This window comes from Kineosporia mesophila, assembly GCF_021129235.1.
Classification (GTDB): domain Bacteria; phylum Actinomycetota; class Actinomycetes; order Actinomycetales; family Kineosporiaceae; genus Kineosporia; species Kineosporia mesophila.
This window is the reverse complement of sequence record NZ_JAJOMA010000010.1, coordinates 1-56968: the sequence shown is the minus strand read 5'-3', so window position 1 is coordinate 56968 and position 56968 is coordinate 1. Positions and strand designations below refer to the sequence as shown.

The window sequence follows — 56968 nt, the reverse complement described above, 5'->3', positions numbered from 1 at the left end:
GAGCTGGGCCCCGAGAACGGCGACGAGGGCGGCCGTGACGAGGGCCCACCAGATCTGGCTGCCGGCGGTCAGTACTGCCGGTGCGTGCCGGGTCTGCAGACTGGGCACGACCACGGCCGCCGCCCAGATCACGCCCAGGGCGACGGCGGCCCGGTCCACCCCGCCCACCAGCGGTCCCCCCAGCAGGCTGCCGGCGGTCAGCGCCAGGGCGGGCAGCAGCCACACCGCCGGGGAATGACCGGTCAGCAGACCCGCCACCGTGAGAACCGGCAGCAGGGCGAGCATCATGGCCAGCGTCCGGCGTAACAGCAGCCACAGTCCGCCGCGGGGTGCGGAACTCGTCAGTTCCCAGGCCGGGTCCAGGGGCCGGCTCCACACCGCGGCCACCGGGATGAGCGGGACGACCGGGGCCAGAAGCATGACCAGCGAAGGCATCTGGGGATAGACCCGGTCCAGGCCCAGCGCCATCAGCACCAGCACCACGGCCGAGACGGGCCAGGGCCAGAGCCGGGCCGTCGTCGTCAGACGGCGCCCACGGCTCACCGGGACGGGGGCGGGCCCGCCCCCGATCGCGGCGTCGATGCCCACGGACGCCCGGTCGAGCAGCCCGTGAAGGTCCGGTGCCAGCGCCGCGGCCAGGCCGGACCGGCAGCCCGCACACGACTCGAGGTGAGCCTCCAGGGCCCACACCGTCGCGTCGTCCACCCCGCGGTCACCGGTCGCGTAGCGGGCGATCAAGGACGGAGCCGGGTGAGTCATGACAGTGCCTCCCTCAGGGCGGTACGTGCCCGCCGGGCCCGGGTCTTCACGGTTCCCTCCGGCAGGCCGAGCAGGATCGAGGTCTCGCGCACCGTCAGGCCGTCGAGCACCATGGCGGTGAGCACGCGACGCAGCTCCGGGGGCAGATCGAGCAGAGCCTGCTCCAGACCCCCGCCCAGTCCGCCGGCCAGGGCCTCGTCCTCGGCGGCCGGGGCCACCGGCTCCGCCGTGGTCACCGGTACGCGGGCCTGCCGGGTCTGGGCCCGGAACCCGTCGACGAGCCGCCGGGCGGCGATCGTCCACAGCCAGCCCAGGGCCTGCCCCTCGGCCGCCACCGGGGCCAGGCTGCCCGCCGAGCGCCAGACCGCCACGTAGGTGTCCTGGACCACTTCGGACAGCAGCTCCGGGTCGGCACAGCGACGCCGCAGCCGCACCGTCAGCCAGGGAGCCGTCCGGCGGTAGAACTCGTCGAAGGCCGCCCGGTCACCCCGGGCGACCCGGCGTAACAGCTCACCCTCGGATCTCTCGTCCACACCAGGAGAGTCGACGGCGGTCCGGTTCCCGGTTCTCTACCGAGCCGTGATCTGGATCACAGGAGCGGGATCAGCGCCGTGGCCCCAGGGCCTCGGGCAGCACCGCGGTGGGCAGCCACTCGGTGAAGGCCTCCGAGCCGGCGAGCGGCTTGGAGATCAGCCAGCCCTGCAGGGTGTCGCAGCCCATGTCGGCGAGCCGCTCGGCCTGCTCGTTCGTCTCCACACCCTCGGCGCAGACGCTCATGCCCAGCGAGTGCGCGGTCTCGATGACCAGCCGGGCGAGCACGCTGTCGGTGGAGGCCTCCACGGCGATCTTGTCGATGAACGACTTGTCGATCTTCACCACGTCGGCCGGCAGGTCGCGCAGCATGGTCAGCGACGAGTACCCGGTGCCGAAGTCGTCCAGCGCCACGGTCACCCCCAGGTCGCGGATCTCCTGGAGGTTCTTGGCGGTGGCGTGCATGTCACCGATCACCGCGGTCTCGGTGATCTCCAGGCACAGCGTGCGCGGCAGCAGGCCGGAGTCGACCAGGGCCTCGGCCACGTCCCGCACGAACGAGGGCTGGGACAACTGCACGGCGGACACGTTGACGGTGACCTTCATCCGGCGCCGGATGCCGTCCGCCGACTCGAACATCGGCCAGGTGGCGGCTTCCTGGCAGGCGGTGTTCAGGGCCCAGCGACCGAGGTCGATGATCAGGCCGGTCTCCTCGGCGAGCTTGATGAACACCACCGGCGACACCGGGCCGAGCTCGGCGTCCTCCCACCGGGCCAGCGCCTCGGCCCCCACGATGCGGTTGCTGGCCAGCTCGGCCAGCGGCTGGTAGTGCAGGCGCAGCTCCCCGGCCGCGATGGCCTGGCGCAGCCGGCGCTCCATGTGGTGCCGCGCGCGCAGCTCGGTCTGCGAACCCCGGGTGGCCAGCACCTCGGCGTCGAAGTGGGTGACCCGGCCCCGGCCGTGCGACTTGGACTGGAACATCGCCAGGTCGGCCTGCGAGACCAGGTCCTCCAGGCTGACCCCGGAGGAGATCATCGAGTCCGCGCCGGCCACGCCCACGCTGGCGCCGATGCTGGCCACCGCGTCGACCTGCTGGCCGTCGCCGTGGTCGACCGTGACGCTGAACGGGATCGAGGCCTCGTGCACGATCCGCTCGGCCACCGTGCGCGACTCGTCGGGGGTCAGGGCCCCGGCGAGCACCATCGCGAACTCGTCACCGCCGAGCCGGGCCACCCGGTCGTCGGACCGGGCGATGTTCTGCAGCCGCTCGGAGAAGATCCGCAGCACCTGGTCGCCGACGGCGTGCCCGAGGCTGTCGTTGACGTCCTTGAACCGGTCCAGGTCGATGTAGAGCACGGTCACGTCGCCGGACCGGGCGTCGTGGCCCCGCATCCACTCCATCAGGGAGGCCCGGTTCGGCAGACCGGTGAGGACGTCGTGGCGGGCCTGGTAGGCGTAGCTGTACGAGAGCGCGCGGAACAGGGTGGTCACCGAGACCGTCATCAGGGCGCCGTCGGCAGCGATGACACCGACCGTGGTCACCGAGGCCTCCTCGCCGGGGGCCTCGTCGGTGACCACGGCCGCGGCCGCGTCGATGCTCGTGTCGGCGGTCAGGAACATGCTCGGTACGTCGTCCAGGTCGGCCAGGGTCATCCGCTTGAACACCGACCGGCCGTAGCCCAGGGCACTCGAGACCCACCGGTCGAACCAGGCGCGGTCCACCACGATCGGGCCCGCCTCCAGCGGGACGACGACGGTGGTCGTGCGCGGGTTGCCCCGGAACCAGTCGTCCAGCTCCGAGACCCGCATGTCCGGCGACATGGTCACGGCCGGCACGGCGATGTCCGCCAGGATGGCCTTCGCCCAGCCGGCCAGGGGCGCCGGCTGGGAGACCGCCTGATCCGGCAGCCGATGTCGTCCCCGGCGGGGACGGCCGGTCGCCTGGGCCCACGGCATGGCCGGTGCCACCGCCACGTCGCTTCCCCTTCCGGACAGGACACAACTGCTCGCAATTCCCGTCGTCCGCCCACCCGTCCGCGATGATCCGCCGAAGGAATGACACCCGACCGTGTGACGGTAACGCTCAGGAGGGGGTTCTGTGCATCGTCCGGGGGCCAACTGAGGTGGAAACCACCATCGCAAAAGTAGTCAAGTGGGGCGCTTTCCGGTTTGCCTCCTCCGAATCCGGTTTCGTTTCGTGATACGGACCGGCGGCCGGCCCCCGAACGGCCGCCGGGTCTACGCCTTCCGCACGCTCCCCAGCTCCACCGGCGTCCGCAGCTCCCGGTCGTGGCCGACCACCCGGCGCTCGCCGGCCAGCCGCACGGTGCCGGCCAGGGGCAGGTCCCGCGACGACGTGCCCACCGCCACCCCGATCTCCCCGGGTTCCACCACCCGGATCAGGTCCCGCCCGACCAGGGCGGTACGGTCGGCGTGCACCGTGAACGTCACCGGCACCGCCTCCCCCGGCTCCAGCCGCACCCGGGCGAACCCCGCCAGCCACCGGACCGGCCGGACCACGGTGGCCACCGGGTCGCTCAGGTAGAGCTGCACCACTTCCGTCCCGGGTCGGTCACCACGATTGTGGACGACGACCCTCACCTCGAACGCTCCGTCGGTCGGGATCTCCGCCGCGTCGATGCCGAACTCCTCCAGCCCGAACGCGGTGTAGGAACGGCCGTACCCGAACGGGTAGAGCGGCGTCACGTCGACGCTGCTGATCGAGCTGGGCTCCCCCAGCGGTGGCTGGAGGTAGGTGTACGGCTGACCGCCCGGGCGGCGCGGGATCTGCACCGGCAGCCGGCCGCCGGGCTCGACCCGCCCGGACAGCACCCCGGCCAGCGCGGCGCCGCCCTCGGCGCCGGGCATGAACGCCTGCACCAGACCGGCGGCGAGCGGTTCGACGTCACCCAGCGCGTACGGCCTCCCCGACACCACGACCACCACCACCGGCGTGCCGGTGGCCAGTACCGACGTCACCAATTCCGGCTGTCGACCCGGTAGCCGCAGGTCGTCGACGTCGCACCCCTCCCCCGACGATCCGAGCCCGAACATCCCGGCCAGGTCACCGACGAAGGCGATCACCAGGTCGGCCCCGGCCGCCGCGCTCACGGCCGCCTCCAGACCCGAGGCGTCGTCACCCATCACCTGGCACCCGGCCTCGTGCACGATCTGCGCCTGCGGGAACTCGGCGCGCAGGGCATCCAGCGCGGTCGGAATCGGGATGCCGAAACCTCCCTCGTGCTCCGGAAACTTGGGCAGGACGTGGTTCGGGAAGGCGTAGCAGCCCATGAAGGTGCGCGCGTCGTCGGCGCACGGGCCGACCACCGCGATCCGGTTCGGCCCGGTGACGGGCAGGGCCGTTCCCGGATCGAGGAGCACGATCGAGGTCTCGGCGATCCGGCGGGCGATGTCGCGGTTGCCCGGCGGGTCGAGATCCACGCCGGACGCCGGGGCCGGCTCCCATCCCTCGTCGAGCAGTCCGAGCTCGGCCTTCTGCGTGAGCACGCGACGGACGGCGCGGTCGATCAGCTCCTGCGGCACCTCCTTCGCGCGCACCAGCTCGGGCAGGTGGGCGAAGCAGATCGTGTCGGGCAGTTCCACGTCGACGCCGGCCCGCAGGGTCACCGCCGCCGCCCCGGCGTAGTCCTCGACGATCCGGTGCATGCCGGCCAGGAACGGGGTGGCCCAGTAGTCCGAGACCAGGGTGCCGGCGAATCCCCAGTCGTCGCGCAGGATCTCGGTGAGGAGCCAGGTGTCCGCCCCGGCCGGCACCGCGTCCACGTCGGAGTAGGAGTGCATCACCGACCCCACGCCCGCGGCCACCGCGGCCTCGAAGGGCGGCAGGATCAGGTCGAGCAGCTCACGCCGGCCGATCGAGACCGGGCCGTGGTTACGCCCGGTGCGGGAGGCCGAGTACCCGGCGAAATGCTTGAGCGTGGCGATGATCCCGTGGCCCTGGAGCCCGCGCACGTAGGCGGTCCCGAGTTCGGCGACCAGGTAGGGGTCTTCCCCCAGCGTCTCCTCCACCCGGCCCCAGCGGTAGTCCCGCACGACATCCATCAGCGGCGACAGCCCCTGATGTACGCCCAGTTCCGCCAGATCCCGGCCGATCGCCGCAGCCATCTCCCCGACCAGCTCCGGGTCGAAGGTCGCGGCCCAGGCGATGGCGGCAGGGTAAACCGTTGCGCCGTAGGTGGTGACGCCGGTGAGGCACTCCTCGTGGGCGATCGCGGGAAGGCCGAACCGCGACGCCCCCATCACGACCCGCTGCTGCCGGGCCAGTTCCGCGGCACCCTGCGCCGGGCTGACGGGAGCACTTCCGTAGACCCGGGTGAGATGCCCCAGGCCGTGCCGGGCCGCCTCCTCGAGCGGAACGCTCGCCTCCGCCGCGAAGGTCTGCTCCATCGGGGCTGTCGAGGCGTCGTCCTCACTCACCGTGCCCGACGGCGTGTTCCCGACCCAGCGGCTGCCGAGCTGCCCGGTCTTCTCCTCGACGGTCAGGCGGGCGAGCAGGTCGTCGACCCGTTCACCGACAGCTCGTGCCGGGTCGCGCCAGAGTTCGGTAGGTTCCACCACTCACTCCCTCGTGAGGTGCTTCGAAAAGTTTTCGATGGCCGGTACCTGCGCCGGCCGTCAAAATAGCTCGAAGACAAGCATTTTTCCGTTCGCCGACGGATTCACTGTCCTCGACCGGAGGTTGGCTTTCAAGGGTTGACATCGCACAGCAGCGAAACTAGTTTTCGAGAACTTCCGACATTTCCGGCGCTCTTTCAGGCCCTTGGGGCGCCGACCCTGAGCCAGCTCGACGAAGACCTTTTCAGCGCACCGGGGCGCCCGGCGAGCGACAGCACGCCACCGTCCCGGTGCGACCCATGAGCCGCGTTCCCGCGGCCGGTACCCGATGGAGATCACCGTGGATCCCATGAAGACGTCCCGACGTAATTTCCTCAGCTTCGCGCTGGGCGTCCCGATCGTCGGCGCCACGCTCGCCGCCTGCGGCAGTTCCGGCCCCGGAGACAACTCCGGCAAGGGGGGTGGCGGCGGTGCGGGCGGCACTTACTGGTACCTGTCCGTCGACCCCAACGAGACCATCCGCCGGACCTCGCTCGAGCGGTTCAACAAGGCCAAGCCGGACGAGGCGATCAAGGGCACCGCGTTCCAGAACGACGCGTACAAGGAGAAGATCAAGGTCGCGATCGGCGCCGGCCAGGCCCCGACCGTGATCTGGGGCTGGGGCGGCGGCGGCCTGGCCAGCTGGGTCGACGCCGGTGCGGTGGAAGACCTGACCTCCTGGTTCGACGACAACCCGGACCAGAAGACCCGGCGCTTCCCGTCCTCGTTCGCCGCCGCGACCGTCGACGGCAAGATCTACGCGGTGCCGGCCGAGACCGTCACCCCGATCGTCCTGTACTGGAACAAGAAGGTTTTCAAGGACGTCGGGGTGCAGCCGCCCACCACCTGGGAGGAAATGCTGGCCCTGGTGCCGAAGTTCACCGAGAAGAAGATCGCGGCCTTCTCGCTGGCCGGCCAGTCCCGCTGGACCAACATGATGTGGCTGGAGTTCCTCTTCGACCGGATCGGCGGCCCCGAGGTGTTCCAGGCCGTGTTCGAGGGCGAGAAGGACGCCTGGTCCAACCCGGCCTCGATCAAGGCCCTCGGCGAGGTGCAGAAGCTGGTCAAGGCCGGCGGTTTCGTCAAGGGTTTCGCCTCGATCACGGCCGACACCAACGCCGACCAGGCCCTGCTCACCTCGGGCAAGGCGGCGATGATGCTGCACGGCGCCTGGACCTACGGTTCGATGAAGACCGAGGGCGGCGACTTCGTCAAGGACGGCGACCTGGGCTACATGAACTTCCCGCCGGTCGCGGGCGGTACCGGCGACCCGAGCAACACCTACGGCAACCCGGGCCAGTACTACTCGCTCTCGTCCAAGGCCAGCGAGGAGGAGAAGAAGGCCGCCAAGGACTTCTTCGCCACCCAGGTGCTCTCCGACGAGGAGCAGTCGGACTGGGTGAACGATGCCGGTCAGGTCCCGATCGTGGTCGGCGTGGACTCGAAGTTCAGCGGGCTCGAGGACGCCGACTGGCTGCAGTTCGTCTACGACACCGCGAGCAAGGCCCAGACCTTCTCGCAGTCCTGGGACCAGGCCCTCAGCCCGACCGCGGCCGAGGAACTGCTGAACAACATCGCCAAGCTGTTCTCGCTCGACGTCACCCCGCAGGAGTTCGCCGACAACATGAATGCGGTCATCGGGAAATGACTGTCCCGGTTCAGCTCCCGCCCGACCAGATCGCTCCCGGCCGGACCGCGTCGCACGCGGTCCGGCAGGGCTCCATCGCCTGGATGGTGCTGCCCGCCCTGGCGATGTTCGTAGCGTTCGCCGTCATCCCGCTGATCGGTGTGCTGCTGCTGAGCTTCACCCGGTGGGACGGCATCGGCGCCATCCACCCGGCCGGGTTCGACAGCTGGCGCGACGTGCTCACCGATCCCGGCCTGCCCCACGCCCTCTGGGTCACCTTCGAGGTGATGCTGCTGTCGTGGGCGTTCCAGACCCCGATCAGCCTGCTGATCGGCGTGTTCCTGGCGGCCCGCCAGCGCTACCGGGGCTTCCTGGCGGTGCTCTACTTCATCCCGCTGCTGCTCAGCCAGGCCGCCATCGCCATCACCTTCAAGGCACTGCTCGACCCCAACTTCGGCCTGGGCGCCGGGCTCGGCATCGACCTGCTGGTGCAGGACTGGCTGGGCGACCCCACCCTGGCCCTGTGCACGGTGGTCTTCGTGGTGTCGTGGCAGTTCATCCCGTTCCACTCGCTCATCTACCAGGGCGCCGTGCGGCAGATCCCGGTCTCGCTCTACGAGGCGGCCCAGCTCGACGGGGCCGGGCGGCTGCGGCAGTTCTTCAGCATCACGCTGCCCCAGCTGCGGAACACGATCATCACCTCGTCCACCCTGATGGTGATCGGCTCGCTGACCTTCTTCGACCTGATCTGGGTGCTGACCGCGGGCGGCCCGGGCGACGCCACCCGGGCCCTGGCCCTCGACATGTACATCCGCGGGTTCCGCGCCAACCTGATGGGCCCTGCCAGCGTGATCGCCGTCATCCTCGTCGTCGTCGGCCTGCTGCTGGCGCTCGCGCTGCGGCGCCTGGGCGGCGGCAAGGACACTTCCAGCCAGCTCGAGGGGATGTGACGACATGGCCGTGACCACGTCTGCGCGCACCGCCGTACGCCCCCACCGGAACTACCGAAAACTGCTGCAGCTCAACTGGATCGGCGGGCTGGCGGGCTGGTTCTGGCTGCTCGTGGTGATTCTGCCGGTCTACTGGATCGTGCTCACCAGCGTGAAGAGCCGGTCCAACTACTACACGACCAACCCGCTCGCCCCGCCCGGCGACATCAGCTTCGAGAACTATCAGTTCGTGATGGACGCCGGGTTCGCCCGGTACTTCAGCAACACCCTGATCGTCACCCTGGGCTCGGTCGTCCCCGCCGTGCTGATCTCGTACATGGCGGCCTTCGCGATCGTCCGGGCCGGGGACGGCCGGTTCCTGCGCTCGGTCAACCTGCTGTTCCTGGCCGGGCTGGCGATCCCGTTGCAGGCCGTGATCATCCCGGTGTACCTGATCATCATCAAGCTCCAGCTGTACGACACCCTGCTGGCGATCATCCTGCCCTCGATCGCCTTCGCGATCCCGCTCACCGTCCTGATCCTCTCCAACTTCATCCGGGACGTACCGCGGGAGCTGTTCGAGTCGATGCGGCTGGACGGCGCGAGCGAATGGCGCACCGCCTGGTCGCTCGCCTTCCCGCTGACCCGGCCCGCGCTGGTCACGGTCGGCATCTACAACGCCCTGACGATCTGGAACGGGTTCCTGCTGCCCCTGGTGCTCACCACCGAGCCCACTCAGCGCACCCTGCCCCTGGCCTTGTGGTCCTTCCAGGGGCAGTACGGCGTCAACGTGCCGGCGGTGGCCGCGGCGGTCGTGCTGACCACGCTGCCCATCCTCACCGTCTACGTGATCGGGCGCCGTCAGTTGCTGAGTGGCCTGACGGCGGGCTTCGGGCGCTGAGACCCGATGACCAACTCCAGGCCGGGGCGGGCCACCCTGTCCACGATCGCCGAAGCCGCCGGCGTCTCGATCGCGACCGTGTCGAAGGTGGTCAACGGCCGGGAGGACGTCTCCCCGGGCACCCGGGCGATGGTGGAGGAGCTGCTGCGGCTGCACTACTACACCGGCCGGGGAGGCGGCGGCGTGCGGCAGCCGACCGTCGAGGTGGTCTTCGCCGGGCCGCTCGCGGCGTACAGCAACGAGGTGCTCGAGGGCGTGCTCCAGGCCGCCGCCGAGCCCGGCGTGGCGGTGATGCTGAGCAAGGGCCGCATCGGCTCCACCCCCACCGCCTGGGCCCTGGCGGTGGCCAAGGCCGGGCGCAGCGCGGTGATCAGCGTGAGCAACGAGATGACCGACCAGGACGCGAACGCCCTGGCCCGGGCCAACGTGCCCCTGGTCGTCATCGACCCGCTCACCCCGGCCGGGGCCGACGTCGTGAGTGTCGGTTCCACCAACTACGCCGGGGGCATCAGCGCCGCCGAGCACCTGCTCTCGCTCGGCCACACCCGCGTGGCCTACCTCGGCGGCGCCCCCGACGCCGGCTGCAACCAGGCGCGGTGGCAGGGTTTTCGGGGCCGGCTGGAGGCCGCGGGGTATCCCGTCGAACCGGAACTGATGCGGCACGACACCTTCCGCTATGCCGCCGGGCTGGCCGGGGGCGAGTACCTGCTCGCCCTCGACCGCCCGCCCACCGCGGTGTTCGCCGGCAGTGACGAGATCGCCGTCGGGCTGATCGAGGCCTGCCGGCGCCAGGGCCTGCGGGTGCCGGAAGACCTCAGCGTGGTCGGGTTCGACGACACGCAACTGGCCGAGTTCTGCTCCCCGCCCCTCACCGTGGTGCGCCAGCCCCTGCGCGAGATGGGCCGCGTCGCCCTGCGCACCGCCCTTCAGCTGGCGTCGGGCGCCTCGGTCGACTCACACCACGTCGAGCTGGCCACGAGTCTCGTGGTGCGGGCGTCCACGGCCCCACCGCGAACCTGGCCAGGAACCTAGGAGTGACCGGTCTCGAGAGCGTCCCGCGCATCCCGGGCGACGAGATACGCCTCGTCCGTCGTGACCGCGGTGACTTCCAGATTGCTGAATACCTCCAGCGCCTCGTCCAGGGAGCGACGTGCTTCATCGGTGTCCGGTGCGACGTACACGACCCTGATGGGAACGTCAGAGCTCACCGCGTACTCACGGTTGTCACCCGGGGTGCGCACGACCCCACCGTGTTCCCGCAGATCTCTCATCGTCCAGGACCACGCCTTGATCTGCTGGACCGTTGACGCCGGATCCTGGGTCTGGAACGACCAGCCGTGGGCCAGCTGGGCCAGGCTTCCGTTGGCGACAGCGAAATCGATGGTCGACTGCTGCCTACCGACCAGGGCGCTGACCCTTTCGAACAGATGGTCCCGAGGTTCGCTCAACGTTGCCTCGAAGGCGCTCCGCAACGCGCTCACGGCCGCTCGCCGTGTCTTACGCGTGCGCTTTTCGGGATCCACCACGAAGACCTCGAACATGTGATTCACCGCGTCTTCGAGGGAATCGGCCAGCACGGCAGACGGTGTGGTCACCTGGACGAGGTTGCGCAGTCGCGTACTTTCCCGCCTCAACCATTCCCGATTCAGCTCGAGTGACTCCTCGGTCAGCTGATCCTCGCCCAGCTGATCGATCAAGTTCTCGACGCCGTCGAGGTAACTCCAGACCGGGGTGATCGGCACCGAACCACCGATTCGCCGGGCGTGCTGAACGTTGTCGACACGGCGCACGATCCATTCGCCGGTCGCCTCGCTCCCCGCGATGATCGCGACGTTGACGAACTCGCCCCTGAAAGCGTCAGGGACGAAGCGAACAATGGAATACACGTACTTCATGAACTCATTCCTCCCCCATCGATTCAGCCATCTTCTGGAGCCTCAGACTCACTGCAGGAGCTCTGCGCTCCAGGAACCAGCCTACGGCGGCCAGTTCGGCGTCACTCACCGGCCACTCGGACGGAATGCCCGCCAGAACCTCACCGAGGTCGCTCCCGGACAGCCCGTCCAGCCGTTGCGCGCAGGCGCGGAGTGCGGACGGGTCGACTCCTCGGGGGTCGCACGCCTGCACATGTGGCGTGTTGACCTCCTCCTCGAGACGCCGGACGGTCCAGTACGGGCCTCCCGGCAAATACTGGCCATGGTCATGGCTGAACAGCCGGTTGTCGTCACTCGTCTGATATAGCCACTGGTCATCACTGCCCCAGCACCAGTCGTACAGCGCATAGACCCCGGCGTGCCGTGTCCGGTTGTCGTCCTCACGACGATGAGTGAGAGCCCGCTCCTCCAGAACATCATCGACATGACGTGACCCGAAGGCGAGACCGGGTATCAGCCCCACCCCGGGAAGGAACTCCTCATCGGCAAGATCCTCCGGAATCTCGATGACCGAGGCCTCACAGACGGGAGCACCGATCAGACGGGCCGCTCTGCTGACTATCAATTCTGTGACGGTGACGCGTGGATCCTGAGTATTGTTAAGCGGTTTGATCCACCACCGCTGATTGTCATTTGTCAGCCCACGGAAGGCACCGGACCCGGTTCGCTGATTCTGTTCGGCAATGGAAACCAGCTGGGGACGGCTTTTTACGGCCCCAGGCCGCGGAGAGGGGATGTATTTCCAGGAATGCGGATCGGCTGACAGCACGTGAGAGATCATGACACGTCAGATCCAGTATGCGGGAAACAGCCTCCTCCGAGAGATTTCCGTCGGCGCAATTCCCAAGCACCCCAGAGGACCCTCTCGCCCCACTATTCGGTCTCTGCACTCCTACTGCAACGTCCCCTGGGGATATTCCTCCACACCACCGATGTTTGCCTCTCCTTCCCGTAATCTCCCCCAGGTGACGACGACCCGCCTGAAAGTGACCCTTCGCGACGTCGAGCCACGGGTGCTGCGGGTGTTCGACGTCCCGGCCGACTCCACCCTGGACGAGCTCCACGACCTGTTCCAGATCGGGTTCGGCTGGCCGGGGCGGCAGCCGTACCAGTTCGCCACCGGCCTGACGGTCTTCCTGGCCGACCCGGGCGAGGTCCGCGAGGAGACGCTGGACGAAGACCTGGATCCGCACTTCCGGTACCGCTACCACCCCGTCGAGGGCTGGGAGCACGACGTCGTGGTGCTCGGCCCGGGCGGTGCGGTGGGCTGCGTCTACGGCGAGGGGGTGTGCCCGCCGGAGGGCAGCGGCGGTCCCCGGCAGTACGCGGAACGTCTGCGGGTCCTGGGAGATTCAGGTGCCGGCGAGTTCCGCCAGGGCGTGGTCGACCTGCGGGTCCGGCAGATGGCGGGCGCCGTGCCCGAGTCGGTGCAGCTGCTGCTGGCCCTGATCGGGGAAGAGGTGGAGGCCACGATCTACGGCGAGTTCCCGCCGTCCGTGTCCGGGCCGATGCACGAGCGCCGCCCCCGCTGGAACGTGCCCGGTCAGACCGGTGAGAAGAACGCCCTGCCGCCACTCACCGCGCTGCACAGTGTGCTGCGCAGCGCCGGGGTGCTGGTGCCGGCCGAGCCGGGCCGGGTGTGCCCGGCGCCCCGGGCGCACGACCCGCGGTTCGTCGTGCGCCGCCTGCGTTCCTGGTTCACGCCGGGCGCTTTCGGGGCCTTCGTGGCCGGTACGGCGGTCGGGTACCTGGCCGCGCGCGGGGCGACCGACGAGAACACCCTGATCAACGCCGTGCTGGGGGCGGCCGAGCGGGGCGATGCCGTCACCGGGCACGACATCCGTACGGCGCTGCATCATCTGCGACCGGCGCTGACCGGTCTGGACCTGGCCGAGTCCACCCGATCGGGATGGCTGCCAGGGCCCTCGGCGCGTTCGCTGCTGCCGCTCGCCACGGCGATGTCGACCGGGTCGGGGGCTCCGCAACAGGAGCTCACGACCCGGTGAGGGTGGGCCCGGCCGGTCTCGAACCGACGACACCCGCGGTGTAAACGCGGTGCTCTACCAACTGAGCTACAGGCCCCTGCCCCCGGATCGGCTCGCGATCCGGAAACGGTTCTCAGAGTGCGGCGATGGCCTCGCGGTAGCCGGCCAGCGACCGGGCCTCGCCCATGCCGTTGACGATGCTCCAGCGCAGCACGCCGTCCTTGTCGATGAGGAAGGTACCGCGAACGGCACTTCCCGTGGTCTCGTTGAAGACGCCGTACTGCCGGGCCACCTCGCCGTGCGGCCAGAAGTCCGACAGCAGCGGGAACGGGTACTTCTCCGCCTCGGCCCAGGTACGCAGGGCGAACATCGGGTCGCAGGAGACCGCGAGCACCTGGACGCCACCCTCGTCGAAGGCCGCCAGGTTGTCGCGGATCTCGCACAGCTCACCGGTGCAGATGCCGGAGAAGGCGAACGGGTAGAACACCACGGCCACGTTCTGCTCGCCGCGGAAACTCTCCAGCTCGACCATCTCGCCGTGCTCGCTCTTCAGAGCGAACCCGGGAGCTGCCTGACCGATCTCGAGTGCCATGAGTGAATCCTCTCAGACCGACGGACCGCACGGGTCCATGACTGCCCCGCACGCCAGGATCTTTCGACCTGGCGTGCGGGACACAGTCTGGCAGGAACCTCCGGACCCTGTGCCACCCGCACCGGGGTGCGGGTGGCGAGGGCTCAGCGGCGCCCGGCCTTCGGGGTCGCCAGGCGGGTCCCGGTCCAGTCCTGGCACACGCTGATGGTGCTGGTGGCGTGTAGGCCAGCGGTCGGGGCGGCTTCCTCGATCTCGCTGTGCTCGACGTGACCGTCGCGGCCCGCCTTCGGCGTCAGCAGCCAGATCACCCCGCCCTCGGCAAGGTTCGTCAGGGCATCCACCAGCGAGTCGACGAGATCTCCGTCCTCGTCGCGCCACCAGTAGAGAGCCGCATCGACGACATCCTGGGAGTCCTCGTCGGCTAGTTCGTTGCCCGTCAGCGTCTCGATAGCGAGCCGCAGATCGTCGTCCACGTCGTCGTCGTACCCGAATTCCTGTACGAACTGACCGGGCTTCAGTCCAAGCCTGCCGGCCATGGTCTGCTCAGCCGCGGGCTCGGCGGTCGCGCCCACCTCACTGACCTCCTCCGCTGCCAACGCTCCCCGCGCGGCGGCACTGGCGGCCCGCAAGGGCCGCTCACTGTCCGGGCGAGTCGTCTGACCCACCCGCTTCACTGCTGGTGCTAGAAGGTGTTGCTCGTTCCTTCACCTGCCGATGATGCAACCATCACCAGGCTGGTCAGGCTAGTGGACTCCATGAGTCGAGTGCCGCGCAACTGCCCCGCCACCTCGTAGATCGTGTTTTTGCCTGGGTACCAGAAGTTGCGGCACCCGGTCGGCAGAACGGGCCAGGATCACCCGTCCGCCTACGTAACCCACCCGAGCATCGACCACATCGTGCAGTTACGCACCCCGATTCCGGTGACCGACATCGTCCACCATCCGGGCATCCGCTGTGAGAAAAATCGGCTCGCCCCGGCCGACACGCGACCCGACACGCCAGGAAATCCGCACGACACGCCGGAGACACCCCGGCGCAATGACGATCAGGCAGCGCCCCCGGCTCACCCGCACCGGGACCGACGGGGCACACTTGACCCCGAAGGCGCGGGAGCGCAGGCAAAGCCGCAGCGGGCTGTACGGCGGGGTACCTGTGACGTCCCGTCCGCCGTCAGCCAAGATAGATCCGAGCCCGGTCGCGATCCGGCGGGTTCGGCGTGGTTTTTACCCGTTGTCCTAAACCCAGGAGGACCGTCGTGGTCGGACGAGAATCATCAGGCCCGATCCTCAACGGGCTGCCGAGCCGGCTGCCCGACATCGATCCTGAGGAGACCTCTGAATGGCTGGCGTCCCTCGACGCCGCCATCGATGGCCAGGGCCGCCAGCGCGCCCGCTACCTGATGCAGTCGCTGCTTCAGCGCGCGCGTGAGCGCGGCGTCGGTGTGCCGAGTCTCACGGCCACCGACTACGTGAACACCATCCCGCCGGAGGCCGAGCCCTGGTTCCCCGGTGACGAGGAGGCCGAGCGCACCGCCCGCCGCTGGATCCGCTGGAACGCCGCGGTGATGGTTCACCGCGCCCAGCGTCCCGGTATCGGCGTGGGCGGTCACATCTCCTCGTACGCGTCGTCGGCGTCGCTCTACGAAGTCGGCTTCAACCACTTCTTCCGCGGCAAGGACCACCCGGGCGGTGGCGACCAGGTCTTCTTCCAGGGCCACGCCTCCCCCGGCGTCTACGCCCGCGCCTTCCTCGAGGGCCGGCTCAGCGCCGACCAGCTCGACGGTTTCCGCCAGGAGAAGTCGCACCCGGCGGGCGGGCTGTCCTCGTACCCGCACCCGCGGCTCATGCCCGACTTCTGGGAGTTCCCGACCGTCTCGATGGGCCTCGGCCCGATGAACGCGGTCTACCAGGCGTCGTTCAACAAGTACCTGGGCAACCGTGGCATCAAGGACACGTCCCAGCAGCACGTCTGGGCGTTCCTCGGCGACGGCGAGATGGACGAGCCCGAGAGCCGGGGCTTCCTGCAGGTCGCCGCGCAGGAAGAGCTCGACAACCTGACCTTCGTGGTGAACTGCAACCTGCAGCGACTCGACGGCCCGGTGCGCGGCAACGGCAAGATCATCCAGGAGCTGGAGGCGCAGTTCCGGGGCGCCGGCTGGAACGTCATCAAGGTGGTCTGGGGTCGCGACTGGGACCCGCTGCTGGCCGCCGACCGCGACAACGCGCTGGTCAACCTGATGAACACCACGCCCGACGGTGACTACCAGACCTACCGGGCCGAAGACGGCGCGTACATCCGCGAGCACTTCTTCGGTCGCGACCCGCGCACGGCCAAGCTGGTCTCCAAGCTGTCGGACGACGACATCTGGTGGAACCTCAAGCGCGGCGGCCACGACTACCGCAAGGTCTACGCGGCCTACCGGGCGTCGATGGAGCACAACGGCCAGCCCACCGTGATCCTCGCCAAGACCATCAAGGGTTACGGCCTGGGTACGCACTTCGCGGGCCGCAACGCCACGCACCAGATGAAGAAGATGACGCTGGAAGACCTCAAGGCCTTCCGCGACGGTCTGCGCATCCCGATCAGCGACGCCACGCTCGAGGCCGACAAGTACCTGCCGCCGTACTACCACCCGGGCGAGAACGACGAGGTCCTGACCTACATCAAGGACCGCCGCCGTCAGCTCGGTGGTGCGCTGCCGCAGCGCCGGCACACGGCCGGCACGCTGAAGCTGCCGGAGGACAAGGCCTACGCGGGCGCCATCAAGGGCTCGGGCAAGCAGCAGATCGCCACCACCATGGCGTTCGTCCGCATCCTGCGTGACCTGATGCGCGACAAGGACTTCGGTCCGCGCGTCGTGCCGGTCATCCCGGACGAGGCCCGCACCTTCGGGATGGACTCGTTCTTCCCGACGGCGAAGATCTACAACCCGCACGGCCAGCAGTACACCTCGGTGGACCGCGAGCTGATGCTGGCCTACACGGAGTCCACCTCCGGCCAGATCCTGCACGTCGGCATCAACGAGGCCGGCTCGGTGGCGGCGTTCCAGGCCGCGGGCACGTCGTACGCCACGCACGGCGAGCCGATGGTCCCGGTCTACGTCTTCTACTCGATGTTCGGTTTCCAGCGCACGGGCGACAGCCTGTGGGCCGCGGCCGACCAGATGGCGCGGGGCTTCCTGATCGGCGCCACCGCCGGCCGCACCACGCTGACCGGTGAGGGTCTCCAGCACGCCGACGGGCACTCGCCGCTGCTGGCGTCGACCAACCCGGCGGTCATGGTCTACGACCCGGCGTACGCCTACGAGATCGCGACCGTCATGAAGGAGGGCCTTCGCCGGATGTACGGCGAGAGCCCGGAAGACATCTTCTACTACCTGACGGTCTACAACGAGCCGATCGTGCAGCCGCCGGCCCCCGAGAACCTCGACACCGAGGGCATTCTCAAGGGCCTGTACCAGCTGCCGCAGTCGGCCCGGACCGACGGCCCGAAGGCGCAGATCCTGGCGTCGGGTGTCTCGGTGCCGTGGGCCCTGGAGGCCCAGAGCCTGCTGTCGAACGACTGGGGCGTGAACGCCTCGGTCTGGAGCGTCACCAGCTGGACCGAGCTGCGGCGTGACGCCCTGGCCATCGAGAACCACGCGTTCCTGCACCCGTCGGAGCCCGCGGGCACCCCGTACGTCACGCAGAAGCTGCAGGACGCCGAGGGTCCGGTCGTCGCGGTCACCGACTACATGCGGGCCGTTCCCGACCAGATCCGCCAGTGGGTGCCGCAGGAGTTCGTCTCCCTCGGCGCCGACGGCTTCGGCCTCTCGGACACCCGCGCGGCGGCCCGTCGTTACTTCGGTATCGACAGCCCGTCCGTCGTGGTCCGGGTGCTCGAGATGCTGGCCGCCCGCGGTGAGGTCGCCGCGGACGTCCCGCAGCAGGCGATCGACAAGTACGACCTGCTGAACGTGCGGGCCGGCACCACCGGCAACGCCGGCGGCGACGCGTAGAGGTTCCCTCGAGGAGGGGCCGCCGGGAGTCTTCCCGGCGGCCCCTCCTTTTTACTGATGGAGGACGACGACGAGCTCCCGGCCCCACGTCACCTTTCCGGGTTGGTGATCATGGATAGGTCTGGGGTGGGAAGCACCCACCCCTCCTCCGTGATCATGCAGAACCTCCCCGAAGTTCTAGAACTCTCCCTCTGACGGTTCCAGGACCCGGGGGAGGTTCTGCATGATCACGGAAGTTCTGGGAGGGCATGACGAAGGGGCCGGCGGAGGATCCGCCGGCCCCTTCGTCGACCTCTAGAACATCGTGGCGATGCCGTTCGCGCCGCCCACGGCGATGGAGCCGGTGGGCGGGGTGGAGCCCCGGCCCAGGCGGTCGCCGAGTTCGTCGCGCAGGGCCTCGGCCGCGGCCTGGTCGGGATGCTCGGCGAGGGCGGCCAGGTGGCGCCGGGCCTCGCTGAGCCGCTCGGTCTCGATCGCGGCCAGGATCAGCTCGCGGGCCGCGCCGATCACGTGCTCGCGAGGCCGCCAGTGGCCGACCCCGAGGTTCAGGGCGTCGGTGGAGTGCCCGGCCTCACGCAGCATGGCCAGACCCTGGGCCAGGGCCTCACCGGTGGTGTCGCGGTCGGCGGCCGTGCTGAGCCGGCGCAGGGCCGTCTCCCGGTCGTCGTCGATGGAGAGGCGGGCCAGCTGGATCAGGGGGTACCAGGCGTGGTTGTTCTGGGCGACCTCCTCGGCGAGGGCCCAGATGGAGTTCTCCACCCCTCGCTGGGGGTCGCCACCCTCGTGGTTCTCCGCGGCCATCGTGCCGACGATCTCGGCGAGCCGGTCGAACGCGGCGAAGTCGTTGGGGTCTTCCCCCAGGCGGGCGCGCAGTGCTTCTTCCTCGCTGCGGTCCTCGTCGGTGGCGTGCAGATCACCACCACCGAGCTCGACGGGGGTCTCGACGGAATGAGCTGCGGCGATCTCGGCCCGGTCGCCACCGCCGCCTGCGACGATGTCGTCCGTCGAGCGCCGCTTCAGCCGATCCAGCGCTGACATATCGCCCCTTTCGGCAACCTGCGGTGCAGTCGCGGTGCTGTGTTTGCTGGCTGTGTCCGTGCGGTTCTCGTTGCAGAATCGATCCTGGTGACGGGACAGCTGATACAACCTCGGGGCGTAACGGCAACGTGACGCCGGGGCTGCCTCTGAGTGCCTCCTGTGTGACGTAGGACCATCTCGACCCTAACGCGTAGGGCCCGCCGACGGCGACCGGTGATGTCCGCCCCCGCGACGTTCTCGCAGCGTACGTCGCTACGGGCAAGCTCTCACCGGGCCGGGTGGCATCTTGACAATCGGGCTCCGGCGCAGGCCACGGGCCCGCGTGCCCTAATCTCCTTAGCGTGGTGACCGCGGACGAGGCGACCGTCGCGAATCTGAGAGCGGCGCGAGGTGCCCTCGCCGGCGAGGCCGTGCGGCGCATGGAAGAGGCGCTGCCCTGGTACCGGGCGATGAGCGCGCAGGACAGGTCGTGGGTGGGGCTGATCGCGCACGCGGCGATCTCCGCCTTCATCGCCTGGTACCAGGAGCCTGGTGGGCAGGTGCAGATCACGGCCGACGTGTTCGGCACCGCCCCGCGCGAACTCACCCGGTCCATCTCCCTGCAGCACGCCCTGGAGATGGTGCGCACGGTGGTGGACGCCGTCGAGGAGCAGGTGCCCTCGATCGCGGCCCCCGGCGCCGAGCCGCCCCTGCGCGAGGCGGTGCTGCGCTACTCCCGCGACGTCGCCTTCGCCGCGGCCGGGATCTACGCCCGGGCGGCCGAGTCCCGCGGGTCGTGGGACGCCCGGCTGGAGGCCCTGGTGGTGGACGCCGTCCTGCGCGGCGCCCAGAGCGAGGACCTGCGCTCCCGGGCGGCGGCGCTGAACTGGGGGGCTGCGGTCAAGGTCGTGGTGGTGGCCGGGGCCACGCCGTCCGAGCCGGTCGAGGAGAGCCTGGAGGGCCTGCGCCGCAGCACCCGCGCCGCCGGTGGTGACCTGCTGGTCGGCACGCACGGCGAACGGCTGGTGGCGATCCTCGGTCACGGGGACGACCCGGCCGCCCTGGTGCCCGACCTGGCCCCCCACTTCGGGCCCGGGCCGCTGGTGATCGGGCCGGCGGTGAACGGGCTGATGGCGGCGGCCGAGTCGGCCCGCGCCGCGATCTCCGGGCTGTCCGCCGCCCGGGCCTGGCCCGGGGCGCCGCGGCCGGTCCAGAGCGACGACCTGTTACCCGAACGGCTGCTCACCGGCGACGAGGAGGCCCGCCGCACCCTGATCGAGCAGGCCTACCGGCCGCTGGCCGACGGTTCGGCCCATCTGCTGGAGACGGTCTGGACCTACGTCGAGCTGGGCGGTTCGCTGGAGGGGGCGGCCCGGGCGCTGTTCGTACACCCCAACACCGTGCGGTACAGACTGCGCCGAGTGAGTGACATCACTAGGTGGGACCCTACTGACGCGCGTGGAGCATTCGTTCTACGGATTGCCATCATCGCAGGTCGGGTGGGCGATACACCGCCCTGAGCAGATTTCACCCGGCCTCTCTTTGTAGGAACCCTCCAACATCGCGGTCAAACCTTGGTGCTTCCCACGGCGTCCGCCGCTGCCCCGTTCAGCGCATCGTTAAGCACGTGCTCGTCATCGTCGCGCCCGGACAGGGCTCCCAGACCCCTGGTTTCCTCAGCCCCTGGCTGGAGGAACCGGGCGCTGCCGACCGCCTGAACTGGCTCTCGGCCGTCGCGGATCTGGATCTGGTCGGGCACGGCACCACCTCCGACGCCGAGACCATCCAGGACACCGCCGTCGCCCAGCCCCTGCTGGTCGCGGCCGGGCTGCTGGCCCTCCCCCTGCTGGACGTCCCCGCGGTCGGGTCCTTCTCCGGGCACTCCGTCGGTGAGATCACCGCCGCGGCCGCCGCCGGCGTGATCACGGCCGAGCAGGCGATGGTGCTGGTGCGCGAGCGCGGCAGGGCGATGGCCCAGGCCGCCGCGGCCGTCCCGACCGGGATGAGCGCGCTGCTGGGCGGCGACCCGGACGAGGTGCTCGCGACGCTGGAGCGCCTCGACCTCACCCCGGCGAACATGAACATGGCCGGCCAGGTGGTCGCGGCGGGCACGCTGGAGAACCTGGAGCGGCTGAAGGACGAGCCGCCGGCCAAGGCCCGGGTGCGGCCCCTGAAGGTGGCGGGCGCGTTCCACACCCGTTTCATGGCCCCCGCGGTCGAGGTGCTCGAGGGCTACTCCCGCGCGGTCACCACCCAGGACCCCCGCGTCCGTCTGGTCTCGAACGCCGACGGTGCGGTCGTGGACGACGGCCGGGAGGTGCTCGGCCGGATCGTGCGGCAGATCAGCCGCCCGGTGCGCTGGGACCTGTGTATGGAGACGTTCCGCGAGCTGGGCGTCACCGGCCTGCTCGAGCTGCCGCCGGCCGGCACCCTGACCGGTATCGCCAAGCGTGCCCTGCCGGGGGTCGAGCTGGTCGCCCTGAAGACCCCCGACGACCTGCCCGCGGCCCGCGCACTGATCGAGAAGCACGCCGAGCCGTCGGTGCCCCTGACCACCTCCGAGGAATCGCAGGCCATCGCGTGAGCCCCATCAGCAGCAGGCGCGGCGCCGAGTACGCCCGCATCCTCGCGACCGGCAGCCGCCGTCCCGACCGGGTGGTGACGAACGAGGAGATCTGCCAGGTCCTGGACTCCTCGGACCAGTGGATCCGCGAGCGCACCGGCATCATCACGCGCCGCTTCGCCGCCCCCGGCGAGACCGTCGTCGACCTGGCCGTCCCCGCGGCTCAGCAGGCCATGGAGCGCGCCGGGCTGGCCCCCTCCGACATCGACGCGGTGATCGTGGCCACGATCACCCACATGATCTCCACCCCCTCGGCCGCCTCCCTGGTCGCGGCCCGGATCGGCGCGGGCAAGGCGGTCACGTTCGACCTGTCCACCGCCTGCGCGGGGTTCTCACACGGTGTCAGCGTCGCCAACGACATGATCCGCGGCGGCTCGGCCCGGCACGTGCTGCTCATCGGCGTGGACCGGATGACCGACGTCATCGACCCGGCCGACCGGGGCAGCGCGATGATCTTCGGTGACGGTGCGGGGGCCGCGGTGATCGGCCCGAGCGACACTCCGGGCATCGGCCCGACGATCTGGGGTTCGGACGCCGACCAGTGGGAGGCGCTCTACCAGACCCAGTCGTGGACCGACTACCGCGACGAGCGCGACGCGGGCGGTACGCCGCCGTGGCCGGTCCTGACCATGATGGGCCCGAAGATCTTCCGCTGGGCGGTCTGGGAGATGGCGCCCGTGGCCCGCAAGGCCCTGGAGGCCGCCGAGGTCGACGTGGCCGACCTGGCCGCGTTCATCCCGCACCAGGCGAACGCGCGGATCATCGACCAGATGGCCAAGCAGCTCAAGATTCCCGACCATGTTGTGGTCGCCCGCGACGTGATCGACGCCGGCAACACCACCGGCGGGTCCATCCCGCTGGCCATGGACCGCGTGGTCACCGAGGGCCAGGTACCCTCCGGAGGGCTTGCCCTCCTGATCGGCTTCGGTGCCGGGCTGAGTTACTCGGCCCAGGTCGTCGAACTGCCCTGAAGTTCTCCGTCCCGCCCCTCGTGGCGGGGCCGAGCAGCAGGCCCGGGTGAGGACGCTGTCCTCACTCCGAAACATGCCGTAACACTCACCAGAGCAACACCCCACACATAGGAGAAGAACCATGGCTCACACCCAGGACGAGATCCTCGCCGGACTCGCCGAGCTCGTCGCTGAGGAGACCGGCATCCCGGCCGGCGACGTGCAGCTGGAGAAGTCCTTCACCGACGACCTGGACATCGACTCGCTGTCGATGATGACGATCGTCGTGAACGCGCAGGACAAGTTCGACGTGGAGATCCCGGACGAGGCCGTGGGTGGTCTGAAGACCGTCAAGGACGCCGTGGACTACATCAGCAACGCCGAGTCGGCCAAGGCCTGACCTCTCATGACAGGTTCAGTCGACAGGCAGATCGCCGTCACCGGGATGGGTGCCACCACCCCTCTCGGCGGCGATGTGAAGACCACCTGGGAGGCGGCGCTCGCGGGTAGCTCCGGCGCCCGTGCGCTCGAGGCGGCCTGGCTCGAACGGTATCCGACGCTACCGGTCGAGTTCGCCTGCCGCCTGGCCCAGCCGGTCACGGAGAAGCTCACCCTGCAGGAGATCAAGCGGCTCGACCCCAGTGGTCAGTACGCGCTGATCTCCGCCCGGGAGGCGTGGGCCGACGCCGGCGCCCCCGAGGTCGAGCCGGAGCGCCTGGCCGTGTGCATGGCCTCCGGTATCGGCGGGCTCTACACCACCCTGCAGGCGTACGACACGCTGAACGAGAAGGGCGCGCGTCGGGTCCTCCCCCTGACCGTGCCCATGCTGATGCCGAACGGCCCGGCGGCCGCGATCGGTCTGGAGCTCGGCGCCCGCGCCGGGGTCCACACCCCGGTGTCGGCGTGCGCGTCCGGCGCCGAGGCCATCGCCCAGGGTGCGGACCTGATCCGCCGTGGCCTGGCCGACGTGGTCGTGGCCGGTGGCACCGAGGGCTGCATCCACCCGGTGACCATCGCGGCGTTCGGGGCCATGCAGGCGCTGTCGAAGCGGAACGACGACATCACCCGGGCCTCGCGCCCGTACGACGTCGACCGCAACGGCTTCGTGATGGGTGAGGGCTCGGGCACCGTGGTGCTGGAGTCCATGGCCCACGCCAAGGCCCGCGGGGCCACGATCCACGGCATCCTCGCCGGGGTCGGCGTCACCTCGGACGGCTATCACATCTCCGCCCCGGAGCCGGAGGGCAAGGGCGCGGCCCGGGCCATCCGCGCGGCGCTGGCAGACGGTGACCTGGCCCCCTCCGACGTTCAGCACCTGAACGCGCACGCCACCTCGACGCCGGTCGGTGACGTCGCCGAGGCCAAGGCCATCCGCCTGGCCCTGGGCGACGCGACCGACGGGGTGGCGATCTCCGCGACCAAGTCGATGACCGGGCACCTGCTCGGCGCGGCGGGGGCGCTGGAGGCGATCTTCACGCTGCTGGCCGTGCGGGACGGCATCGCCCCGCCGACCACCAACCTGGACAACCAGGACCCGAACATCACGCTCGACGTGGTGACCAGGGAACCGCGCAAGCTGCCCAGCGGTGACCGGGTGGCCGTGAACAACGCCTTCGGGTTCGGGGGTCACAACGTGGCTCTCGCCTTCCGCAGCGCGAGCTGAGAAGAACCCCGCCGTGATCATGCGACCCCCCCGGCCGAAGGCCGGGGGGTCGCATGATCACGACAGATGAAGGACGCACGTGAAAAGGGCCGGTCCCCCCGGGTTGGGGACCGGCCCTTCGTACGTGGTGCGGTGGTGTCTTAACCGACGCGGTGCAGCCAGCGCACGGGTGCGCCGTCCCCCGCATAGCGGAAGGGCTCCAGCTCGTCGTCCCAGGCCCGGCCCAGGGCCAGGTCGAGCTCGCGCTGCATGAGCAGGGGGTCGGCGTGGCCGATCTCCATCGCGGCGCGAATGCGGTCCTCGGGCACCATGACATTGCCGTGGACATCGGTCACGGCATGGAAGATGCCCAGTTCAGGGGTATGACTCCAACGGCCGCCGTCTACCCCCTGACTAGCTTCTTCAGTCACTTCGAACCGGAGATGTGCCCAGCCACGCAGAGCTGACGTCAGCCGTGCACCCATACCCTGCGGTGCCTGCCAGGACAGCTCTGTCCTGTACAACCCTGGCGCCGCCGGCTGTTCGATCCAGTCCAGCGACAAGCGCAGCCCTAGTACGCCGCCCGCTGCCCATTCCACATGTGGGCACAACGCGCTCGGCGCGGAATGCACAAACAGCACGCCTCGCGTGATGGCACCCGACATCTGGCCCTCCTCGACCCGGTTTGAGGTTCGTCTTCCCCAACGACCTCAGCTCGGGACTTGGACCATCGGCACCTGTCCACACGGACGCGTGTCGCGGATCATTGTGCCCGAGTCGGCCCACCGCCGCCAGGGTCACCGCCCTCCACCGATCAGCGGAGATCGCCGGAGACCACCGGCGGACCGTGCCATCCGTGGCTCAGTGCCTTTTCGGTGCGAATAGCGCAACCCGGAGCACCCTTCGCAACCGCCTCTGCCGCCATGACGTCCGGAGCGCATAAGGTCGCTCACGGAGTCACACGGACAACAGGAGGCCGGACGAGTATGTCGCAGCAGGTGCGTGGAGTGGTGTCACTGGCAAAGGGCGCGCCGGTGTCGGTCGAGACGATCATCGTGCCGGATCCCGGTCCGGGCGAGGCCGTGGTGAAGATCCAGGCCTGTGGGGTGTGTCATACCGACCTGCACTACCGCGAGGGTGGCATCAACGACGATTTCCCCTTCCTCCTCGGTCACGAGGCGGCGGGCGTGGTCGAGAGCGTGGGCGAGGGTGTGACTGACGTCACACCCGGTGATTTCGTGATCCTGAACTGGCGTGCGGTCTGCGGGTCCTGCCGGGCCTGCCTGCGGGGCCGCCCGCAGTACTGCTTCAACACCCACAACGCCTCCCAGTCGATGACACTGGAGGACGGGACGAAGCTCTCCCCCGCACTGGGGATCGGGGCGTTCATCGAGAAGACGCTGGTCGCCGCCGGCCAGTGCACGAAGGTGAACCCGGCCGTGCGTCCGGCCGTCGCCGGTCTGCTCGGCTGCGGCGTGATGGCCGGCCTGGGCGCGGCCCTGAACACTGGCACCGTGGGCCGGGACGACACCGTGGCCGTCATCGGCTGCGGCGGCGTGGGCAACGCCGCGATCGCCGGGGCCCGGCTCGCCGGGGCCCGCACCATCATCGCCGTGGACGTGGACGACACGAAGCTGCAGTGGGCCACCGAGTTCGGTGCCACCCACACGGTGAACTCGAAGGCCACCGACGCGGTCGAGGCGATCCAGGCCCTCACCGGCGGCTTCGGCGCCGACCTGGTGGTCGACGCGGTCGGCCGCCCGGAGACCTACCGGACGGCGTTCTACGCGCGCGACCTGGCCGGCACCGTCGTCCTGGTCGGCGTGCCCAACCCGGAGATGAAGCTCGAGCTCCCGCTGGCCGACGTGTTCGGCCGGGGCGGGTCGCTGAAGTCGTCCTGGTACGGCGACTGCCTGCCCGGCCGCGACTTCCCGACGATGGTCGACCTGCACCTGCAGGGCCGGCTGCCGCTGGAGAAGTTCGTCAGCGAGACGATCGCGCTGGACGGTGTCGAGGAGGCCTTCGCGAAGATGAAGACCGGCCAGGTGCTGCGTTCGGTGGTCGTGCTGTGAGCGGTCGGCTGCGGATCGACAAGGTCGTCACCAGCGGGGTGTTCTCGCTCGACGGCCAGGACTTCGACGTCGACAACAACGTCTGGCTGATCGGTGACGACGACGAGGTGCTGGTCGTCGACGCGGCCCACCAGGCGGCGCCGATCGTCGCGGCGATCGGCTCGCGGACGCTGGTCGGTGTGGTCTGCACGCACGGCCACAACGACCACATCAACGCCGCTCTCGAGGTCGCCGGGGACGCCCCGGTGCACCTGCACCCCGAAGACCGGATGCTGTGGGACGTGGTGCACCCGGGCCACGAGCCGAAGGCCCTGGCCGACGGCCAGACGCTCGAGGTGGCCGGCACCTCCGTGCAGGTGCTGCACACGCCGGGGCACTCCCCCGGCGCGGTCTGCCTGTCCGTGCCGGCGCTGAACACCCTGGTCAGCGGCGACACGCTGTTCTGCGGCGGGCCGGGCGCGACGGGCCGCTCGTTCAGCAGCTTCCCGGTGATCCTGGACTCGATCCGGACCCGGCTGCTGACGCTGCCCGGCGACACCGAGGTGCTCACCGGTCACGGTGACTCCACCTCGATCGGCACCGAGTCGAAGGACTACGACGCCTGGGTCTCCAGGGGTCACTGAGACCGGGACCGAGGTCCCTGGCTAGCCTCGCTCCCATGACGGATCGAGGCGAACCGCTCCGGGGTTCCCCGGACCCCGCCACCCGGACCATCGGGCGGCGGGCGCCGGGGGCCCCGCAGACCCTCAGCTCCGGTGACGGACACCTGCTGCCCACGCTGGAGAGCACCCACCACCTCACGGTGTCCCGGCCCGACGTCGACGCGCAGGACATGCACCGGCACGAGTTCGAGGTCCTCCCCACCGGCGGGTCGCCCGTGCTGGCGAAGCTGGAGCGCCGGCCCTCGCGGGCGAACAAGCTCCTCGGCCCCCTGGCCCCGGTGCCGTACGAACTGGTCGACGCCGGCGGCCACGGCGAGGCCGGCCTGCTGCGCTCGGCCGCCTTCGCCGGCCCGGCCCGGTTCGACGTGACCGATCGCCACACCGGTGCGGGTATCGGCGCGGTCGTGCACGACGAGACCCTTCTGGCCCCGCGCATCCGCGTCGCCAACGCCACCGGCCGCCGCCTGTGCCTGGTCGGCGGGGCCTGGTCCTCCCCCCGGTACGAACTGCTCGACGCCGCCGACGACGGGCGGATGCTGGCCGGCGTGGAGCGCGGGAGCAGCGGCATCATCCGCTACGACATCGCCTTCCGCAGCGTGATGCCCGGCCCCGACCGGCTGCTCGTCGTGCTGGCCGTGGTGCTGCTGGACCAGCTGGGCCGCCGGAGGAAGGAGAACGCCCGGACCGGGCGGACGTTCGCCCGTTGACCTGCCGTGATGGAAGATCACGGACAACCGGCCCGGGGCACACCGGCCCCCGCCCTCACCGCGGCCCTTCCGTCCGGTGACGAGTTCGAGAACGCCGCGGTGAGCGACGACGCCGAGCCCGTCGTGACGGCCCACGCGCAGCGGAGCATCCACGGCCTCTTCAGCGGCACCCACCGCTACCGGGCCGGTCGGGTCACCACCAGGCCAGCGCCGTCCGGGTCCCCGGCGCGACCTCGGTGAAACCCCCGTCGCGCACGGCGACCCGGGCGGTGCGGACGGCCTGCGCCCACTCCGCCGCGTCGGGGGTGACCACCCGCACCGCCCAGCCGGACTTCTCCCAGAGCAACTGCTCGTCGCCGGTCATCTCCCCCAGCGCCAGCTGCGCGGCGTGACCGCTCTGCGCCGCCGACTTGCCCGTCGTCATCGGGGTGAGCGGGGTCAGGGCCACAGTGATCCCGCCCTCGACCGGGGCCGACGGCTCACCCCGCTCGGGCATGTCGGTGCCGCCCACCTGCATCTTGGCCAGCGCCGCGGGCACCTGGTCGACCGGGCCCGGCACGAACGCCCGCACCTGTGCCCCGGCGTGCTCCACCTCCGCCCCGGCAAGCTCCTGGATCCGGGTGAAAGTGACCCCGCGACCCCGGCGCACCACCTTGCGGATCGGCCCCGACGCCCAGTGGTGCACGAACGGGTACCACTCACCACCCGGTGCGCTGCGCGGGTCGGTCAGCAACCTCACCACCGCGCTCGCGGCCGCCTCGCAGACCGCCAGATGCGCGGGCCGGGAGGCCCGTTCGTCCCTCATCGCCAGTTGCATCGCCCATGGCCGGGTGGACGAGAAGGGGTCGGGTACAGCAGGGGACGAGTCGGTGGACGATGGGGTGGACGTGGTCGTCCCGGTCGGGTCGGGCGGCTCGATGGACACCGCGGCAGTATCCCCGATCGGCCCCACCCGGCACCCGCGGGAGAAAAGTCACCTTTGCCCAGTGCGCGCGTCCCCCATTGGTCTCTGTCTCTTCGTGATACCGACTAGGCATGGACGGCAGCACGCACCGACTCTTCGCCGCCTCCGTGAGCATCGCCACGTCGACCGCCACGGGGGCACCCCTCTGGCAGGCCGCCGCGTCGGCCGTGATCGGGACAGCCTCGGCCGCGGGCTGGACCAGCCCGGACGCCGACCAGTCCTGGCTGCACTGGGTCCCGGGCGGGCACCGCGGCCTGACCCACTGGTGGGGTATCCCGGCCCTGCTCTCCGTGGCCGTGCTCGTGTTCGTCCCGCCGGAGGCCGCCTGGGCGCTGTGGGCCCTCATCCTCGGCTGGGCGTCACATCTGCTGGCCGACTTCATCTTCGGCGAGCGCCCGCCCGGCATCCCGATGGCCCCCTGGTGGTCCTACGCCGGCCTCGGGCTCAATTCCGGTGGTGGCGCGGAGAAATGGCTGCGCTGGGGACTGCCGACGTTCATCACCTGGCAGGCCCTGGTGCTCATCACCGGCGGCGACTACCTGTTCGGCTGGGACCCACCTGTCCTGTCGACCTGAGACGCCCTCTCACCAGCGGCGTTTGGACTGACCCGAGATGGTGTGCGGCGGGAGCGCGGTGTCGTCCGCGAGATCCGGCAGATCGATCTCGCGGGTCACGTCGCCGGCCGCCACCCAGTCGGAGCGCAGGCCCCCGCCGATGTCCGGCTCCCAGCTGATCTCCACGGCGTCGCGGGTCCAGGCGGTGGCGGTGGCGGGCACGGTGCGATTGATGCCGTGGTGCCAGCGGATGACCGCCACGACCGGCAACCCCTCCCCCTTCTCGAAGCGGTGGACCTGACCGTGCGGAGTGGCGCGGCGAATCCGAGGCACGCTGGGCATGACTCTCTCCAGTTATCTTCTCAATACCGACATAACGAACTCGACCCGCGAACCTCACGGTAGCGAATATCGAACGTATGTTCGAGCGCAGTGAGCGTGCCGGTCGCCGGTTCACCCGAACGGCGGAGCATGACGCGTAGTCACCGAAATCCCTCACAGCAGACGCCTAGCCGGGATCCACCGACATACCAGCGTCGGCCGACAGGGTTGCCACCATGACCGCGATCCAGACGTTCCAGAGCCAGGGCAGCCAGGGCAGCCCGGACAGCCCGGTTGCTGAGGCTGCCGGCGCGACCCAGCCCCATCACCAGCCCGTGCTCGTACCGGCCCTGGACGTCGTGGTCCCGGTCTACAACGAGGAAGCGGGGATCGAGCCCTGCATCGAGCGCCTGCACGCCTACCTGAGCAGCACGTTCCCCTACCGCTTCCGGATCACCATCGCTGACAACGCGAGTGTCGACTCCACCTTCGAGATCGCGACCCGGCTGGCCGCGCGCTACCGCGAGGTGGAGGCCGTGCACCTGGAGCAGAAGGGCCGCGGCCGGGCGCTGCGGGCCGTCTGGAGCGCCTCGGACGCCACCGTGCTCGCGTACATGGACGTCGACCTCTCCACCGACCTGACCGCACTGCTCCCCCTCGTCGCGCCGCTGCTGTCGGGGCACTCCGAGCTGGCCATCGGCAGCCGTCTGGCCCGTGGTTCCCGGGTGGTGCGGGGCACCAAGCGCGAGCTGATCTCGCGCTGCTACAACCTGATCCTGCGCGGCACCCTGGCCGCCGGATTCACCGACGCGCAGTGCGGTTTCAAGGCGATCCGGGGTGACGTGGCCCAGCGCCTGCTGCCCCTGGTCGAGGACACCGGCTGGTTCTTCGACACCGAGCTGCTGGTCCTCGCCGAGCGCAGTGGCCTGCGGATCCACGAGGTGCCGGTGGACTGGGTGGACGACCCGGACAGCCGCGTCGACATCGTCGCCACCGCCACGGCCGACCTCAAGGGTGTGGCCCGGGTGGCGAGGGCCCTCACCTCCGGCGAGCTGCCCCTGGCCGGCATCCGGGCCGAGCTGCGGCCCACTCATTCCCCGGGCCGGACCGCTGGATCAATTTCGGCGACCGGCCGCACGGTCGACCCCGACGGCGTGCCGCCGGGCCTGACCGGGCAGGTCATCCGCTTCGCCACCGTCGGCCTGGTGAGCACCGTGGCGTACGTCATCCTCTACGCCCTGATGCGCTACGGGATCGGGGCGCAGGCCGCGAACCTGGTCGCGTTGCTGATCACCACGGTCGGCAACACCGCCGCCAACCGCAGCCTGACGTTCGGCGTGCACGGCCCGCACCGCTGGTGGCGCCACCAGTTCCAGGGCATGGCCGTCTTCCTGCTCACCCTGCTCCTGACCAGCGGTTCCCTGGCACTGCTGGGATCGGTGACCGGCTCCGTGCACCACGTCGTGGAGATCACCGTGCTGGTGCTGGCCAGCCTGCTCGCCACCGCGCTGCGCTTCACCCTGCTGCGGACCTGGGTCTTCAAGGCCCACCGCTGAGTCCGAAACAGCTCACGCATCGTCACTTTTTGACACTTGTCCCACTCGTCCGGATACGTTGTCCCCCCTGATCAATGTGAATAAGGAGCCGCGCGGGTGGGCAAGCGGGATCTCGAGCAGGCACGCATCCTGGAGGAGCGTTTCGCCGAGCACGCGGACGCCGGACGTGCGCAGGAGGCCCTGGCGGCCATCGACGAAGCCATCGACCTGCGGCGCCAGGACAGCCAGGACAGCCAGGGGGGCCAGGACGACGCCGCGTCGCTGAACGCCCTGGCGAACGCCCTCTACAGCCGCAGCCTGGTGCTGGCGGCCACGGACGGGTCGCAGGCCGCCCTGGAGGCCATCGGTGAGGCCACGGGCATCTGGCGTCAGGTGACCGAGAAGGACCAGGCGATCGGCATGCCGAACCTGGCGCTGGCGCTGACGGCGATGTCCGACCAGCAGGCCGCGGCCGGTGACGACGAGGCCGCGCTGACGTCCGTAGACGAGGCGGTGAAGATCTACACGTTCCTGCAGGGCGTGGTGCCCGACCAGGCGATGCTGCCGACGGCGAGCGCCCTGGGCGGTCAGGCCATCATCCGGTTCCGGATGGGCGACCACACCGGCGCGCTGGAGGCGATGACCGAGGCGGTCACGACGGTGCGCATGCTGGCGGTGCAGGACCCGGAGCCGCACCGCGACCCACTGGCCGTGGCGCTGAACAACCTCGCCACCCTTCAGGTGCGGGCCGGTGAGATCGCCGCCGCGGTGGGCACGCTCGAGGAGGTGGCGACGATCGTCAGTAAGCTCACCGACACCGAGCCGGACGTCTACAAGCCGGTTCTCGACACGGTGCTGGCCAATCTCCAGCAGGCCCGGGCTCACGCCGCGGCGTCCTGAGCACCACCGTTCGAGGGGGCCGCGGCGCGGCCCCCTCGAACGGGTTCAGGACTTGGGCGTGTTCTCACCGAGGTAGTCGGCCAGCTCGGGCAGGGAGACCAGCCCGTCGCCGTCGGTGTCGATGACCGTGACGGCGTGCTCGGCCATCTCGTCGCTGACCTCGCCACCCAGCGCGACCATCAGGTTCTTCAGCTCCGCGGCCGAGATCAGGCCGTCGTGGTCGACGTCGATCAGGTCGAAAGTAGCCTTGTAGTCGACGTTCTCAGTCATGTTCCGACCCCGTCCATGGGAGTTGTGGTGACATGTTCTGCCGCGACCGTACCGTGACCTTGATCAGCCCGCCAGGAGGAACGAGACCGTGACCGCGCCCTCGACCCGCACCGGCTCGGTGTTGCTGAGGTCGATCTCGGGCCGTTCCGCCGCCCCCGCGCCGCGGGCCCGCATCCCGAACATCGGGCCGCCCGCCATCGGGTGCATGCCACTGGTCTCCGGGTCGCTGACGCTGAGCACCTGCTCCACCCGCAGCCCGAGCGCGGCGGCGTAGTCGTCGGCCGCCTCGCGGGCGTCGGCGATCGCCTTCACCCGGGCCTGGCGGCGCAGTTCGCGCAGGTTGCTGAGCTGCCACTGCAGATGACCGACCTCGAGCCGGTCGGCCTCGAGCACCTGCTCGACCAGACGCGGCAGTACGGTCAGGTCGTCGACGGTGACCACCAGATCGCTCCAGACCTGGTGCCGGGAGCGACGTTCCTTACCGCCTTCCCACGACGTCACCGAGCCCACCGAGTAGGTGCACCCGAGCTCGTCGAGCATCGCCCGGGCCGCGGCCAGGGCGGTCGCGAAGGTGTCGGTGGCGCCCTTGGCCGACGCCTCCGCCACCCGCACCCGCAGGTGCAGTCGCACCCGGTCGGGAGCGGCCTGCGCCGACGCGGTACCCGAGACCGTTGCGACGACGTCGCGCGGAGCGTCGGTGCTCACGACGGGTCGGCCGCGATCTGCTGCTGCAGGTTGTCGAGCTCCGCACCGTAGATGCGCCGGATACCGCCCGGGGCGAAAGTGCGCTCGAAGAAACCCTTCACACCGCCGGCCCCCTGCCAGCTGACCTGCACGGTGACCTTGCTGCCACCGGGGGCGGCCGCGACGTCCCAGAGCACGCGCAGCGTGGAGCCGGTGTCGGACTCCAGCAGCTGCTGCCCGGCCGGCGGCTCGGTGACGACGGCCTCGACGTGCCGGGTGCGCTTCTTGGTGGCGTGCAGGTCGTAGGTGATGCGCGTGCCCTCACCGGTACCGCCCGCGGTCACCTGATAACCGGTGAACTGCTCCGGCAGCACCTTCGGCCGCATGATCGTGTAGTCGGCCAGGGCGTCGAACGTGACGTCCGGCGGGGCCACGACGTCTCGCTCCAGAACGACCGAGATCTCGCTCACGCAGGTCACCTGTCCCATCTCATTGATCCGCCCGATCTGGGCTGCTCGCAACCCTATGACCTACCCCGGGCAAACTCAGGTCGACATCCGGTGCCCCGGCGTCAGCGGGGGCCGAGCATGCTGTCGGCGTTGCGGGCGGTCCAGAGCAGCAGAGGACGCAGCAGGGTCACCAGTTCGTCCCCCAGCGGGGTCAGGCTGTACTCGACGTGCGGGGGGATGACCGGCAGGGCCTCGCGGGACACCAGCCCGTCGGACTCGAGCGTCTTCAGGGTCTGGGCGAGCATCTTCTCGCTGATCCCCTGGACCGCGCGGCGCAGCTCACCCCAGCGCAGTGTGCGGCCGGACAGCGAGACGAGCACCAGCACCCCCCACTTGCTGGTGACGTGGTCCAGCACGATGCGGCTGGGACAACCGGACGGGAACAGACCGCCCGGGAAGATCTGCTCCAGCTCGGCCGCAGCCTGCGTGCCGACCGTCATGCGCGCTCACCTCATCACTTTCCGACTGGCCAGTACCTTACCTGAAAGTGGGTACTGTGGATCGGGAAGTATGCAGGCAGCAGCTGTCTTGACCATCCCGACAAGCCACCCAGCCAGGGAGAGAATCACCCATGACCATCGTCGTCACCGCCGCCACCGGACTGCTCGGCCGCCTCGTCCTCACCGAGCTGCTGAAGAAGGGTGTCCCGGCCGCCGACATCGTGGCCGGTGGCCGCAGCGTGGAGAAGCTCAGCGACTTCGCCGGGCAGGGCGTGCGCGTGCAGGTCATCGACTACGACAAGCCCGAGACCCTGACCGCCGCCTTCACCGGCGCCGACCGCGTCCTGTTCATCTCGGGCAGCGAGGCCGGCCGCCGCATCCCGCAGCACAACAACGTCGTCAACGCGGCCAAGGCGGCCCAGGTGGGCCTGATCGCCTACACCGGCATCGCGGGCGCCGACAGCACCACGATGAAGCTGGCCTCCGACCACCTGGCCACCGAGGCCGCGCTCAAGGCCTCCGGCCTGCCGGTCGTGCTGCTGCGCCACGGCTGGTACCTGGAGAACTACACCGACCAGATCGCGGGCGCCCTGGAGCGCGGCGTGGTCGCCGGTGCCGCGGGCAGCGGCCGGGTCAGCGCCGCCACCCGGGCCGACTTCGCCGCCGCCGACGTCGAGGCGCTGCTGAGCAGCAAGGGCGGCGAGGTCTTCGAGATGGGCGGCGACGAGGCGTTCACCATGACCGAGTACGCCGCCGAGCTGAGCAAGCAGTCGGGCCAGGAGGTCCGGTACCAGAACCTCCCCACCGACAAGTACGCCGAGATGCTGGCCGGCGTCGGCGTCCCCGGCCCGTTCGCCGAGATCCTGGCCGACTGCGACCGCGGAATCCGCGACGGTGAGCTGCACGTCGGCACCGGCGACCTGTCCAACCTGCTGGGCCGCCCGACCACGTCGCTGTCCGAGGCGATCCAGGCCGCCCTCTGACAGACCGCCGGTCTCTGGCAGGCTGAGGCCACGGACGGCGACGGGCCGACCCCCGTCGCCGTCCGCCCGGCGAACCCACCCCAACGGTCACACACTGTTTCTGTGCTCTCGCTGTGTAATCGCCAACCACGGACAATGAACTCGTTTGGGGCCCCGTGAGCTCTTGACGCCGTTTTATAAAGACGCTTCACTAAAAAAATGCCAGCCACCCCGGGGCGAGCCCTCCGGCCGACCACCAAGGTCATGCCCGGCCAGGCGCGGGTCTACAACCGGTCCCTGGTGCTGCAGTCGCTGTACAGCGACGGCCCGCAGAGCCGCGCCGACCTGGCCCGGGTCACCTCGCTGACCCCCGTGACGATCGGCGCGCTGGTCAGCGAGCTGATCTCCGAGGGCCTGGCCGTGGAACTCGGCCCCAGGGCCGGTGCGCGCGTCGGAAAACCGGCCACCATGGTCGGTTTCGATCCCTCCGCCGCCCACATCGTGAGCATCGACCTGTCGCGCGACGTGATGTTCCGCGGCGCCGTGCTCGACCTGGCCGGCACCGTGCTGGTGACCGCCGAGGCCCCCCGGGACGGCCGCCTGGGCGAGGGCGCGGCCCAGGTCGCGCTCGATCTGGCCCGCGAGCTGGTGGAGAAGGCCGGCCGGCCGGTGCTGGGCATCGGTGTCGGCAGCCCGGGCGTGGTCGACCCCGAGGGCACCGTGCTGAGCGCCCCCAACCTCGGCTGGTCGGGCATGCCCCTGGCCCGCCTGCTCAACGAGAGTCTGGGCCGCCCGGTCCATGTCGCGAACGACGCGAACGCCGCCGCACTCGCCGAGCACAGTTTCGGGGGCGCCACCCGCAGCGGCGTCCTGGTGCTCACCGTCGGCCTGGGTGTCGGTGCCGGCATCCTGCTCGACGGTGCCCTGGTGCGCGGGGACCGCTTCGCCGCCGGTGAGATCGGGCACCTGATCATCGAGGATCCCGGGCCGCCCTGCGCCTGCGGCCGCTCCGGCTGCCTGGAGAGCATGCTGTCGGTGCCCCGGCTCCGTGCCCGGCTCGCCGAACTTCCCGAGATCGAGCGGCAGCAGGCCATTTCCAAGGCCGGCACCAGCCTGGGCATCGCGCTCGCCCCGGTGATCAGCACGCTCGACCTCGGCGAGGTCGTGCTCAACGGCCCGCCCGACCTGCTCGGTGGCGCCTTCCTCGATGCGGCCGCCACAGCGGTGCGCCGGCGCGTGCTGCCGGTCGTCGGGCACGCCCTCGAGCTGCGCCTGTCCACCCTCCACGAGAATGCCGTGCTGCTCGGCTCCGCCGTGCTCGTTCTCTCCGGCGAGCTCGGCGTCTCCTGAACCACCTCCCGAAAACCTCAATACCGCAACACTTCCCCCGGCGATCAGCACCAGGCGCCAAGGAGACCAAGAGCCGGATGACCGAAAGACTTGTGGCGGGAGCAGCCAAGCGATGAACGATATCCGTTATCAGGCACACCGGGTGCTGATGCCGTCGTTCCACGGCACCCGGTTACCCGACTGGATGCGTGAGCGGCTGGCCGCCGGGGTCGGGTCGGTGTGCCTGTTCGGCACCAACCTGACCGGGGACGACGCCCAGGCCACCGAACTGGTGGCGCAGGTGCAGAAGAGCTCGCCGAACGGCTGTCTCGTGACCCTCGACGAGGAGGGCGGCGACGTCACCCGCCTCGACGCGCGGCGCGGCGGCAGTACCGCCGGGCACGCGGTGCTGGGAGCGGTGGACGATGTCGCACTCACCCGGGCGGTGGCCGCCGGCATCGGAAAACGGCTGCGGTCCATCGGGATCGACCTCGACCTGGGCCCCGTGGCCGACGTCAACTGCGAGCCGGACAACCCGGTGATCGGGGTCCGCAGCTTCGGCGCCACGCCCGATCTGGTCGCCCGGCACGTCAACGCGTTCGACGACGGCCTGCACAGCGCCGGAGTTGCCGCCTGCATCAAGCACTTTCCCGGTCACGGGGCCACGGTGACCGACTCCCACCTGGCCATGCCGCGGCTGGACATCGACCTGGACACGGCCCGCTCGCGGGAGCTGGTGCCGTTCGCGGCGGCAGTCGCGGCCGGGGTGCCGGCCGTGATGACGTCGCACGTGGTGCTGGCGGCGCTGGACGCCGCCCGCCCCGCGACCACCAGCTCGGCGGTGCTCGACCTCCTGCGCCACGATCTGGGTTTCGAGGGGGTCATCGTCACCGACGCCCTCGACATGGCCGGTGTGGCCAAGCCCTACGGCGGCCCCGGGCGGGCCGCGGTGGCGGCCCTCGCGGCCGGTGCCGACCTGCTGTGCGTCGGCCCGGAGCGGGCTCCCGGTGAGATGGAGCCGGTGCTGGCCTGGATGGTGAACGACGTGGTCGCCGCGGTCGCGGACGGCCGCCTCCCGGCGCAACGGCTCGCGGACGCGGCCGCCCGGGTGGACGCCCTGGTCACGGCGGTCCGGTCGGGCACCCTGCCGACGACGGACGAGGTCACGGAACCGGTCGCCGACCCCGATCTGGAGGCCGCCCGGCGGGCGGTGTCCGTGCGCGGTCAGGACGAACCTTTCGACCTGAAAAACGCTCTGCTAATTGAGTTTCACGTCACTCCGGGGATCGCCGCGGGTGAGGTACCGTGGACCTTACCGCTGGAGACGGCGGAGAAACGCTCCCTCTCCCCCGCCGACGATCTGGACTCCGTTCTGGCCGAGGCGGGTGGCCGGCCCCTGGTCGCACTGGTGCGCGACGCGCACCGGCACGCCTGGGTCGCCGACCGGCTGGATCGGATCGCCCGGGCCCGCCCGGACCTGATCACGGTCGAGACCGGCTGGCCGGTCGTGGACACGGCGGGCGCGCCCACGGGACTGCCCGGGGCGGTAGCAATCTGGACGTACGGAGGATCGTCGGTGAGTCTGCGCGCAGCCGCGGAAGTTCTGACTGGTGCGAGCGCGCCGGGGCGTGTCCGGTGAGCCATCTACTGGCAGGCCTCGACATCGGTGGTTCCAAGGTGCTGGCCGTCGCGGTCGACATCACGGGCCCCGACGGGCGGGCCCGGGTGGTCGAATCGGTGCGGCTGAGCACGGGTCTCGGTCCGGAGGGCGTGGTCGACACGGCCGCCCGGGCGCTGCGCGCGCTGGCGGCGCAGCTGTCCGGCGACGCCGAGGCGCGTCCCGACGACTGGTTCAGCGGGGTCGGCATCGGCATCCCCGGACTGGTCGACGCCGAGAACGGCAAGATCACCCACGCGGTCAACCTCGGCGTGGGCCCCGGCGGGCTGGCGCTGGCCGACCGGCTCGGCCGCCGGCTGAACCTGCCCGTGGTGGTCGAGAACGACGTGAACGCCGCGGCCCTGGGCGCCGCGGCCCACCTGCGCCTGGGCCGGGTGGACATGGCCTACCTGAGCATCGGCACCGGCATCGCCGCGGGCATCGTCCTGGACGGCGAGCTGCGGAGGGGACCGCACAGCGCGGCCGGCGAGATCGGGCACATCCCGGTCGACCCGACCGGCCCGCTGTGCGGCTGCGGGCAACGCGGCTGCCTGGAATCGGTGGCCTCGGGCAGCGCGATCGCCGCCCGCTGGACCTCCCGCGAGGGCAGCGACCTGCCCCCCGGTCAGGACCTCTTCGCGGCGGCGGAGGCCGGCGACCCGACCGCGACCAGCCTGCGCGACGAGGTGGCCGGCTACCTGGCCGCCGCCACCCGGCTGCTGGCACTCACCGTCGACGTCGACCTGGTCGTGCTCGGCGGCGGGGTGGCCGAGGTGGGCGAACCGTTGCGGCACGCCGTCGCCAACGCCCTGGAGGCGCAGGCGACCGGCTCGGAGTTCCTGCGCGGGCTCGACCTGTCCGCGCGGCTGTCCGTGGTGCCGCGCGATCAGCCGGTGGCCGCGATCGGCGCCGCGCTGCTGGCCCGGACCCCGCCGGGCTCCTCGATCCCGGAGCCCGAGACGGTGCTCCAGCCCGATCTGACCGCCTGAATCGCGTTGAAGAGGACCCCGGACTGATGGAAGTCATTGTTCTGCCCACCGCCACCGACACCGCCTCGCTGGCCGCCGACATCATCGAACAGCTGGTCACCCGCCGCCCCGACCCGGTGCTGGGCCTGGCCACCGGCTCCACCCCGGGCCCGCTGTACGAAGAGCTGACGCGCCGGCACAAGAGCGGCCTGAACTTCGCCCACGCCCGGGCCTTCATGCTCGACGAGTACGTGGGCCTGCCCGCCGGCCACCCCGAGCGCTACGCCGCGGTGATCCAGCGGGAGGTCACCGAGCCGCTCGACATCCCGGCCGGCTCGGTGCACGGCCCCGACGGCGCGGCGACCGACCTGATCGCCGAGTGCGAGCGCTACGAGCAGGCCATCATCGACGCCGGCGGCATCGACGTGCAGATCGCCGGGATCGGCTCGAACGGGCACATCGCCTTCAACGAGCCCGGTTCGGCCCTGACCTCGCCGACCCGCCCGAAAACCCTGAACGCCCGCACCCGGCAAGACAATGCGCGATTCTTCGACTCCCTCGACGAGGTGCCGAAGCACGTGCTCACGCAGGGCCTGGGCACGATCGGCCGCAGCCGCCACCTGCTGATGCTGGCCAGCGGCGCGGGGAAGGCCGACGCCGTGGCCGCGGCGCTCGAGGGCCCGCTGTCGGCGTCCTGCCCGGCGTCCGTCGTGCAGTTGCACCGCCACGCCACGGTGCTGCTCGACGAGGAGGCGGCGGCCGGACTCCGCCTGCGCGAGTACTACGCCGACATCTGGGCCAACCGCCCCACCTGGCAGCCCCTCTAACCCCGTTCTTCCTTGTTCGTGATCATGCAGAATCTCCCCAGAGTTCTAGAACTGTGCCGTCAAGAGTTCTAGAACGCCGGGGAGTGGGGGCACCTCCCGGCCGAAGGCTGGGGGATTTGCCTGATCACGGAAGGTTGGGGGGATGCTCTCGGGCCGACGGTCAGCCCTTCAGCAGGCCCGTCGGGGGTTCCGGGGAGGCCTGGGCGAAGTCGTCGGTGGTCGGCTGGGCGCCGGCCACGAACTTCTCCAGGTCGCTGCCCGCCAGCACCCGCGCGGCGAACACGTCGGACGCGGTGCGCCGGGCCAGGATCGGCAGCGGCAGGCTGTGATTTCCCGCGACCAGCACCAGGTTCCCGAAGCGGCGACCGCGCAGCACCGGGGGCTGGGCCACGATCGCGGTGGTGGTGAACACCGTCTGCGCGGTGACGACCTGGCTGCGGGCGAAGTGCAGGCCCGGGCCGTCGGCCAGGTTCGCCGCGTAGATCCCGCCGGGCCGCAGCACCCGCGCCGCCTGGGCGACGAACTCGGCGGAGGTCAGGTGGGCGGGGATCCGGGCGCCGGAGAACACGTCGACGATCATCAGGTCGACGCTGTCGTCGGTCAGGCCGGTGAGCACCTCGCGGGCGTCACCGCCCCGCACCCGGATGTTCGCGTTCTTCGGCAGCGGCAGGTGCTCGCGCACGAATTCGATCAGGGGTTCGTCGATCTCGACCACGCGCTGGCGAGAGCCGGGCCGGGTGTGGGCGATGTAGCGCGGCAGGGTCCACGCTCCCCCGCCCAGGTGCAGCACATTGATCGGCTGACCGGGCGCGGCGGCCGCGTCGATGAGGAACCCCAGCCAGCGCATGTACTCGAAGTCTAGCCGGGCGGGGTCGGCCAGGTCGACGTGCGACTGGGCCGTGCCCTCCACCAGCAGCGTGAACGAGTCCGGGCGCTCGGGGTCGGGCACGATCTCGGCCGTTCCCTGGTCCACCTGTTTCCGGGCGTGCGCATCCATCCGCCGCACCGTGTTCCGAGATCCCACGCACCCGATCATGCCCCAGTGAACGGGTGACACCGAACCCACGCGATCCTGGAGGCCCACCGGAGCCGTCCGTGAGCCGACCACCGCCGGTGCTCACCGACGTCCACCATGAAAAGAAGGGCACCACGCACCATGAGTGACACCGCTGTCTGGCTGCACGCCGCGAACACCGCGGCGCGCTGGAGCGCGATGGATCTGCCCACGTCCGGGCTGCCCGACGGCGACGACGTGTTCTCGCGGCTGACCACGAGCGGCGGCGAGATCAACACCCGCAGGCCGTTGTCGCCGGCCCGGATCGAGGAACTGCTCGACACCCCCGTGCAGGGAGAACGCAACGCGGTCTGGGACCCGTTCGGGGTCGGCGGCGTGCGGCTGCCGCAGGGCGCGCGGATGATCCCGCTCCCGGTGATGACCCGCCCGGCCGGACCGGTCGGGGTGAGGCCGGGAGCCGACGTGGTCGCGGTCTCGACCGAGGACGACCTGGCCCGGGCCGACCGCGTGATCATCGAGGGTTTCCCCCGCCCCGAGCTGCGGCCCGGGCAGCTCTTCCCGCCCTACGTGCTCGACCGGCCGGGCTGGCAGACCTGGCTCGCCGTGCGCGACGGCGATCCGGTGGCCGCCGGGGTCAGTTACGACGACGGCCACTGCCTGGGCACCTACTGGCTGGCCAGCCTGCCGCAGCACCGGGGGTCGGGGCTGGGGGCCACGCTGCTGACCTCGATGCTCGCCGCCCGTCCGGATCTTCCCGCGGTGCTGGTGTCGACGCCGCCGGCACAGTCGCTGTACGAACGGCTGGGTTACCGCACGGTGTCCACCGGTTGCTGGTACGTGCGCAGGAGCTGAACGCGCGGCGTCGGGTCGCCGTTCCGGGAGCCGGGTCGGGCATGATGCTGCCCGTGGTGACGAGAAGCGCGGCAATGCTGGTCTACCGGTTCGACCCGAACGGCGATCTGGAGGTGCTGATCGCGCACATGGGCGGACCGCTGTGGGCGCACAAGGAAGATCACGCCTGGTCGATCCCCAAGGGCCTGTTCGAGCCCGGGGAAGACGCCCTGACCGCCGCCCGGCGGGAGTTCCACGAGGAGATGGGCTCACCCTCCCCGGAGGGGCCCTACCTGGAGCTGGGCGACACGAAAACGTCCAGCGGAAAGGTGATCACGACGTTCGCGGTGCACGGCGACCACGACGTCTCGACCTTCTCCAGCAACCTCTTCGAGATGGAGTGGCCGCGGGGTTCGGGCAACATCCAGGAGTTCCCGGAGATGGACCGGGCCGGCTGGTTCGACCTCGACACCGCCGCGACGAAGCTGGTCAAGAGCCAGGGGTCGATCCTGACCACTCTCAGCCAGAAGCTCACCCCCTAGGCAAGTCCCGCGCTGATCGCCCGGCGCACCGCCTCGGCCCGGTCGCGGATACCGGCCTTGGCGAACAGGTTGTTGATGTGGGTCTTGACCGTGGCCTCGCTGATGAAGAGCTTCTCGGCGATGCCCCGGTTCGAGAGCCCCAGGCCGATCGCGGCGAAGACCTCGCGTTCACGAGGGGTCAGGTCGGCGGGCAGCTCGGGTTCGGTGGTCCGCACAGAATTGCGGACGCTCGCCAGCAGTCGGTCCTGGACGGCCCGGTCGAGCACGGACTGGCCCGCGGAGGCCGCGCGAATGGCGCGCGTGATGTCCTGCCTGCCCGAGTTCTTGGTCAGGTAACCCCGTGCCCCCGCGCTGAGCGCCGCGAGGATCGACTCGTCGTCGGCGAACGTGGTCAGGACGACCACGGCGACGTCCGGGTACTCCTCGCTCAGCCGGCGAGTGGTCTCGATGCCGTCCAGGCCGGGCATCCGCAGATCCATCAGCACCACGTCGACCGGTTCCCGGGCCAGGGTCTCCAGGACCTGCGCCCCGTCGGCGACCGCGTCGACCACGTCGATGTCGTCGGACAGGTCGAGCACCGCCGCCAGCGGTTCCCGCACGGCGGCCTGGTCGTCGGCCACCACCACCCGGATCGCGCTCATGCCGGCACCACGGCCGCGACCCGCCAGCCACCCGCGTCGGTGCCGTCGGTGACCGGCCCCACCGTGAGCGTCCCCTGCAGCAGCGCCACCCGCTCACGCATGCCCACCAACCCCATCCCGCTGCTCGTCCCGTTCGTGATCGCCCTGGTAGCAGGCCCGTTCGTCACCGTCAGGGCGATCTCGCCGGGCCGGTGGTCAAGTTCCAGGTGCACGGGCCCTCCCGGGGCGTGACGGGCGGCGTTGGTCAGGGACTCCTGCGCGATCCGCAGCAGGTTCTGCACGGCGGCGGCCGGTATCTCGCCCACCTCGCCGGTGACCGTGAGGGCGTCGTGATGACCGGAGGAGTCGAGCATCGCGGTCAGGCTGTCGAGCAGCGGCAGGGTGTCCTCGCGCAGTGCGTGAACGGTCCACTGAGCCTGCTGCAGGCTTTCTTTCACCAGGCTGTGGGCCCGGTCGGTGGCCGTGCGCACCCGCTCCAGATCCCCGGTCTCGAGCAACGCGTCGGCCAGTTCCAGCTGCATGTTCACCCCGGCCAGCGAGTGCGCGAGCACGTCGTGCACGTCGCGGGCGATCCGGGCCCGTTCCGCCAGCAGCACCGACCGGGCCTCGGCCTTCGCGGCCCGCTCGGACGACCGGGCCGCCTCCAGGGCCGAGACCAGGGCCTGGCGGTGCGACCGGTTCACCATGCCGATCAGCACCGGCAGCCCGGTGGTGAGGCCGATCACCCAGGGGATCTCGCTCTCGCCCGGCCCGATCCCGATCAGCAGCACCAGCGCGGTGAGGCCACCGATCAGGCTCGCGACGAGGGCCGCCGGGCGGGTCTGCAGCCGCAGCCCGGCGTGCCCGGCGAGGAAGTAGGCGAAGAGGTAGGCCGTGCCCTGGCTCGCGGCGGTCATCAGGGCGGCGACCGCGAACGCCGCCACCACCAGCCAGATCACGGCCGGCCGGTCGGGCAGCACCCGGGCGGGCAGATGCCGCATGGCCAGGAACAGGCAGTTCAGCGGGAGCAGGATCGCGGCGGCCAGGGCCCAGCCGGAGGTGCCGAGCGGACGCACCGTGGTCAGGGCCGAGGCGATGATCGCCGCGCTGGCCACGAACTGCAGGATCTGGTTCGGGGCGGCCGGGGTCTCGACCTGGGGCACCGGCACGCCCAGACCATAACGCACGGTCTAGGACACCGGAGCCGGCACCCGGACCGGCTGCGCGGGGGCCTGCACCATCCGCGAGCGCAGGTAGATCGTGCCCAGCCGGGTGACCACCTCGGTGAGCGCCATCAGGACGAACGCCGCCACCCAGGCCTGGTCGCTGGTGATCGAGTGGGCGACACTGAACCGCGCGATGTCGTCCGCACCCCCGTGCTCGCTCCACAGCTGGAAGGTCATCCGCGACCCCATCCCCAGCACCCACAGCACCGCCGAGACGACGCCGGCCTTGATCAGCACGTGCTCCCCCACGGCCCGGACCCGGGTGTAGATCCCCCCGGCGATCCCGAGCGCCGCGCCGACCGCGATCAGCAGGCCGACCAGCACCAGGTCGTTGCCGCCGGTCGGTACCGAGTTCAGGTACTGATGCACCACGAAGCTCACGATGCCCAGCGGCAGAAGGAAACTCTTCAGGTCGAGCCGGCTCTCCCGCAGCTGCCGGAAGACCACGAGGAGAAGGGCGATGTCGGTGATCCACTGAGTCGTTGTCATGTGCTCAAGCTTGCTGTTCAGCGGCCCGCAACACCTGGACCCAGGGGTGGAGATCAGGGTGGAGAAGGCATGACGTGAGCACGCCACCGCCCACCCCCCAACCTTCCGTGATCATGCAAAACCTCCCCAGAGTTCTAGAACGCCGGGGAGTGGGGGCACCTCCCGGCCGAAGGCTGGGGGATTTGCATGATCACGAACAGGGGGTTGGGGTTGAGGGGTGCAGCACGGCCCAACGGCTCAGCGACCAGGACAGGACATGACGAAGGGCCGGTACCGACCCGTGACAGGTCGGTACCGGCCCTTCGGCCGTTGCGGGGTTCAGCCGGGTGAGGCCCGGGGTGGGGTCAGCCGGCGGTGGGCTCGGTCTCCTTGAGGGTGACCTCGACCCTGGCGTCGGCCTCGTCCACCGCGACCGTGGTCAGCTCGGCCACGGTGCCCGCGGCCTTCAGGTCACCGAGCACGGCCTGGACGGCGGTGATGCGGGCCGTGGTGTCGTGGACCACGACCTTCTCCACCTCCGAGCGCACCGACTTCTTGGCGTCGGACTTGGCCTTACGGATCTGGCGGAGCACGTCGGCGGCGACCACGAGCACCGAGACCTCGCCGGTGACCGGCTCGTCCGAGCCCTTGAGCAGGTCGCGGACCTCGACCGGCGACGGCCAGGCCGAGCGGTGGATCGAGCCGCCGGCGAAACCGGGCAGCCGCTGGCCATTCTCGAGGGTGGCCATCGACCAGGCCTCTTCGGTGACGTACGGCAGGAACGGCGCCAGCAGACGCAGCACCGTGGAGACCGCCGTGCGCAGCGTGGTCCGGGCCGAGACGGCACCCTCGCCCTCACCGTAGGCGCGGTCTTTGACCAGCTCGAGGTAGTCGTCGCAGAACTGCCAGAAGAACTCTTCGGTCTGCTTCAGGGCCTTCGAGTAGTCGTACGCCTCGAACGCCTTCGTGGCCTCCTCGACCAGCGCGACGAGCTGCGTCAGCAGGGCCTCGTCGACCGGCTCGGTGATCGCACCCTCGACCACGCCCGACCCGGAACCGAAGCCCAGCGCGAACTTCGACGCGTTGAGCACCTTCATCGCCAGGCGCCGCCCGATCTTCATCTGGCCCGGGTCGAAAGCGGTGTCGACACCCAGCCGGGCGCTGGTGGCCCAGTACCGCACCGCGTCGGCGCCGTGCTGCTCCAGCAGGTCGGTCGGGACCACGACATTACCCTTGGACTTGGACATCTTCTTGCGGTCGGGGTCGAGGATCCACCCGGACAGGTTGGTGTGCGTCCACGGCAGCGAGTCGTGCTCGTAGTGGCTGCGGACCATGGTGGAGAACAGCCAGGTCCGGATGATGTCGTGCCCCTGCGGGCGCAGGTCCATCGGGAAGGTACGGGCGAACAGGTCGTCGTCCTCGCTCCACCCGGTGGCGATCTGCGGGGTCAGCGACGAGGTGGCCCAGGTGTCCATGACGTCCGGGTCACCGGTGAAACCGCCCGGCTGGTTGCGCTGCTCGGCCGTGTAACCGTCCGGCACGTGCGACTGCGGGTCGACCGGCAGATACGCGTCGCCGGGCACGATCGGCTGGTCGTACTGCGGCTCGCCGTCGGCGTCGAGCGGGTACCACAGCGGGATCGGCACACCGAAGAATCGCTGACGGGAGACCAGCCAGTCGCCGTTCAGGCCCTCGACCCAGTTCTCGTACCGGTGCCGCATGTGCTCCGGCGTCCAGTGCAGGTCTTTGCCCCGCGCGATCAGGTCGTCACGGACCTGCTCGGAGCGCCCGCCGTTACGGATGTACCACTGCCGGCTGGTGACGATCTCCAGCGGCCGGTCACCCTTCTCGAAGAACTTGACCGGGTGCGTGATCGGCTTCGGGTCGGCCAGCAGATCGCCCGACTCCTTCAGCAGCTCGACCGTGGACTGCTGCGCCCCGAACATCGACTTGCCGGCGACCTGGGCGAAGGCCTCACGGCCCGCGTCGGTGGTCAGCCAGGCCGGCGTCTCCGAGGTGATGCGGCCGGTCTTGGTGACGATCGGGCGGGTCGGCAGCTCGAGCTCACGCCACCAGATCACGTCGGTGAGGTCACCGAACGTACAGATCATCGCGATACCCGTGCCCTTGTCGATCTGGGCCAGGCGGTGCGCGACGACCGGCACCTCGACACCGAACACCGGCGTGGTGACGGTGGTGCCGAACAGCGGCTGATAACGCTCGTCGTCGGGGTGCGCGACCAGCGCGACACAGGCGGCCAGCAGCTCCGGGCGTGTGGTGGAGATCGTGACGCCCTCGCCGCCCGCACGGTGGAACCGCAGGTCGTGATAGGCGCCCGGACGCTCCCGGTCTTCCAGCTCGGCCTGCGCGACCGCGGTCTGGAAGGTGGTATCCCACAGGCTCGGCGCCTCGGACGAGTACGCCTCACCCCGCTCGAAGTTCCGCAGGAACGCGCGCTGACTGATCTTCTGCGACTTCTGCGAGACCGTGGAGTAGGTCAGCGACCAGTCGACCGACAGGCCGAGCGTGCGCCACAGCTGCTCGAAGACCTTCTCGTCGGTCGCCGTCAGCTCTTCGCAGAACTCGACGAACTTACGGCGGCTGACCGCGATGAAGTCCTGGCGCTTGGACGGCACCTTGGCCGGGGGCGTGAACGATTCCTCGTAGGGAACCGACGGGTCGCAGCGGATGCCGTAGAAGTTCTCGACCCGGCGCTCGGTGGGCAGGCCGTTGTCGTCCCACCCCATCGGGTAGAACACCTCGCGGCCGCACATGCGCTGGTACCGGGCGATCGTGTCGGTCTGCGTGTAACTGAAGACGTGACCGACGTGCAGGGAGCCCGATACGGTCGGCGGAGGCGTGTCGATGGAGTAGATCTCGGAGCGCTCACGGGTCCGGTCGAACCGGTACGTACCTTCGCGCTCCCAGGTCTCGCCCCAGCGGGCTTCGAGACCGTCGACGGCAGATTTCGGGCTTCCCATACCTTCGACTCTATCGGCTCGGCGCGACCTCTTTTCCCGCCTGTGGACAACTCCCCGGACACCCGCCCACCAGGCACACTGTTCGGATGCCGGACGAGCGCCCGATCGTCAGTGCCCTGACCGACGCCTACACCGAACTGGCCCGGCTGATCGCCCCCCTGGCCGAGGAGGACGGCTGGAGAGCCACCCGTCTGCCCGGCTGGAGCGTGCGCGACCTGATCGTGCACCTGCTCGGTGACGCGCAACGCGCCCTGGTGGCGCTGGCCACCCCTGCCCCGGGCCCCGCCGACCGCGACGCGGTCACGTACTGGGCCGGCTTCGTCCAAACTGCCGAAACAGCGCAGCCGGACAACCGCCAGATCCGCGTCGTCCGCTCGCTCGCGGTCGCCCACCCCTGGGAATCGCTGGTCGAGACCTACACCGAGACCACCGCGGCCGCGTGCACCCTGGCCGCCCGCACGCGTCCCCACGACCTGATCAGCACCCAGGGCCACAGCCTGACCACCGACGACTTCCTGTCCACGCTGGTCGTCGAGGCCGCCGTGCACCACCTCGACCTGACCGACGCCGGCACCCGACCCGGCCCGCCCGCGAGCGCCCTCCACCTCGTCCGTCAAACGCTCGACGGACTGCTCGGACACCCGGAGCCGGTCGGCTGGGACGATGTCACCTACGCCCTGACCGGCACCGGGCGGCGAGCCCTCACCGGCGACGAGACCCGGAAATTGAAGGACGACGCGGTCCGGTTCCCGCTGTTCTCATGAGAACAGTGGTGGTTCAGTCTTCGTGCACCAGCAGTTCGGCGTCCGCCGCGATCACGGCCAGCGCCAGGGTGCGGTAGCCGACCTGCTCGAAGAGCACGGTGATCCGGTCGGCCTCGTCGCTCATCACCACGCCGGCCCCCCATACCCGGTGCCGCACACGGTCGTTCGTGTCGAACCGGACGGCCCCCGCGGGCACCGGAACGGCGCGCTCGTCGGGTTCCGCGCTCTCCGCGGCCAGGCCGGAACGGCAGGTGTCGCAGGTGCCGCAGCCCTCCTGACCCGGCGGCAGCACCAGTTCCTCACCGAAGTAGCCCAGGAGAAACTTTCGCCGGCATCCGGTGGTCTCGGCGTAGCCCCGCATCATCTCGATGCGCGACCGGTCCATCCGGCTGTGCTCGGCGTCGACCGCGGCGGCGGCCACGACCGCGGCGGCCGCCGGGACCGCCACGTCCGTGTAGGCGAGGCGGGAACCCGCCTCCATCGTCACCGCGCCGGCCTGTTCGAGGAGGTTGACGGCACCGGTGAGCTTGGTGGCGCTGAGATCGAGCTCCTCCCGCAGTTCGGTCGCCCCGACCGAACCGGTGGCCTCGGTGTGCTCGCGCACCGCCCCGGCGACCTGGGTGAGAACCTCCTCGTCGGGCCCACCGGAGGCGAAGAACTTCCGCAGGGAGAGGTCTTCGGGACGGTAGTAGAGACAGATCAGCGCGGGGGCACCGTCGCGGCCGGCCCGGCCGATCTCCTGGTAGTAGGAGTCGATCGAGTCAGGCACGTCGGCATGCACCACGAACCGCACATCGGCCTTGTTGATACCCATTCCGAACGCCGAAGTGGCCACCACCACGTCGATCTCGCCGTCCAGGAACCCGGCGTGCACCGCTTCGCGCTCAGCCGCCTTCATCCCCGCGTGGTACGCCCGGGCCGTGCGCCCGGCCTCGCGCAGCTTCTCCGCGTACTCCTCGGTGGAACGCCGCGTGGCCGTGTAGACCAGACCGCTGCCCGCGAGCGAGGCCACCCGCTCGATCACGCCCTTCTCCTTGTGCCGCGCCTCGACGAAGCGCCGCACCTGGAGTTCCAGGTTGGGCCGGTCGAATCCGGTGACGATGCGCACCGGGTCGTTCATCTTCAGGCGCTCGACGATCTCGGCACGCACCGGCGGGGACGCGGTGGCCGTCAGGGCCACCACGCGCGGCCGGCCGAGGGCCTCGATCACGTCGCCGATGCGCAGGTAGTGCGGGCGGAAGTCGTGACCCCACGCCGACACGCAGTGTGCCTCGTCCACTGCGAGCAGTGAAACATTGAGCTTGGAAAGCTTTTCCAGCACCGTGGCATTGGCCAGCTGCTCCGGGGCGAGGAACATGAACTCCGCGTCACCGGCCGTCAGCGAGTCCCAGGCGTCATCGGTCACGCCGCGACTCTGCGCGGAGTTCACCGCCACGGCCCCCAGCCCGGCGTTCTCGCCGTGCTTGGCCAGACCCTCCAGCTGGTCGCGCTGCAGGGCGATCAGCGGCGACACCACCACGGTCGGCCCGTCGAGCATCAGCCCGGCCAGCTGGTAGACAGCGGACTTGCCCGCGCCGGTGGGCATCACGACCAGCACGTCGCGGCCCTTCGACAAGGCCTTCACGGCGTCGAGCTGACCGGGGCGAAGCCGGGCCAGGCCGAGTCGGGTGCGGGCCAGTCGGCGGATTCTGTATGCAAGGGGAACCAGCTTCACGAGCCCATCCTGATGGAAAGCGGGCAGGAGGGCACATTCGGCGTACTTCGACACCCACGGTCAGGTAATGGTCACACGCCGGGAACCTGATCCAGGAATCCCCGGACGCGTTCCCGCTTGGCGTCCACCCCGGTCAGCAGCATGTCGAAATCGACTACCCCAGCGTCCTGGTCCCCCGGCCCCGGAGCCACGAGTTCCCCGGTGAAGCGGGCCTGGTCGTGATGCCCGTCCACCGCCCCGGCCAGGCGCAGGCCGCGACCGGTGAACTGTTGCCGCACCCGCCCGACCATCGCGTCGATCGCGGACGCCCCCTCCACGTCTGCCGGCGGGCCGGTCAGCCGGCAGGTGGGCGAGAACAGTTCCCCGCCCGGGGGGCCCGGCCCTGCTCGAGCCCCCGGTCGACGTGCTGCGGCTCAGCCCGCACCCCGGCGGCCACGGCCCGGGCCCTGGGCGTGGGCCCCTCCTGCTTCGCCTGGTCCGACAGCACCTTGACGCCCCGTAATTGCTGAGAGAGCCCTGAGTCGCGTATCCACCGCGACGGACGGGCCACCCGTAACCTGGGCGGCATGTCCTTCTCCTCCTTCGGCCTCACCCGCCGGGCCGGGCTGGGCGCACTGACGCTGGCGGGTCTGGGCGCTCTGGCCGCCTGTGCGACGGGTTCGCGGAACGCATCGTCCCTGAGCACCCCGTCCCCGAGAGCCGGCCACACCCGCCACGCCGACCTGGCCTACGCCGATCCCGTCGGCCGGGCCCACCTCCTCGACCTCTACGTGCCGACCGGTGTCGAAGGCCCCTTTCCCGTCGTCCTTTTCCAGGCCGGTTCGGCATTCGGCAGTGACGACACGAAGAACACCGCCTCCGGCCTGAGCGGTGCCACCACGGCCGAGGGCCTGGCCACCCGGTGGGCGCCGCACGGGTACGCCGTGGCCGGGCTGAACGTGCGCAGCAGCAGCCAGGCCACGTTTCCCGCCCAGCTGCACGACGTGAAGACCGCGATCCGCTACCTGCGCGCCCACGCCGGCGAATACGGCCTGGCCAAGGACCGCTTCGCCACCATGGGCACGAGCAGTGGCGGCTGGGGGGCTGTGATGGCCGGGGTGACCGCCGCAAACCCCGATCTTGCAGGTGATCTCGGAAACGCATCGGAGTCCGACAGCGTGCAGGCCGTGGTCGACCTGTTCGGCCCCACCGATTTCCTGGCCATGGACGAGCATCGCCTGCCCGAGGGCCAGAAGCACGACCCGGCCTCCTCCCCGGAGTCACGGCTGATGGGTTTCGCCATCCAGTCCGACCCCGAGGCCACCACCCGCGCGAACCCCGCCACCTACGTCACCGCCCAGTCCCCACCGATCTGGATCTCCCACGGCACGCAAGACCCTCTGGTGCCTTACAACCAGTCCCAGATCCTGTTCCGGGCCTACCACGCGGCGGGCGCGGCGGCCACGTTCACCCTGGTGCACGACGCCGTCCACACCGACGCCTACCTGACCGGGACCGACCCCGCCCCCTCGGTGACCGTGCACACCACCACCGGCGGCCACCTGACCCGCTCCGAAGCCCCGGCCCCCACCTTCGACGTGATCCGCGCCTTCCTCGACGAGCACCTGAGGAGCTGAGCCGTTCGGGTCGGCCCGCGAAAATCGGTAGGCCTGAGCGCCGCTGATGTTGCACGATGTCCGACTGCCCAAAATCCGGGTGGAGTGAGGAGATCGTGATGGAACTGCTGGCCGACCCCGTGCTGGAGTACGGCGACCGGAGGGTGGCGGAGACGGGTCAGATCCTGCGCACGACCGTGGGCTCGGGCCTGCACGGCATCGCGATCGCGGGTACCGACGACCACGACGAGATGGGCATCTTCGTCGAGCCGGCGTCCTGGCTGATGGGGCTACGGCCCACACGGGACAGTTATGTGGCGCGCTCCCAGGCCGAGGGAGCGCGCTCCGGGCCGGGTGACACCGACCTGGTGATGTACTCGCTGCGCAAGTACCTGAACCTGGCTCTGAAGGGCAACCCGACTGCCCTGCTCCCCCTGTTCGCCCCGGCCCCGGACGTGCTGTTCAGCAACGAGCTGGGGCACGAACTGCGAGCGCTGCGGGGGCATTTCCTGTCGCAGACGGCGGCCTGGCGTTTCCTGGGGTTCATGCACTCCCAGCGGGACGCCCTGCTGAAGGGTGGCCGCAAGGTGCCCAACCGTCCTGAGCTGGTGGAGAAGTACGGCTACGACGTGAAGTACGCCTCGCACGCCCTGCGGCTGGCGATGCAGGGCCGGGAGCTGGTGCACCACGGCCGGCTGTCGCTGCCGATGCCCGAGGCCGAGCGCCGGCGGGTGCTCGAGGTGAAGTCCGGCCAGGTCCGGGACAGGCAGGTGGTGCTGGACGAGATCGATGCCGTCGCCGCCGAGGTGGTCGCGGCCCTGGAGTCGGGCAAGACTCCCCTGCCGCCCCAGCCGGACATCGACGTGATCGAGGCGTGGGCGATCAGCGCGCACAGCCGATCCTGAAGAAGGGGTTCAGGCCCGCCACAACGTCCGCTGGGGCGGGCCTGACCTCACCACCAGATCACCCGTGACCCGGAACCCGTGACGCTCGTAGAAGGGCAGATTGCGGACGTTGGACGACTCCAGATAGATCGGGGTGTCACCGAACCGTCCCAGGGCGTCGGCCATCAGCGCGGCGCCGTGGCCCTGACCGCGCCCGCCGGCGGTCGTGCCGATGAACTCCAGGTACCAGTGGTGGGGCGGCTGGAGCTCGTGGGCGCGTTCGATGTCGCCCATCCGCTGCAGCAGGCGGGGCAGGCGCCGGCCGGCGCCGCGCACCATCGGCGGGGCCGCCCGGATCACCGTCGGCAGCGGCAGTTTCCACTCCCCCGGAGCCGTCCACATGGCCACGGCGCGGCGGTCCACGGTGGTGCGCACGTGGCCGCGCGGAAGGGTGTGGGCCAGCAGCGCCCCGAACACCCGGGTCAGACGGGCATGGCGATGTCGCTCGGGGATCATCCAGGTCCACAGCGGGTCGTCGGCGAAGGCGTCGGCGAGCGTCGCCGCGAGGGCGGGCAGGTCGTCGGGTGTTGCCGGGCGCACGTCCACCCGCACATTTTCACCAGTCGGTGTCAGTTAGCCCAGGGGGGTCGGGTGGCGTGCGGGGAATGGTGGACGTCCATCCGCCCCGGTGCCTGGCTCGCCTCACGAACGGGTCAGGTCGCGGGACTTGTCAGAAGGGCCCGGCTCCGCCCACGATGCATGATCGGGGAAGAGCGCACGACGGGTTGATACGGGTGGAAGGCAACGATGGCACGGACGAACGGGCGGAACCGTACCCGGGGCAGCGCACCACGCCTCAACCATCCCCGCGGTAAGCCGCAGGACACCCGCGGCAGCTGGGGCGCGATGATCTCGGCGCTGCTGGTGGCCGGGCTGATCTTCACAGCGGCCGTGATGCTGCACTACGGCGAGCTGCCGGCGTTCCTGGCCCCGGCCACGTCGCTGGGGCACGAGAAGACGATCGAGACCGAGACCGGAACCGGCGACGCCGCCCAGAAGATCGCGCTCGTGGTGTCGGTGCCGGCCGCGCCCAAGGTCTCGAAGGCCGACGGCGATCCGGCGCAGCGAACGGTCACCGTGTCGGTACGGGTGCGGAACGAGTCGGAGGTGCCGGTCGAGGTGCCCGGCGCCGGGCAGTCCCTGCGCACCGACCAGGCGAACTCCTACGACGGCGTCCCGGACGACTCCGCGAAGGTGGCACAGGTGGCCGCGGGCAAGAGCAGGACCGTGAAGCTCCGGTTCCGCGTGCCCGACGGCGAGACCCCGGCCGTGCTGACGCTGAAAGTGGCCGGGGAACAACGTAAGTTCGACCTGTCCTAACCTGGTGGCCGTTCAGCCCTGCAGCGCCTGGACCAGCGGGCGCATCTGCTCGGCGTCGAAACTGCCGGTCAGCCGCACGATCCGGCCCTCGCGCACCAGCACCACGTCGGTGCCCCGGACGTCGATCGCCGTACCGTCGGGCAGCGTGCCGGTGAGGTTGAGCTCGACGGTGATCTCGTCGCCGTCGCCACTCACCCGGGAGGTCTCGGCGTAGTCCGGCATCAGGGTGGTGAACAGTTCCTCGCGCTGGGCCAGGGCCTCCAGCAAGGTCTTCGCCGGATAGACGCCGTCCGTCGGGTCGGCCGGCTGGTGGCGCACCTCGATCTCGTCCGCCAGGTACCGGGCGAGCACCTCGCGCATCGCGACCGGGCTGACCGTGGAGGCCTGGACCAGGTCTTCCAGAACCGAGCTCATCATCGTCCCCCGTTTGACCGTCTCGAGAACTGTTGCGACCCCACTTTTGCCGACCACGCACCCGGTCGCAAGCACCCCGCATCTGCTCAGGGAAAAGCTCCCGGCGGCGAATCGCCGCCGGGAGCCCGTCACACGACTGTCCGGGAACCGTAAGTCAGGAGACCGCGGGCCAGTTCGAGGAGTCCCAGGTGAGCCGGTTGATACCCAGTTTGGCCACGCCGTTGTCCGCGCCGTCGTAGTAGTGGTAGACGAGCACGTCGCCGTCACCGTCCTGGATCACCGACTGCCCACCCGGGCCGACGATCGTGCCGTGCGTACCGAGGATCTGGGTGCCGCCACCCGCGGTCAGCAGAGTGCCCGGACGGTCCTTGTACGGGCCGGTGATGGTCTTGGAGCGACCGACCATGATCTTGTAGGTGCTGCTCGTGCCCTGGCAGCAGGCGTCCCACGAGGTGAACAGGTAGTAGTACCCCGCGTGGTAGATGACCGCCGGGGCCTCGATCGCGGTGCTGCCCGAGCGCCGGGCGATGCTGGAGACCGTTGAGCTGCTCGAAATACGCTTACCGGTCGTGGGGTTCAGCTCGATCATCTTGATGCCGGTCCAGAACGAACCGAGCGAGAGGTACCACTTGCCGCTGCGGTCGATCACCAGATTGGGGTCGATGGCGTTGTGGTCGCTGCTGGTCGTGGTGGAGTAGATCTTGCCCTGGTTGGTCCAGCTGCCCGGCTTGCCGGTGGTGCTGGTGGCCAGGAAGATCGCCGACTTGTTCTTACCGAACGACGAGGCCGAGTAGTACAGGTAGTACTTGCCGTTCTGGTACGAGAGGTCGGGCGCCCAGAGGTTGCCGTTGCTCGTGCCGGTGTACTCGTCGGTCCAGGTGGCGGTCCCGTTCGGGAAGGCCAGACCGGTGTAGGTGAACTTGGTGCGGTCGGTCGACGTGCGCAGCGCGATCCCCGGGGCCGTCGCGGCCAGCAGGTACGTACCGTCCGGGCCCTTCACCATGGACGGGTCGTGCACGGCGACGTTTCCGCTCACGGCTCCCGGGCCGGGGTACTCGGCGGCCCCGGCCGATCGCAGGTGCAGGGCGGTCGGCACCACGGCCGCGGCCACGAGGGCGGCGGCCACCAGCCCGGCAATCCGGGTGCGACCTCGCCACCCGTTCCTACGCACCCCGGACGGTACTGAGAAGACGCTGGACATGACACCTTTCCTGGTTCGTCGAAAGACCGGCCACGCGGGCCGTGCTCGTCACCAGGTCGGTCCGGGCACCGTCCACGTTGCCCGCACCAGGATCAATTCGACCCTAATTCTACGGTGGCGGAGGCGTGCTCGCCTCGGTGCGCTTGCGGATCCCGTCCGCCACCGAGGTCGGCGGCGGGTTCTTCCGGCGGGTGTACCGGGCCAGCTCGGAGGGGTTTTCACCGGACACCGCGAAGATCAGCGTGTCGCCGTCCACCCGCACCTGCGTGGCCCCGTCCATCACGTCGACGTGGGGCACGTTCGCACAGCCGATCTCCGTGGACGCGCCGGAATCCATCTCGAACGTCCCGTCGGCCGTCAGGTCGTAGGTGCCGCGCTGGCCGTTGCAGCCGTCGCTGGCCTTCCAGTCACCGTCGTCGAACGTCAGGTATGCCGTGCCGTAGGTGGACCGCCCGAAGTCCGAGACGCTCCAGCCGGTGATCGCGAGCGGGTACCAGGTGCCCTCGACACTCTTACGGACATCAGAGCCGGTGGTGACCGACTCGTCCCCACATCCGCCGAGAACCAGCACGGCGCACAGCGCCGGCCAGACCGCTCGATTCATCCCCGTACCTCCCAACGACGCCGGAACCACCCCTTGGACGTCCAAGGGGTGGTTCCGGTTCCAGGGGTTATCGGGTGAGGAAGGACGTGGTGCGCCCGTTCGTGGAGACCGAGGTGATCGCGCGGCCGGTCAGGTCGGCCGTGATCTGCACCGGCACCGGGACCTTGGAGCCGGTGACCGAGCCGTTCGCCAGGTTGCCGTAGGTGTCGGTGCTGCCCCAGCAGGCGGCGGTGCCGTCGGTGGTCACGGCGCACCCGGTGGCCGCGTAGGGGCTGTTCTCGACGAAACCGGTGGTCACCTGGATGACGGTCTTGCCGGCGAGCGGACCGGAGGTGGCCACGACCGGCACCGGGTAGGCCCGGTTACTGGTGGAGTCGACCCCGAGCGGGCCGTAGACGTTGTAGCCCCAGCAGTAGGCCTTGCCGTCCGCCACCGCGCAGGAGGAGTAGCTGTGCGAGTCGATGCTGGTGACGGTCTTGCCACCGAGGCCGTCGTTCGCCGTGTAGACCGCGACCGGCACCGAGCTGTTGTTGGTGGCGAAGTTGCCCAGCGCCCCGTAGCTGCCGTAGCCCCAGCAGTACGCCTTGCCGTCGGCGATCACGCAGTTCTGCAGGTAACCCGTGCTCAGAGCGGTGACGGTCTTGTCCTTCAGCACGCCCGTGGTGTTCACCGCGACCGGCACCAGGCTCTTGGTGGTGGTGTTGTTGCCCAGCTGGCCCCAGGCGTTGTCGCCCCAGCAGTACACCTTGCCCTCGGCGAGGGCGCAGGTGTGGCCGCTCTGGGTGCTCACCTGCGTGACCGTCTTACCGGTGAGCAGACCGCCCACCTCGACCGGCAGCGAGCTGGAGATCGTGGTGCCGTCACCCAGCTGGCCGGAGCCGTTGGCGCCCCAGCAGTAGGCCTTACTGTCGGCGACGGCGCAGGTCTGGTGCACGCCGGCCTGGATGTCCGTGACCGTCTTGCCCACGAGCACCCCACCGACCGGGGTCGGCAGCGTGGCGGAGTCGGTGGTGCCGTTGCCGAGCTGACCGTCGGGGTTGGTGCCCCAGCAGTAGGCCGTGCCCACGGCCAGGGCGCAGGTCGCGAACTCACCCACGGAGAGGTCGCTGAGGGCCTTGGACGCGATCGGGTTGTCCTGCACCGGCATGGCCAGCGCCCCGGTGTGCGCCACCGTGTCGGTGCTGCCCGTGAGCAGCTGGCCGCTGGCGTTCCAGCCGGCCGAGACCAGGGAACTGACCACCGCGGGGGCGGTCGGGATGGCCGGGGC

The 56968-nt window shown here is 70.3% G+C and carries 56 protein-coding genes and 1 tRNA gene (1 of these 57 cut by a window edge); 28 read left to right on the top strand and 29 right to left on the bottom strand.

All coding sequences use genetic code 11. The features are described from left to right. The 4 genes from LR393_RS15640 to LR393_RS15625 form a co-directional block, all read right to left on the bottom strand. Positions 1 to 759, bottom strand: partial view of a zf-HC2 domain-containing protein gene (locus LR393_RS15640; RefSeq protein ID WP_231484650.1) — the 5' portion only. Its footprint begins 27 nt before the window's first position; only the first 759 of its 786 coding nucleotides appear in the window; the start codon lies at positions 757 to 759; the stop codon falls past the left edge of the window. After that, positions 756 to 1292, bottom strand: a complete 537-nt coding sequence (locus LR393_RS15635; protein ID WP_231484649.1) for an RNA polymerase sigma factor — start codon at positions 1290 to 1292, stop codon at positions 756 to 758. Before LR393_RS15635 ends, LR393_RS15640 begins: the two co-directional genes overlap by 4 nt. A 70-nt stretch (positions 1293 to 1362) precedes the next feature. Then, on the bottom strand, positions 1363 to 3264 hold the full coding sequence (locus LR393_RS15630; RefSeq protein WP_231484648.1) for a putative bifunctional diguanylate cyclase/phosphodiesterase: 1902 nt from the start codon (positions 3262 to 3264) through the stop codon (positions 1363 to 1365). Between the two features lie 264 nt (positions 3265 to 3528). Then, positions 3529 to 5865, bottom strand: a complete 2337-nt coding sequence (locus LR393_RS15625) for a beta-glucosidase (RefSeq protein ID WP_231484647.1) — start codon at positions 5863 to 5865, stop codon at positions 3529 to 3531. Between the two features lie 349 nt (positions 5866 to 6214). Here LR393_RS15625 and LR393_RS15620 point away from each other — a divergent pair, with 349 nt between their 5' ends. The 4 genes from LR393_RS15620 to LR393_RS15605 all read left to right on the top strand — a co-directional run bounded on the left by LR393_RS15620 (position 6215) and on the right by LR393_RS15605 (position 10393). Continuing rightward, positions 6215 to 7552, top strand: a complete 1338-nt coding sequence (locus tag LR393_RS15620; protein ID WP_231484646.1) for an extracellular solute-binding protein — start codon at positions 6215 to 6217, stop codon at positions 7550 to 7552. 83 nt (positions 7553 to 7635) lie between these two features. Continuing rightward, positions 7636 to 8481 carry a carbohydrate ABC transporter permease gene (locus tag LR393_RS15615; protein WP_345718797.1) on the top strand — a complete coding sequence of 282 codons (846 nt, stop codon included), beginning with the start codon at positions 7636 to 7638 and terminating at the stop codon, positions 8479 to 8481. Between the two features lie 4 nt (positions 8482 to 8485). Beyond that, positions 8486 to 9361 carry a carbohydrate ABC transporter permease gene (locus tag LR393_RS15610; protein WP_231484644.1) on the top strand — a complete coding sequence of 292 codons (876 nt, stop codon included), beginning with the start codon at positions 8486 to 8488 and terminating at the stop codon, positions 9359 to 9361. A 6-nt stretch (positions 9362 to 9367) separates the two neighbouring features. Beyond that, positions 9368 to 10393, top strand: a complete 1026-nt coding sequence (locus tag LR393_RS15605; protein ID WP_231484643.1) for a LacI family DNA-binding transcriptional regulator — start codon at positions 9368 to 9370, stop codon at positions 10391 to 10393. Here the strand turns inward: LR393_RS15605 and LR393_RS15600 are convergent. Together LR393_RS15600 and LR393_RS15595 are read right to left on the bottom strand one after the other, a co-directional pair. Next, complete coding sequence (locus tag LR393_RS15600; RefSeq protein ID WP_231484642.1) at positions 10390 to 11256, bottom strand: DUF3037 domain-containing protein; 867 nt, start codon at positions 11254 to 11256, stop codon at positions 10390 to 10392. The two genes, LR393_RS15605 and LR393_RS15600, sit on opposite strands and share 4 nt — an antisense overlap. A gap of 4 nt (positions 11257 to 11260) precedes the next feature. Continuing rightward, positions 11261 to 12064, bottom strand: a complete 804-nt coding sequence (locus LR393_RS15595) for a HipA family kinase (RefSeq protein ID WP_231484641.1) — start codon at positions 12062 to 12064, stop codon at positions 11261 to 11263. A gap of 196 nt (positions 12065 to 12260) precedes the next feature. Here LR393_RS15595 and LR393_RS15590 point away from each other — a divergent pair, with 196 nt between their 5' ends. Beyond that, the gene (locus LR393_RS15590) at positions 12261 to 13301 is read left to right on the top strand and encodes a plasmid pRiA4b ORF-3 family protein (RefSeq protein WP_231484640.1); all 1041 of its coding nucleotides are present in this window, start codon (positions 12261 to 12263) and stop codon (positions 13299 to 13301) included. 3 nt (positions 13302 to 13304) lie between these two features. Here the strand turns inward: LR393_RS15590 and LR393_RS15585 are convergent. The 3 genes from LR393_RS15585 to LR393_RS15575 all read right to left on the bottom strand — a co-directional run bounded on the left by LR393_RS15585 (position 13305) and on the right by LR393_RS15575 (position 14444). Beyond that, positions 13305 to 13377 (bottom strand) — tRNA-Val (locus LR393_RS15585). A gap of 36 nt (positions 13378 to 13413) precedes the next feature. Beyond that, positions 13414 to 13872, bottom strand: coding sequence for a peroxiredoxin (locus LR393_RS15580; protein ID WP_231484639.1), 459 nt, complete (start codon positions 13870 to 13872; stop codon positions 13414 to 13416). Positions 13873 to 14015: 143 nt separating this feature from the next. Beyond that, positions 14016 to 14444, bottom strand: a complete 429-nt coding sequence (locus LR393_RS15575) for a DUF3052 domain-containing protein (protein WP_231484638.1) — start codon at positions 14442 to 14444, stop codon at positions 14016 to 14018. 683 nt (positions 14445 to 15127) lie between these two features. Here LR393_RS15575 and aceE point away from each other — a divergent pair. Then, positions 15128 to 17869 carry a pyruvate dehydrogenase (acetyl-transferring), homodimeric type gene (gene aceE / locus LR393_RS15570; protein ID WP_345718788.1) on the top strand — a complete coding sequence of 914 codons (2742 nt, stop codon included), beginning with the start codon at positions 15128 to 15130 and terminating at the stop codon, positions 17867 to 17869. Between the two features lie 294 nt (positions 17870 to 18163). Here aceE and LR393_RS15565 read toward each other — a convergent pair whose 3' ends face one another. Beyond that, complete coding sequence (locus LR393_RS15565) at positions 18164 to 18907, bottom strand: hypothetical protein (protein ID WP_231484637.1); 744 nt, start codon at positions 18905 to 18907, stop codon at positions 18164 to 18166. Between the two features lie 341 nt (positions 18908 to 19248). On the opposite strand from LR393_RS15565, the gene LR393_RS15560 reads away from it, so the two are divergent. From LR393_RS15560 to LR393_RS15540, 5 genes are all read left to right on the top strand, one after another. Further along, positions 19249 to 20406, top strand: a complete 1158-nt coding sequence (locus tag LR393_RS15560; protein ID WP_231484636.1) for a PucR family transcriptional regulator — start codon at positions 19249 to 19251, stop codon at positions 20404 to 20406. A 107-nt stretch (positions 20407 to 20513) separates the two neighbouring features. Next, a complete protein-coding gene (locus LR393_RS15555) occupies positions 20514 to 21470 on the top strand; it encodes an ACP S-malonyltransferase (protein WP_231484635.1) in 957 nt (318 codons plus the stop codon). Further along, a complete protein-coding gene (locus LR393_RS15550) occupies positions 21467 to 22480 on the top strand; it encodes a beta-ketoacyl-ACP synthase III (RefSeq protein ID WP_231484634.1) in 1014 nt (337 codons plus the stop codon). The genes LR393_RS15555 and LR393_RS15550 overlap by 4 nt, the downstream gene beginning before the upstream one ends. A 121-nt stretch (positions 22481 to 22601) precedes the next feature. Next, a complete protein-coding gene (locus tag LR393_RS15545; RefSeq protein ID WP_231484633.1) occupies positions 22602 to 22859 on the top strand; it encodes an acyl carrier protein in 258 nt (85 codons plus the stop codon). 6 nt (positions 22860 to 22865) lie between these two features. After that, complete coding sequence (locus LR393_RS15540) at positions 22866 to 24122, top strand: beta-ketoacyl-[acyl-carrier-protein] synthase family protein (RefSeq protein ID WP_231484632.1); 1257 nt, start codon at positions 22866 to 22868, stop codon at positions 24120 to 24122. Between the two features lie 140 nt (positions 24123 to 24262). On the opposite strand, the gene LR393_RS15535 is transcribed toward LR393_RS15540, so the two are convergent. Continuing rightward, positions 24263 to 24766, bottom strand: coding sequence for a DUF3145 domain-containing protein (locus LR393_RS15535; RefSeq protein ID WP_214157210.1), 504 nt, complete (start codon positions 24764 to 24766; stop codon positions 24263 to 24265). 321 nt (positions 24767 to 25087) lie between these two features. Between LR393_RS15535 and LR393_RS15530 the strand changes: the two genes are divergently transcribed. Genes LR393_RS15530 through LR393_RS15520 form a run of 3 tightly spaced genes read left to right on the top strand, consistent with a single transcriptional unit; the run spans position 25088 to position 27542 of the window. Then, complete coding sequence (locus tag LR393_RS15530) at positions 25088 to 26173, top strand: S-(hydroxymethyl)mycothiol dehydrogenase (RefSeq protein WP_269327304.1); 1086 nt, start codon at positions 25088 to 25090, stop codon at positions 26171 to 26173. After that, positions 26170 to 26796 (top strand): MBL fold metallo-hydrolase, encoded by a 627-nt coding sequence (locus LR393_RS15525; RefSeq protein ID WP_231484630.1) that lies wholly within the window; start codon positions 26170 to 26172, stop codon positions 26794 to 26796. The genes LR393_RS15530 and LR393_RS15525 overlap by 4 nt, the downstream gene beginning before the upstream one ends. A gap of 35 nt (positions 26797 to 26831) precedes the next feature. Then, positions 26832 to 27542 (top strand): hypothetical protein, encoded by a 711-nt coding sequence (locus LR393_RS15520; protein ID WP_231484629.1) that lies wholly within the window; start codon positions 26832 to 26834, stop codon positions 27540 to 27542. 193 nt (positions 27543 to 27735) lie between these two features. Here LR393_RS15520 and LR393_RS15515 read toward each other — a convergent pair whose 3' ends face one another. Continuing rightward, entirely contained in the window at positions 27736 to 28467 is a 732-nt protein-coding gene (locus LR393_RS15515; RefSeq protein WP_231484628.1) for an aminoacyl-tRNA hydrolase, read from the bottom strand. Between the two features lie 110 nt (positions 28468 to 28577). Between LR393_RS15515 and LR393_RS15510 the strand changes: the two genes are divergently transcribed. Then, on the top strand, positions 28578 to 29081 hold the full coding sequence (locus LR393_RS15510) for a metal-dependent hydrolase (protein ID WP_231484627.1): 504 nt from the start codon (positions 28578 to 28580) through the stop codon (positions 29079 to 29081). 9 nt (positions 29082 to 29090) lie between these two features. Here the strand turns inward: LR393_RS15510 and LR393_RS15505 are convergent, their stop codons facing one another. Further along, positions 29091 to 29402, bottom strand: coding sequence for a hypothetical protein (locus LR393_RS15505; protein ID WP_231484626.1), 312 nt, complete (start codon positions 29400 to 29402; stop codon positions 29091 to 29093). A gap of 215 nt (positions 29403 to 29617) precedes the next feature. Here LR393_RS15505 and LR393_RS15500 point away from each other — a divergent pair, with 215 nt between their 5' ends. Further along, positions 29618 to 30937: a bifunctional glycosyltransferase family 2/GtrA family protein gene (locus LR393_RS15500; protein WP_231484625.1), complete on the top strand. Its 1320-nt coding sequence runs from the start codon at positions 29618 to 29620 to the stop codon at positions 30935 to 30937. A 96-nt stretch (positions 30938 to 31033) separates the two neighbouring features. Further along, positions 31034 to 31816 carry a tetratricopeptide repeat protein gene (locus LR393_RS15495; RefSeq protein WP_231484624.1) on the top strand — a complete coding sequence of 261 codons (783 nt, stop codon included), beginning with the start codon at positions 31034 to 31036 and terminating at the stop codon, positions 31814 to 31816. A 45-nt stretch (positions 31817 to 31861) separates the two neighbouring features. Here the strand turns inward: LR393_RS15495 and LR393_RS15490 are convergent, their stop codons facing one another. From LR393_RS15490 to LR393_RS15475, 4 genes are all read right to left on the bottom strand, one after another. Continuing rightward, a complete protein-coding gene (locus LR393_RS15490) occupies positions 31862 to 32086 on the bottom strand; it encodes an EF-hand domain-containing protein (RefSeq protein WP_231484623.1) in 225 nt (74 codons plus the stop codon). A 63-nt stretch (positions 32087 to 32149) separates the two neighbouring features. Next, a complete protein-coding gene (locus LR393_RS15485; protein ID WP_231484622.1) occupies positions 32150 to 32791 on the bottom strand; it encodes an SIMPL domain-containing protein in 642 nt (213 codons plus the stop codon). Next, positions 32788 to 33240 carry an SRPBCC family protein gene (locus tag LR393_RS15480; RefSeq protein WP_231484621.1) on the bottom strand — a complete coding sequence of 151 codons (453 nt, stop codon included), beginning with the start codon at positions 33238 to 33240 and terminating at the stop codon, positions 32788 to 32790. Before LR393_RS15480 ends, LR393_RS15485 begins: the two co-directional genes overlap by 4 nt. Before the next feature lie 101 nt (positions 33241 to 33341). Continuing rightward, positions 33342 to 33719, bottom strand: coding sequence for a winged helix-turn-helix transcriptional regulator (locus LR393_RS15475; protein WP_231484620.1), 378 nt, complete (start codon positions 33717 to 33719; stop codon positions 33342 to 33344). A gap of 131 nt (positions 33720 to 33850) precedes the next feature. Here LR393_RS15475 and LR393_RS15470 point away from each other — a divergent pair, with 131 nt between their 5' ends. The 5 genes from LR393_RS15470 (at position 33851) to LR393_RS15450 (ending at position 39462) form a co-directional block, all read left to right on the top strand. Further along, complete coding sequence (locus LR393_RS15470; protein ID WP_231484619.1) at positions 33851 to 34702, top strand: SDR family oxidoreductase; 852 nt, start codon at positions 33851 to 33853, stop codon at positions 34700 to 34702. Positions 34703 to 34900: 198 nt separating this feature from the next. Next, positions 34901 to 36031, top strand: coding sequence for an ROK family protein (locus LR393_RS15465; RefSeq protein WP_231484618.1), 1131 nt, complete (start codon positions 34901 to 34903; stop codon positions 36029 to 36031). 112 nt (positions 36032 to 36143) lie between these two features. Beyond that, complete coding sequence (locus tag LR393_RS15460; protein WP_231484617.1) at positions 36144 to 37649, top strand: glycoside hydrolase family 3 N-terminal domain-containing protein; 1506 nt, start codon at positions 36144 to 36146, stop codon at positions 37647 to 37649. Continuing rightward, on the top strand, positions 37646 to 38656 hold the full coding sequence (locus LR393_RS15455) for an ROK family protein (RefSeq protein WP_231484616.1): 1011 nt from the start codon (positions 37646 to 37648) through the stop codon (positions 38654 to 38656). Before LR393_RS15460 ends, LR393_RS15455 begins: the two co-directional genes overlap by 4 nt. A gap of 26 nt (positions 38657 to 38682) precedes the next feature. Beyond that, entirely contained in the window at positions 38683 to 39462 is a 780-nt protein-coding gene (locus LR393_RS15450; RefSeq protein WP_231484615.1) for a glucosamine-6-phosphate deaminase, read from the top strand. 160 nt (positions 39463 to 39622) lie between these two features. On the opposite strand, the gene LR393_RS15445 is transcribed toward LR393_RS15450, so the two are convergent. Continuing rightward, complete coding sequence (locus LR393_RS15445; RefSeq protein ID WP_231484614.1) at positions 39623 to 40486, bottom strand: spermidine synthase; 864 nt, start codon at positions 40484 to 40486, stop codon at positions 39623 to 39625. 132 nt (positions 40487 to 40618) lie between these two features. On the opposite strand from LR393_RS15445, the gene LR393_RS15440 reads away from it, so the two are divergent. Further along, on the top strand, positions 40619 to 41329 hold the full coding sequence (locus LR393_RS15440) for a GNAT family N-acetyltransferase (protein ID WP_231484613.1): 711 nt from the start codon (positions 40619 to 40621) through the stop codon (positions 41327 to 41329). Positions 41330 to 41373: 44 nt separating this feature from the next. Next, complete coding sequence (locus LR393_RS15435; protein WP_407937324.1) at positions 41374 to 41850, top strand: NUDIX domain-containing protein; 477 nt, start codon at positions 41374 to 41376, stop codon at positions 41848 to 41850. On the opposite strand, the gene LR393_RS15430 is transcribed toward LR393_RS15435, so the two are convergent. The 4 genes from LR393_RS15430 to valS form a co-directional block, all read right to left on the bottom strand. Then, a complete protein-coding gene (locus tag LR393_RS15430) occupies positions 41847 to 42491 on the bottom strand; it encodes a response regulator (protein WP_231484611.1) in 645 nt (214 codons plus the stop codon). The two genes, LR393_RS15435 and LR393_RS15430, sit on opposite strands and share 4 nt — an antisense overlap. Beyond that, the gene (locus LR393_RS36460) at positions 42488 to 43639 is read right to left on the bottom strand and encodes a sensor histidine kinase (RefSeq protein ID WP_231484610.1); all 1152 of its coding nucleotides are present in this window, start codon (positions 43637 to 43639) and stop codon (positions 42488 to 42490) included. The genes LR393_RS15430 and LR393_RS36460 overlap by 4 nt, the downstream gene beginning before the upstream one ends. A gap of 21 nt (positions 43640 to 43660) precedes the next feature. Beyond that, complete coding sequence (locus LR393_RS15420) at positions 43661 to 44185, bottom strand: hypothetical protein (protein WP_231484609.1); 525 nt, start codon at positions 44183 to 44185, stop codon at positions 43661 to 43663. Positions 44186 to 44529: 344 nt separating this feature from the next. Next, entirely contained in the window at positions 44530 to 47145 is a 2616-nt protein-coding gene (gene valS, locus LR393_RS15415; protein ID WP_231484608.1) for a valine--tRNA ligase, read from the bottom strand. A gap of 86 nt (positions 47146 to 47231) precedes the next feature. On the opposite strand from valS, the gene LR393_RS15410 reads away from it, so the two are divergent. Continuing rightward, complete coding sequence (locus LR393_RS15410) at positions 47232 to 47909, top strand: maleylpyruvate isomerase N-terminal domain-containing protein (RefSeq protein ID WP_231484607.1); 678 nt, start codon at positions 47232 to 47234, stop codon at positions 47907 to 47909. A gap of 13 nt (positions 47910 to 47922) precedes the next feature. On the opposite strand, the gene LR393_RS15405 is transcribed toward LR393_RS15410, so the two are convergent. Next, a complete protein-coding gene (locus LR393_RS15405; protein ID WP_231484606.1) occupies positions 47923 to 49623 on the bottom strand; it encodes a RecQ family ATP-dependent DNA helicase in 1701 nt (566 codons plus the stop codon). Between the two features lie 71 nt (positions 49624 to 49694). Next, a complete protein-coding gene (locus LR393_RS15400) occupies positions 49695 to 49940 on the bottom strand; it encodes a hypothetical protein (protein ID WP_231484605.1) in 246 nt (81 codons plus the stop codon). Between the two features lie 249 nt (positions 49941 to 50189). Here LR393_RS15400 and LR393_RS15395 point away from each other — a divergent pair, with 249 nt between their 5' ends. After that, positions 50190 to 51239 carry an alpha/beta hydrolase gene (locus LR393_RS15395; protein ID WP_231484604.1) on the top strand — a complete coding sequence of 350 codons (1050 nt, stop codon included), beginning with the start codon at positions 50190 to 50192 and terminating at the stop codon, positions 51237 to 51239. Between the two features lie 98 nt (positions 51240 to 51337). Next, complete coding sequence (locus LR393_RS15390; protein ID WP_231484603.1) at positions 51338 to 52123, top strand: nucleotidyltransferase domain-containing protein; 786 nt, start codon at positions 51338 to 51340, stop codon at positions 52121 to 52123. A gap of 9 nt (positions 52124 to 52132) precedes the next feature. Here LR393_RS15390 and LR393_RS36455 read toward each other — a convergent pair whose 3' ends face one another. After that, a complete protein-coding gene (locus tag LR393_RS36455) occupies positions 52133 to 52708 on the bottom strand; it encodes a GNAT family N-acetyltransferase (RefSeq protein ID WP_231484602.1) in 576 nt (191 codons plus the stop codon). A 201-nt stretch (positions 52709 to 52909) separates the two neighbouring features. Here LR393_RS36455 and LR393_RS15380 point away from each other — a divergent pair, with 201 nt between their 5' ends. Then, positions 52910 to 53482: a DUF4352 domain-containing protein gene (locus LR393_RS15380; RefSeq protein WP_231484601.1), complete on the top strand. Its 573-nt coding sequence runs from the start codon at positions 52910 to 52912 to the stop codon at positions 53480 to 53482. A 12-nt stretch (positions 53483 to 53494) separates the two neighbouring features. On the opposite strand, the gene LR393_RS15375 is transcribed toward LR393_RS15380, so the two are convergent. The 4 genes from LR393_RS15375 to LR393_RS15360 all read right to left on the bottom strand — a co-directional run. Continuing rightward, on the bottom strand, positions 53495 to 53899 hold the full coding sequence (locus LR393_RS15375; protein WP_231484600.1) for a nuclear transport factor 2 family protein: 405 nt from the start codon (positions 53897 to 53899) through the stop codon (positions 53495 to 53497). A 151-nt stretch (positions 53900 to 54050) separates the two neighbouring features. Then, entirely contained in the window at positions 54051 to 55097 is a 1047-nt protein-coding gene (locus LR393_RS15370; RefSeq protein WP_231484599.1) for an arabinan endo-1,5-alpha-L-arabinosidase, read from the bottom strand. 109 nt (positions 55098 to 55206) lie between these two features. Further along, entirely contained in the window at positions 55207 to 55701 is a 495-nt protein-coding gene (locus LR393_RS15365; protein ID WP_231484598.1) for an META domain-containing protein, read from the bottom strand. Positions 55702 to 55768: 67 nt separating this feature from the next. Next, positions 55769 to 56968: RCC1 domain-containing protein (locus LR393_RS15360; RefSeq protein ID WP_231484597.1), on the bottom strand; the 1200-nt coding region annotated here is incomplete at its 5' end.

Coding starts and splice junctions, on each gene's coding strand:
- LR393_RS15620 (WP_231484646.1), top strand. CDS start 6,215: ATGAAGACGTCCCGACGTAATTTCCTCAGCTTCGCGCTGGGCGTCCCG.
- LR393_RS15615 (WP_345718797.1), top strand. CDS start 7,636: ATGGTGCTGCCCGCCCTGGCGATGTTCGTAGCGTTCGCCGTCATCCCG.
- LR393_RS15610 (WP_231484644.1), top strand. CDS start 8,486: ATGGCCGTGACCACGTCTGCGCGCACCGCCGTACGCCCCCACCGGAAC.
- LR393_RS15605 (WP_231484643.1), top strand. CDS start 9,368: ATGACCAACTCCAGGCCGGGGCGGGCCACCCTGTCCACGATCGCCGAA.
- LR393_RS15600 (WP_231484642.1), bottom strand. CDS start 11,256: ATGAAGTACGTGTATTCCATTGTTCGCTTCGTCCCTGACGCTTTCAGG.
- LR393_RS15580 (WP_231484639.1), bottom strand. CDS start 13,872: ATGGCACTCGAGATCGGTCAGGCAGCTCCCGGGTTCGCTCTGAAGAGC.
- LR393_RS15565 (WP_231484637.1), bottom strand. CDS start 18,907: ATGTCAGCGCTGGATCGGCTGAAGCGGCGCTCGACGGACGACATCGTC.
- LR393_RS15545 (WP_231484633.1), top strand. CDS start 22,602: ATGGCTCACACCCAGGACGAGATCCTCGCCGGACTCGCCGAGCTCGTC.
- LR393_RS15540 (WP_231484632.1), top strand. CDS start 22,866: ATGACAGGTTCAGTCGACAGGCAGATCGCCGTCACCGGGATGGGTGCC.
- LR393_RS15535 (WP_214157210.1), bottom strand. CDS start 24,766: ATGTCGGGTGCCATCACGCGAGGCGTGCTGTTTGTGCATTCCGCGCCG.
- LR393_RS15530 (WP_269327304.1), top strand. CDS start 25,088: ATGTCGCAGCAGGTGCGTGGAGTGGTGTCACTGGCAAAGGGCGCGCCG.
- LR393_RS15520 (WP_231484629.1), top strand. CDS start 26,832: ATGACGGATCGAGGCGAACCGCTCCGGGGTTCCCCGGACCCCGCCACC.
- LR393_RS15510 (WP_231484627.1), top strand. CDS start 28,578: ATGGACGGCAGCACGCACCGACTCTTCGCCGCCTCCGTGAGCATCGCC.
- LR393_RS15505 (WP_231484626.1), bottom strand. CDS start 29,402: ATGCCCAGCGTGCCTCGGATTCGCCGCGCCACTCCGCACGGTCAGGTC.
- LR393_RS15500 (WP_231484625.1), top strand. CDS start 29,618: ATGACCGCGATCCAGACGTTCCAGAGCCAGGGCAGCCAGGGCAGCCCG.
- LR393_RS15490 (WP_231484623.1), bottom strand. CDS start 32,086: ATGACTGAGAACGTCGACTACAAGGCTACTTTCGACCTGATCGACGTC.
- LR393_RS15475 (WP_231484620.1), bottom strand. CDS start 33,719: ATGACGGTCGGCACGCAGGCTGCGGCCGAGCTGGAGCAGATCTTCCCG.
- LR393_RS15470 (WP_231484619.1), top strand. CDS start 33,851: ATGACCATCGTCGTCACCGCCGCCACCGGACTGCTCGGCCGCCTCGTC.
- LR393_RS15465 (WP_231484618.1), top strand. CDS start 34,901: ATGCCAGCCACCCCGGGGCGAGCCCTCCGGCCGACCACCAAGGTCATG.
- LR393_RS15460 (WP_231484617.1), top strand. CDS start 36,144: ATGAACGATATCCGTTATCAGGCACACCGGGTGCTGATGCCGTCGTTC.
- LR393_RS15450 (WP_231484615.1), top strand. CDS start 38,683: ATGGAAGTCATTGTTCTGCCCACCGCCACCGACACCGCCTCGCTGGCC.
- LR393_RS15440 (WP_231484613.1), top strand. CDS start 40,619: ATGAGTGACACCGCTGTCTGGCTGCACGCCGCGAACACCGCGGCGCGC.
- LR393_RS15435 (WP_407937324.1), top strand. CDS start 41,374: ATGCTGCCCGTGGTGACGAGAAGCGCGGCAATGCTGGTCTACCGGTTC.
- LR393_RS15430 (WP_231484611.1), bottom strand. CDS start 42,491: ATGAGCGCGATCCGGGTGGTGGTGGCCGACGACCAGGCCGCCGTGCGG.
- LR393_RS15420 (WP_231484609.1), bottom strand. CDS start 44,185: ATGACAACGACTCAGTGGATCACCGACATCGCCCTTCTCCTCGTGGTC.
- valS (WP_231484608.1), bottom strand. CDS start 47,145: ATGGGAAGCCCGAAATCTGCCGTCGACGGTCTCGAAGCCCGCTGGGGC.
- LR393_RS15410 (WP_231484607.1), top strand. CDS start 47,232: ATGCCGGACGAGCGCCCGATCGTCAGTGCCCTGACCGACGCCTACACC.
- LR393_RS15395 (WP_231484604.1), top strand. CDS start 50,190: ATGTCCTTCTCCTCCTTCGGCCTCACCCGCCGGGCCGGGCTGGGCGCA.
- LR393_RS15390 (WP_231484603.1), top strand. CDS start 51,338: ATGGAACTGCTGGCCGACCCCGTGCTGGAGTACGGCGACCGGAGGGTG.
- LR393_RS15380 (WP_231484601.1), top strand. CDS start 52,910: ATGGCACGGACGAACGGGCGGAACCGTACCCGGGGCAGCGCACCACGC.
- LR393_RS15375 (WP_231484600.1), bottom strand. CDS start 53,899: ATGATGAGCTCGGTTCTGGAAGACCTGGTCCAGGCCTCCACGGTCAGC.
- LR393_RS15370 (WP_231484599.1), bottom strand. CDS start 55,097: ATGTCCAGCGTCTTCTCAGTACCGTCCGGGGTGCGTAGGAACGGGTGG.
- LR393_RS15365 (WP_231484598.1), bottom strand. CDS start 55,701: ATGAATCGAGCGGTCTGGCCGGCGCTGTGCGCCGTGCTGGTTCTCGGC.